The sequence below is a fragment of the Gammaproteobacteria bacterium genome, from assembly GCA_036383255.1.
In the GTDB taxonomy this organism is placed as follows: domain Bacteria; phylum Pseudomonadota; class Gammaproteobacteria; order Natronospirales; family REEB76; genus DASUBN01.
In genome coordinates this window covers 1-56,021 of sequence record DASVOS010000011.1, presented here as the reverse complement: position 1 = coordinate 56,021, position 56,021 = coordinate 1, and the positions used below count along the sequence as shown (strand labels likewise).

At 68.4% G+C, this 56,021-nt stretch carries 57 protein-coding genes (1 of these 57 running past the window's edge); 37 read left to right on the top strand and 20 right to left on the bottom strand.

Annotated features, from left to right (window positions below):
- From VF651_07070 to VF651_07055, 4 genes are all read right to left on the bottom strand, one after another.
- Positions 1–251, bottom strand: partial view of a hypothetical protein gene (locus VF651_07070; protein ID HEX7965463.1) — the 5' portion only. 562 nt of this gene lie to the left of the window's left edge; the window shows 251 of its 813 coding nt (coding positions 1–251); its start codon is at positions 249–251; its stop codon lies beyond the left edge, outside the window.
- Between the two features lie 11 nt (positions 252–262).
- Complete coding sequence (locus VF651_07065) at positions 263–706, bottom strand: host attachment protein (GenBank protein ID HEX7965462.1); 444 nt, start codon at positions 704–706, stop codon at positions 263–265.
- 1 nt (position 707) lies between these two features.
- On the bottom strand, positions 708–926 hold the full coding sequence (locus VF651_07060) for a hypothetical protein (GenBank protein ID HEX7965461.1): 219 nt from the start codon (positions 924–926) through the stop codon (positions 708–710).
- Between the two features lie 62 nt (positions 927–988).
- Positions 989–3,022 carry an NAD(P)/FAD-dependent oxidoreductase gene (locus VF651_07055; protein ID HEX7965460.1) on the bottom strand — a complete coding sequence of 678 codons (2,034 nt, stop codon included), beginning with the start codon at positions 3,020–3,022 and terminating at the stop codon, positions 989–991.
- A 135-nt stretch (positions 3,023–3,157) separates the two neighbouring features.
- Between VF651_07055 and VF651_07050 the strand changes: the two genes are divergently transcribed.
- Complete coding sequence (locus VF651_07050; GenBank protein ID HEX7965459.1) at positions 3,158–3,553, top strand: TraR/DksA C4-type zinc finger protein; 396 nt, start codon at positions 3,158–3,160, stop codon at positions 3,551–3,553.
- A gap of 1 nt (position 3,554) precedes the next feature.
- On the opposite strand, the gene VF651_07045 is transcribed toward VF651_07050, so the two are convergent.
- Positions 3,555–4,439: a hypothetical protein gene (locus tag VF651_07045; GenBank protein HEX7965458.1), complete on the bottom strand. Its 885-nt coding sequence runs from the start codon at positions 4,437–4,439 to the stop codon at positions 3,555–3,557.
- 26 nt (positions 4,440–4,465) lie between these two features.
- Between VF651_07045 and VF651_07040 the strand changes: the two genes are divergently transcribed.
- Complete coding sequence (locus VF651_07040; GenBank protein HEX7965457.1) at positions 4,466–5,389, top strand: hypothetical protein; 924 nt, start codon at positions 4,466–4,468, stop codon at positions 5,387–5,389.
- On the opposite strand, the gene VF651_07035 is transcribed toward VF651_07040, so the two are convergent.
- Positions 5,340–5,930: a hypothetical protein gene (locus tag VF651_07035; GenBank protein HEX7965456.1), complete on the bottom strand. Its 591-nt coding sequence runs from the start codon at positions 5,928–5,930 to the stop codon at positions 5,340–5,342. The two genes, VF651_07040 and VF651_07035, sit on opposite strands and share 50 nt — an antisense overlap.
- Positions 5,927–7,342, bottom strand: a complete 1,416-nt coding sequence (locus tag VF651_07030) for an MBL fold metallo-hydrolase (GenBank protein ID HEX7965455.1) — start codon at positions 7,340–7,342, stop codon at positions 5,927–5,929. The genes VF651_07035 and VF651_07030 overlap by 4 nt, the downstream gene beginning before the upstream one ends.
- Before the next feature lie 111 nt (positions 7,343–7,453).
- On the opposite strand from VF651_07030, the gene hemN reads away from it, so the two are divergent.
- The 13 genes from hemN to secF all read left to right on the top strand — a co-directional run bounded on the left by hemN (position 7,454) and on the right by secF (position 20,519).
- Positions 7,454–8,839, top strand: coding sequence for an oxygen-independent coproporphyrinogen III oxidase (gene hemN / locus VF651_07025; GenBank protein HEX7965454.1), 1,386 nt, complete (start codon positions 7,454–7,456; stop codon positions 8,837–8,839).
- 104 nt (positions 8,840–8,943) lie between these two features.
- The gene (gene fnr, locus VF651_07020) at positions 8,944–9,708 is read left to right on the top strand and encodes a fumarate/nitrate reduction transcriptional regulator Fnr (GenBank protein HEX7965453.1); all 765 of its coding nucleotides are present in this window, start codon (positions 8,944–8,946) and stop codon (positions 9,706–9,708) included.
- Between the two features lie 89 nt (positions 9,709–9,797).
- Positions 9,798–10,385, top strand: coding sequence for a DUF308 domain-containing protein (locus VF651_07015; protein HEX7965452.1), 588 nt, complete (start codon positions 9,798–9,800; stop codon positions 10,383–10,385).
- Positions 10,382–10,948, top strand: coding sequence for a hemerythrin domain-containing protein (locus VF651_07010; GenBank protein ID HEX7965451.1), 567 nt, complete (start codon positions 10,382–10,384; stop codon positions 10,946–10,948). The genes VF651_07015 and VF651_07010 overlap by 4 nt, the downstream gene beginning before the upstream one ends.
- A 91-nt stretch (positions 10,949–11,039) precedes the next feature.
- Complete coding sequence (locus VF651_07005; GenBank protein HEX7965450.1) at positions 11,040–11,972, top strand: ROK family protein; 933 nt, start codon at positions 11,040–11,042, stop codon at positions 11,970–11,972.
- A gap of 48 nt (positions 11,973–12,020) precedes the next feature.
- A complete protein-coding gene (locus VF651_07000) occupies positions 12,021–12,611 on the top strand; it encodes an RNA polymerase sigma factor (GenBank protein HEX7965449.1) in 591 nt (196 codons plus the stop codon).
- Positions 12,587–13,207, top strand: a complete 621-nt coding sequence (locus VF651_06995) for a hypothetical protein (GenBank protein ID HEX7965448.1) — start codon at positions 12,587–12,589, stop codon at positions 13,205–13,207. The genes VF651_07000 and VF651_06995 overlap by 25 nt, the downstream gene beginning before the upstream one ends.
- A 16-nt stretch (positions 13,208–13,223) precedes the next feature.
- Entirely contained in the window at positions 13,224–14,297 is a 1,074-nt protein-coding gene (locus VF651_06990; GenBank protein HEX7965447.1) for a PDZ domain-containing protein, read from the top strand.
- A gap of 246 nt (positions 14,298–14,543) precedes the next feature.
- Positions 14,544–15,581, top strand: a complete 1,038-nt coding sequence (gene queA, locus VF651_06985) for a tRNA preQ1(34) S-adenosylmethionine ribosyltransferase-isomerase QueA (GenBank protein HEX7965446.1) — start codon at positions 14,544–14,546, stop codon at positions 15,579–15,581.
- 570 nt (positions 15,582–16,151) lie between these two features.
- Complete coding sequence (gene tgt / locus VF651_06980) at positions 16,152–17,267, top strand: tRNA guanosine(34) transglycosylase Tgt (GenBank protein HEX7965445.1); 1,116 nt, start codon at positions 16,152–16,154, stop codon at positions 17,265–17,267.
- 102 nt (positions 17,268–17,369) lie between these two features.
- Positions 17,370–17,699 carry a preprotein translocase subunit YajC gene (gene yajC, locus VF651_06975; GenBank protein HEX7965444.1) on the top strand — a complete coding sequence of 110 codons (330 nt, stop codon included), beginning with the start codon at positions 17,370–17,372 and terminating at the stop codon, positions 17,697–17,699.
- A gap of 13 nt (positions 17,700–17,712) precedes the next feature.
- Positions 17,713–19,563 (top strand): protein translocase subunit SecD, encoded by a 1,851-nt coding sequence (gene secD, locus VF651_06970; GenBank protein ID HEX7965443.1) that lies wholly within the window; start codon positions 17,713–17,715, stop codon positions 19,561–19,563.
- A gap of 23 nt (positions 19,564–19,586) precedes the next feature.
- Positions 19,587–20,519, top strand: a complete 933-nt coding sequence (secF, locus tag VF651_06965; protein HEX7965442.1) for a protein translocase subunit SecF — start codon at positions 19,587–19,589, stop codon at positions 20,517–20,519.
- A gap of 56 nt (positions 20,520–20,575) precedes the next feature.
- Here secF and VF651_06960 read toward each other — a convergent pair whose 3' ends face one another.
- A complete protein-coding gene (locus VF651_06960; protein ID HEX7965441.1) occupies positions 20,576–22,279 on the bottom strand; it encodes a hypothetical protein in 1,704 nt (567 codons plus the stop codon).
- Positions 22,280–22,289: 10 nt separating this feature from the next.
- Positions 22,290–23,078 (bottom strand): inositol monophosphatase family protein, encoded by a 789-nt coding sequence (locus VF651_06955; GenBank protein HEX7965440.1) that lies wholly within the window; start codon positions 23,076–23,078, stop codon positions 22,290–22,292.
- A gap of 81 nt (positions 23,079–23,159) precedes the next feature.
- Between VF651_06955 and VF651_06950 the strand changes: the two genes are divergently transcribed.
- The 14 genes from VF651_06950 (at position 23,160) to der (ending at position 35,703) form a co-directional block, all read left to right on the top strand.
- The gene (locus VF651_06950; protein ID HEX7965439.1) at positions 23,160–23,894 is read left to right on the top strand and encodes an RNA methyltransferase; all 735 of its coding nucleotides are present in this window, start codon (positions 23,160–23,162) and stop codon (positions 23,892–23,894) included.
- Positions 23,895–23,951: 57 nt separating this feature from the next.
- Positions 23,952–24,428 (top strand): Rrf2 family transcriptional regulator, encoded by a 477-nt coding sequence (locus VF651_06945; protein ID HEX7965438.1) that lies wholly within the window; start codon positions 23,952–23,954, stop codon positions 24,426–24,428.
- A 14-nt stretch (positions 24,429–24,442) separates the two neighbouring features.
- Positions 24,443–25,594, top strand: coding sequence for a cysteine desulfurase family protein (locus tag VF651_06940; protein HEX7965437.1), 1,152 nt, complete (start codon positions 24,443–24,445; stop codon positions 25,592–25,594).
- A gap of 2 nt (positions 25,595–25,596) precedes the next feature.
- Complete coding sequence (locus tag VF651_06935) at positions 25,597–26,751, top strand: IscS subfamily cysteine desulfurase (protein ID HEX7965436.1); 1,155 nt, start codon at positions 25,597–25,599, stop codon at positions 26,749–26,751.
- A gap of 20 nt (positions 26,752–26,771) precedes the next feature.
- A complete protein-coding gene (locus tag VF651_06930; GenBank protein ID HEX7965435.1) occupies positions 26,772–27,164 on the top strand; it encodes an iron-sulfur cluster assembly scaffold protein in 393 nt (130 codons plus the stop codon).
- Between the two features lie 13 nt (positions 27,165–27,177).
- On the top strand, positions 27,178–27,501 hold the full coding sequence (locus tag VF651_06925; GenBank protein ID HEX7965434.1) for an iron-sulfur cluster assembly accessory protein: 324 nt from the start codon (positions 27,178–27,180) through the stop codon (positions 27,499–27,501).
- A gap of 190 nt (positions 27,502–27,691) precedes the next feature.
- Positions 27,692–28,123, top strand: a complete 432-nt coding sequence (ndk, locus tag VF651_06920) for a nucleoside-diphosphate kinase (GenBank protein HEX7965433.1) — start codon at positions 27,692–27,694, stop codon at positions 28,121–28,123.
- A gap of 7 nt (positions 28,124–28,130) precedes the next feature.
- Positions 28,131–29,378: a 23S rRNA (adenine(2503)-C(2))-methyltransferase RlmN gene (gene rlmN, locus VF651_06915; protein ID HEX7965432.1), complete on the top strand. Its 1,248-nt coding sequence runs from the start codon at positions 28,131–28,133 to the stop codon at positions 29,376–29,378.
- On the top strand, positions 29,375–30,151 hold the full coding sequence (pilW, locus tag VF651_06910; protein ID HEX7965431.1) for a type IV pilus biogenesis/stability protein PilW: 777 nt from the start codon (positions 29,375–29,377) through the stop codon (positions 30,149–30,151). The genes rlmN and pilW overlap by 4 nt, the downstream gene beginning before the upstream one ends.
- Positions 30,144–31,061, top strand: a complete 918-nt coding sequence (locus VF651_06905) for a RodZ domain-containing protein (protein HEX7965430.1) — start codon at positions 30,144–30,146, stop codon at positions 31,059–31,061. The genes pilW and VF651_06905 overlap by 8 nt, the downstream gene beginning before the upstream one ends.
- 15 nt (positions 31,062–31,076) lie before the next feature.
- Positions 31,077–32,363, top strand: coding sequence for a histidine--tRNA ligase (gene hisS / locus VF651_06900; protein HEX7965429.1), 1,287 nt, complete (start codon positions 31,077–31,079; stop codon positions 32,361–32,363).
- A 31-nt stretch (positions 32,364–32,394) separates the two neighbouring features.
- Positions 32,395–33,066: a tetratricopeptide repeat protein gene (locus VF651_06895; GenBank protein HEX7965428.1), complete on the top strand. Its 672-nt coding sequence runs from the start codon at positions 32,395–32,397 to the stop codon at positions 33,064–33,066.
- Entirely contained in the window at positions 33,063–34,208 is a 1,146-nt protein-coding gene (gene bamB / locus VF651_06890) for an outer membrane protein assembly factor BamB (protein HEX7965427.1), read from the top strand. The genes VF651_06895 and bamB overlap by 4 nt, the downstream gene beginning before the upstream one ends.
- A gap of 13 nt (positions 34,209–34,221) precedes the next feature.
- Entirely contained in the window at positions 34,222–35,703 is a 1,482-nt protein-coding gene (gene der / locus VF651_06885; GenBank protein ID HEX7965426.1) for a ribosome biogenesis GTPase Der, read from the top strand.
- A gap of 88 nt (positions 35,704–35,791) precedes the next feature.
- Here der and VF651_06880 read toward each other — a convergent pair whose 3' ends face one another.
- From VF651_06880 to VF651_06860, 5 genes are all read right to left on the bottom strand, one after another.
- Positions 35,792–36,271 (bottom strand): peptidylprolyl isomerase, encoded by a 480-nt coding sequence (locus VF651_06880; protein HEX7965425.1) that lies wholly within the window; start codon positions 36,269–36,271, stop codon positions 35,792–35,794.
- Between the two features lie 70 nt (positions 36,272–36,341).
- Positions 36,342–37,445, bottom strand: a complete 1,104-nt coding sequence (locus tag VF651_06875; GenBank protein ID HEX7965424.1) for an ABC transporter permease — start codon at positions 37,443–37,445, stop codon at positions 36,342–36,344.
- Complete coding sequence (locus VF651_06870; protein HEX7965423.1) at positions 37,435–38,367, bottom strand: ABC transporter ATP-binding protein; 933 nt, start codon at positions 38,365–38,367, stop codon at positions 37,435–37,437. Before VF651_06870 ends, VF651_06875 begins: the two co-directional genes overlap by 11 nt.
- Positions 38,368–38,386: 19 nt before the next feature.
- Complete coding sequence (locus tag VF651_06865) at positions 38,387–39,232, bottom strand: HlyD family efflux transporter periplasmic adaptor subunit (GenBank protein ID HEX7965422.1); 846 nt, start codon at positions 39,230–39,232, stop codon at positions 38,387–38,389.
- Positions 39,229–39,870, bottom strand: a complete 642-nt coding sequence (locus VF651_06860) for a TetR family transcriptional regulator (GenBank protein ID HEX7965421.1) — start codon at positions 39,868–39,870, stop codon at positions 39,229–39,231. Before VF651_06860 ends, VF651_06865 begins: the two co-directional genes overlap by 4 nt.
- 123 nt (positions 39,871–39,993) lie before the next feature.
- Here VF651_06860 and VF651_06855 point away from each other — a divergent pair, with 123 nt between their 5' ends.
- The 4 genes from VF651_06855 to VF651_06840 are packed head-to-tail and all read left to right on the top strand — an operon-like array spanning position 39,994 to position 42,670.
- Positions 39,994–40,632 carry an NADPH-dependent F420 reductase gene (locus VF651_06855; protein HEX7965420.1) on the top strand — a complete coding sequence of 213 codons (639 nt, stop codon included), beginning with the start codon at positions 39,994–39,996 and terminating at the stop codon, positions 40,630–40,632.
- A gap of 40 nt (positions 40,633–40,672) precedes the next feature.
- Positions 40,673–41,506: an alkaline phosphatase family protein gene (locus tag VF651_06850; GenBank protein HEX7965419.1), complete on the top strand. Its 834-nt coding sequence runs from the start codon at positions 40,673–40,675 to the stop codon at positions 41,504–41,506.
- Positions 41,507–41,510: 4 nt separating this feature from the next.
- Positions 41,511–41,984, top strand: coding sequence for a GNAT family N-acetyltransferase (locus VF651_06845; protein HEX7965418.1), 474 nt, complete (start codon positions 41,511–41,513; stop codon positions 41,982–41,984).
- Positions 41,981–42,670: an aspartate/glutamate racemase family protein gene (locus VF651_06840; protein ID HEX7965417.1), complete on the top strand. Its 690-nt coding sequence runs from the start codon at positions 41,981–41,983 to the stop codon at positions 42,668–42,670. Before VF651_06845 ends, VF651_06840 begins: the two co-directional genes overlap by 4 nt.
- A 1-nt stretch (position 42,671) precedes the next feature.
- On the opposite strand, the gene VF651_06835 is transcribed toward VF651_06840, so the two are convergent.
- From VF651_06835 to VF651_06815, 5 genes are all read right to left on the bottom strand, one after another.
- Entirely contained in the window at positions 42,672–43,424 is a 753-nt protein-coding gene (locus VF651_06835) for an energy transducer TonB (GenBank protein HEX7965416.1), read from the bottom strand.
- Between the two features lie 9 nt (positions 43,425–43,433).
- On the bottom strand, positions 43,434–46,391 hold the full coding sequence (locus VF651_06830) for a M14 family zinc carboxypeptidase (protein HEX7965415.1): 2,958 nt from the start codon (positions 46,389–46,391) through the stop codon (positions 43,434–43,436).
- A 77-nt stretch (positions 46,392–46,468) separates the two neighbouring features.
- Entirely contained in the window at positions 46,469–47,239 is a 771-nt protein-coding gene (locus tag VF651_06825; protein ID HEX7965414.1) for a class III extradiol ring-cleavage dioxygenase, read from the bottom strand.
- Positions 47,236–48,768 (bottom strand): DHA2 family efflux MFS transporter permease subunit, encoded by a 1,533-nt coding sequence (locus tag VF651_06820; GenBank protein HEX7965413.1) that lies wholly within the window; start codon positions 48,766–48,768, stop codon positions 47,236–47,238. The genes VF651_06825 and VF651_06820 overlap by 4 nt, the downstream gene beginning before the upstream one ends.
- A 10-nt stretch (positions 48,769–48,778) precedes the next feature.
- Positions 48,779–49,786 carry an HlyD family secretion protein gene (locus tag VF651_06815; protein ID HEX7965412.1) on the bottom strand — a complete coding sequence of 336 codons (1,008 nt, stop codon included), beginning with the start codon at positions 49,784–49,786 and terminating at the stop codon, positions 48,779–48,781.
- Between the two features lie 94 nt (positions 49,787–49,880).
- Between VF651_06815 and VF651_06810 the strand changes: the two genes are divergently transcribed.
- The 3 genes from VF651_06810 to VF651_06800 all read left to right on the top strand — a co-directional run bounded on the left by VF651_06810 (position 49,881) and on the right by VF651_06800 (position 54,831).
- Positions 49,881–51,209: a TolC family outer membrane protein gene (locus tag VF651_06810; GenBank protein HEX7965411.1), complete on the top strand. Its 1,329-nt coding sequence runs from the start codon at positions 49,881–49,883 to the stop codon at positions 51,207–51,209.
- A gap of 4 nt (positions 51,210–51,213) precedes the next feature.
- On the top strand, positions 51,214–51,852 hold the full coding sequence (locus tag VF651_06805; GenBank protein HEX7965410.1) for a TetR/AcrR family transcriptional regulator: 639 nt from the start codon (positions 51,214–51,216) through the stop codon (positions 51,850–51,852).
- Between the two features lie 222 nt (positions 51,853–52,074).
- Positions 52,075–54,831, top strand: coding sequence for a pitrilysin family protein (locus VF651_06800; GenBank protein HEX7965409.1), 2,757 nt, complete (start codon positions 52,075–52,077; stop codon positions 54,829–54,831).
- Positions 54,832–54,896: 65 nt separating this feature from the next.
- Here VF651_06800 and VF651_06795 read toward each other — a convergent pair whose 3' ends face one another.
- On the bottom strand, positions 54,897–55,643 hold the full coding sequence (locus VF651_06795; protein ID HEX7965408.1) for a Bax inhibitor-1/YccA family protein: 747 nt from the start codon (positions 55,641–55,643) through the stop codon (positions 54,897–54,899).
- Positions 55,644–55,741: 98 nt separating this feature from the next.
- On the opposite strand from VF651_06795, the gene VF651_06790 reads away from it, so the two are divergent.
- Positions 55,742–56,021: hypothetical protein (locus VF651_06790; protein HEX7965407.1), on the top strand; the 280-nt coding region annotated here is incomplete at its 3' end.

The window sequence follows — 56,021 nt, the reverse complement described above, 5'->3', positions numbered from 1 at the left end:
AGGTTATGCACGTACTGCAGCTGTTTCTGCAGCATGCCCCAGTACTGGTGCATCAGCGACTGCTGATCGTCGCCACTCGCGGAATGGATCATGCCGAGCTCGCGGTCCAGGTCGTCCACCTGGGCTTTCAGGGCCGTGACGCGCGCCGAGACGGGCTGCACCGGCGTGTTCGAGCAGGCGACGGCGAAGAGCACGGCGCCCAGCAGACCAAGGGCGGCGAGGGGTGTGGTACGGCGGATGAGCTGGCGCATGGCGGTTCCCTTCATTTCAGATGTTCGGGCAGGTGCTTGCGGATGTCCTCGACGCTGTGCCGGGTGAGGTCCTTGGTGACCCGCGAGAGCGGGGGCTGCATGCGGCGCGAGGTGAGGCAGGGCCGCAGCAAGCCGAGGAACTCCGGCCCGGCCACCACGTATATCCTTGAGTATAGGTGCTTGCGCGTGAGTTCGCGCACATGCTCCGCCACCGTCTGCGCGAAGCGTGCGGCCCGCACGCGGCGGCGCGCGTAGTCGTCGCCGAGGGCGGTGCGGCGGCCGCGGACACCACTGATGCCGCGTCCGGGGCGGTCGCTATGGGTGTCCCGCTCGTGCCGGCCGAGGCTGGCGTTGGTGAGGTCCTCGATCTCGCGCAAGGACCGGTCTTCGGTCTGGGTGTCGAAGATGCGGGCGCGGGCCTTGTCACCCACCACGACCAGCACGGGGCATCGCATGTCAGGCTCCCCGTGGGCGGTCTTCGCCGGCATCCGGCGTCTCCAGCCGCCACACCGGCGGGTCGTCCGGCGTGTCCCGGTCATGGGACACGACGAGCTCCGCGCCGCAGTGGAGGCATTCGAGCATCTTCCCCGGAACCAGTTCGGCCTCGGGATAGCGGTCCTCCTGCGAGCATTCCGGGCATTCCAGGACGATCTCGGCATGCTTCTTCGGTTTCATGGTCCGCTCCTTAAGATGTGCGTCCAGTCTAGTGCGCCGTCCTGCGCGTGCATTGACCCAGGTCATGAGGCGGCTTTCACGGCTACCGGTTCGCGGGCCGCGGCGCGCGACAGGCCGAGCGCTGCCAGCGCCCCCTCCAGTACCGCATCGGTGGCGCGGCGCGCGCTCACCGCGTCACCCACGGTGGCTATGTGCGGCACCAGGCCCATCAGCTCCACCTCGAGGCCGTGCTTGGGGCGCGAGCCCAGGCACAGCACCACCGTGTCGGCGGCGATGCCGAAGATCTCCCCGCCCGACTGCAGGTTGATGGCATCCTGCTCGACGCTGATGAGGCGGGTATGGGTCATGATGTTGACGCCCAGGGACTTGAGCCGGCCCAGCAGCAGGGTGCGGTCGTCCAGCGGCGCATCGGCCGCGATGTCGCCCTCGGCCTCGACGAGCGTGACCGCATGCCCGCCGGCGGCGAGGAACTCTGCGGTCTGGGCGCCGGCGCAGCCGCCGCCCACCACCAGCACGCTGCCATAGGCGCGGACACGGCCCTCGAGCAGGTCGCGGGCGGTCAGCACGTTCAGGGAGCCGATGCCGGGTATCGCGGGACGCAGCGCCTCGGCGCCGGTGGCCACGATCACGCCGTAGGGCTGCTCCTGCTTCACGAACTTCTTGTCCACGCGGATGCCGAGGCGCACCTCCACGCCGAGCAGCTTGAGCTGGTGGCGCAGGTCCTGAAGCAGCTCGGACCAGCCACCGCGGTGCGGCGCGGCACCGGCGGCATGCAATTGGCCGCCGAGCGTGTCGCCAGCCTCGCACAGCACCACCTTGAAGCCGGCGCGCGCGGCGGTGCAGGCCGCCGACATGCCGGCGGGCCCGCCGCCCGCGACCAGCACCTTGCGGCGCGCGTCGTCGCGGCCGAGCGCGGCGAACTCCCGCTCCCGCCCGCAGGCGGCATTGACGGTGCACCACACGTCGCGCTGGTCGAACAGGCGGCTGATGCAGCCCTGGTTGCAGGCGATGCAGCGGTGGATCTCGTCCGCGAGGCCCTGCTCGGCTTTCTGCGGCCAGTCCGGGTCGGCGAGCAGCTCGCGGCCGAGCGCGATGAAGTCAGCCTGGCCGTTCGCCAGCACCGACTCGGCCAGGGCCGGCGTGCGCAGCTTGCCCACGGCGATGACCGGTAGCGTCACGGCCTGCTTGAGCAGCGCGGCGTACTTGACCAGCGGGCCGTCCTCCACCGCCATCGGCGGGATCATGCGGCCCCGCACGTAGGACCCGTAGTTGCCGACGGAGACGTGCACGGCATCCACGCCCCGCTCCTGCAGCCAGATCGCCAGATCCTGCGCGTCGGCGGGCTGCATGCCGCCCGGCACCATCTCGTCCGCCGAGAGGCGCACGGTGACGGGGAATCCGGGGCCGACTTCCTTGCGCACCGCCTCGATGATCTCGGCGAGGAAGCGGCGGCGGTTCTCGGTGCTGCCGCCATAGGTGTCGGTGCGACGGTTGCTGAAGGGCGAGAGGAATTGGGTGATGAGGTAGCCGTGGGCGGCGTGGATCTCCACGAAGTCCAGGCCCGCGGCCTTGGCGCGGCGGGCGGCGTCGCCGTAGGCGCGCACCAGGGAGTGGATCTCCATGCGGTCGAGTCCGCGCGGCAGCTCGCCGAGCAGCGGGCAGGGGATCTCGGAAGGCGCGACCGGCTGTCCGCCGCTGACGGCGGACTTGGTCTGCCGGCCCGCGTGGAACAGCTGGACGCCGAGACGTGCACCGTAGTCGTGCGCCATCGTCGCCGCCTCCTCGAGACCGGGGATGACCGCATCGTCATGCAGCCCGAGCTGATGCCTGAAGCCCCGGCCCTCGGGACTCACGAAGCTCGCCTCCAGGATGATGGCGCCTACGCCGCCCCGGGCGACGCGCTCGAGGTGCGCCAGATAGCGGGAGGTCATCTGTCCCCGCTCATCCGCGTAGTTGCGCACCATGGGCGCCATCAGCAGGCGGTTCTTGAGGGTGAGCCGGCCGATCCGGCCGGGACTGAAGAGCAGCGGGTAAGTGGCCATGGGCATGCCTCGGGAGCGGGAGATCACGCTGCCAAGGTAGGCCTCCAGGGCCACGGGCACATTGATCCACGTCAATCCCGCGGCGGGTCGCGCCAGGCGCCGACTTTGACCCAGGTCAACGCCGCCGGGGGGCCGCTCGTGCTCAGATGGGTCATCGGCCTTCAGGGCCAACAGCCACCGGAGAAGGACATGCAGACGAACCCGATACTTCCGTCGCACCTGGGACGCTTCAAGGCCCAGTTGCAGGAACGGCGCATCGCCCTGCGGCAGGAGATCGCCTCCGAACTCAGCGCCCCGGAGCGGGAGGAGTACGCAGCCTTGGCCGACCAGGTGCTGGACAGCGGCGATGCCTCGCTGGCCGACGTGCTGGCGGACGTGCACATCGCCGACGTGCAGCGCGACGTGGACGAGGTGCGTGACATCGAGGCGGCCCTCAAGCGCATCGAGCAGGGCAGCTACGGGATCTGCGTGGACTGCGGCCGGCCGATCGAGTCCCGGCGCCTGGAAGTGCAGCCCACCGCCACGCGCTGCCTCGAGGACCAGGACAAGTACGAGCGCGCACACGGGCGCCCGCCGAGCCTGTAGCTCAGCGCGCCAGCCAGTCCTGCAGGCGCCGGGGTACGCTGTGGGGATCGCTCACCAGCCGTGTGGCCACCGCGTAGAGCGGATGGTTGCCGGGTTCGACGGCGTCCCGCGCCGTGAGTACCCTGAGGCTGTGCAGTCCCTCGCATTCCGGCAGGCCGGTCTCGCCGCGCGCCACGCGCCGGCCGATCTCATAGTGGTGGGAGTCCACGCTGCTCACGGTGGCGATGAGGTCTGCGAGGCCGGCGTCGCCGTAGCCATCCGCATCCATCCCGGCCAGCACCCGCAGCAGGTGCTGCATCTCGCCCGCCGCGGCCGCGACGATGTGGCCGCGCGCGTTCGCGCCCCAGCCGAGCTCGTCGGCGACGCCGACGAGCGGCGCGTAGACGTTCTTGAGCACGCCGCACCAGGAGACCGCCCGGGGGTTCAGGTTCCCGGTGAGGCGCAGGGCGGTCGGATGGAACAGCTCCAGGACATCACGTACCAGCGCGGGGTCGCGGCTGCCGAGTTCGGCGAAGGCGGCCTTACCGGCGGCGATCTCGTGAGCGATCATCGGTCCGCCCAGCACGCCCCAACGGCCGTCAGCACGCTGCGCCTGCAGCATGTCTGCGGCGGTGCGGCCGTCCTCATCCAGGCCCTTGGCGATGCTGAGGACCGCCGTGTCCGCCGTCAGGAGACCGGCGACCGCCCCGAGCACCGGGTCCAGCGCCGCGGTGGGTACGCACAGGAACAGAAACCCGGCGCCGCGCAGCGCTTCCGCCACGGCGGGTGCAGGCTCGATTCGCCCGGATGCGACGTCCCAGATCGTGAGCGTGGCACGTCCCCGCAGCAGGGCTTCGAAGGCGTGGCCCATCTGGCCGTGGCCCGCGATGACGGCACGCGCGTTCATATGATCACCCGGGAAGGAGAACGGCGATGAGCAAGCTCGAACGTCATGTGGTGTTCATCCCCGGCAAGAACCCCAAGCCGGCGGCGTCCGTGCACCGGGAGGTGTTGTGGCGCTGCATCACGGTCGGGGCGCGCGGCGCGGAGGAGGGCTCCGCCGGCGATCTTGCGGCGTTGCACGAGCGCTTCCACATCGCGGGCTGGAACCGCATGTACTACGGCAACGACGCGGACATTGGCCTGGATCTGCCGTGGGTGGCTGAGATGCTGGTGGGCGTGCCGCTGCCGCCCGAGACCTGGCGCGCGCGCTGGCGCCGGCGCCGGGTGCGGTTCTCCTACGGCCTGGGCGACCGCTTCCCGTGGCTGGTGTCCCTGTTCGCGGATCAGGATGCGCGCCACACCATGGAGGAGACGCGACGCTACTTCGAGGACGAGGGCGGCATCGCCACGCGCATCCGCAGCCACGTGAAGGAGGTGCTGCGGCCGCTGCTCGCGGCGGGACACCGGGTGCTGGTGGTGGGACACAGCCTGGGCTCGGTGATCGCCTATGACGCGTTGTGGGAACTCTCCTGGCAGGAGGGCGAGCCCTGGCGCGTGGACCTGCTCACGCTCGGCAGTCCGCTCGGCATGTTCTACGTGCAGGGACGGCTGCGGGGGCATGACCAGGCCGGCGCGCGCCGCTACCCCACGAACGTTCTGCACTGGACCAACGTGTCCGCCGACGGCGACCTCACGGCACTCGACCGCGGCCTCGCCGACGACTTCCGGCCGATGCAGGAGCTGGGGTCGGGTCCGGCGATCGTGGACTATACCCATGGCGTGCATACCTCGTTCCGCACCGCGGCGGGGCACAACCCGCACCGCTGCTACGGCTACTTCTTCAACCCGCTGGTGGCGCGCATGATCACGGGCTGGATGCGGGGCGAGCCGCGCTGGGATGATGGGGCGGCCTGATGTGCACCGGCATGCGGCCGAGCTTCTCATAGATGCGCCGGCGGCGCAGCAGCGGCCACCAGCCGTAGAGGTAGATCTGCATGGGCTGCCACATGGCGACCCAGCCGCCGATGAGCAGCCCCTGGCGCAGCACTTCTGCCCAGGCCCCGTTGTATCGGACAGACATCTCGCTCAGCAACAGGCAGCTCGCCAGTACCGTGAGACCGATGGCGAGGCTGCGCGAGCCGACGCGCATGAGCTGGCGGAACTCGAGGCGCGCGAGGCGCGCCTGGTTGCGGAAGTGCAGGTGCACCGCCTCTTCCACGCGGGGCGTCTCGGCGGCGGGGTCCGGCACCTCCACATGCAGCACCAGACTCACCGGTTCGTCCAGCGGAAACTCCTGGGCCCAGCTCACGATGTAGTGCTCCGCCTCGGGATCCAAGTCCTTCTCGTAGAACGGGGAGGGATCCATGGAGTTGAAGAACTGCTGCAGGTTGTCGAGGCGCACCTCCACCTCGTGGCGATGACGCGGCTTTCCGAACTTCGACAGGCGCAAATTCATGCCGTGCGTTCCCTGGCCCGGTAGGCCGGCCTCGCCAGTTGGCGAAGGTCGAGGGATTCGCCGCGTGCGGGCACCGTGACCGGGCAGCCGAAGCGGGTGCGCAGCTCCAGGGCCAGGGAAGCGCTGGCTTGGGGCTCGCCGTGCACCACCGCCACCTGCGGGTGGCCGCGGAAGCCTGCGTACCAGCGGCAGAGGGCTTCCTTGTCGGCATGGGCGGAGAGCCCACCGAGCGTGTGGACCTGGGCCGCCACCGTGACCGGTTCGCCCCACAGGCGCACCTCACGCGCACCGTCCACCAGCCGCCGGCCCAGGGTGCCGGCTGCCTGGAAGCCCGTGAATATCACGTGGGTGTCGCGCCGCGGCAGACGCTGCCTGAGGTGATGCAGGATGCGGCCGCCTGTGCACATGCCGCTGCCGGCGATGACGATGGCGCCGCCTGTGACGCGGTTGATGGCGATGGACTCGTCGGTGCCCGGCGTGCGGTGCAGCCAGAGCGGCCCGAAACCGGTGGCGCGGGCGTAGGCAGCGGCATCGGGCGCGAGCAGCGCGGCGTGATGCGCGTACACGCCGGTCGCCTCGATGGCCATGGGACTGTCGAGGAACACGGCCCAATCCCTGAGGTTCCATTCTTCATAGTGGCGGGCGAGGAGGTAGATCAGTTCCTGGGTGCGGCCGACGGAGAAGGCGGGGATCAGGATGTTGCCCCCTTCGGCGCTGGCAGCGGCGATGATCTGGCCGAGTTCCGCCGCGGTGGACTCCGGGCTGCGGTGCAGGCGGTCGCCGTAGGCGCTCTCGATCAGCACGAGATCCGCGTCCTCCACCCGCACCGGCGGCGGCATGATGAAGCCCTGCTGTCCGCCCAGGTCGCCGCTGAAGACCAGCTTGAGGGGCAGGTCGCCGCCCTCCATCCAGAGTTCGATGACCGCAGCGCCGAGGATGTGACCCGCGTCCTGCAGCCGGCAGCTGAGGCCGGGAGCGATCTCGGCGCGCTTGCCGTAGGCGAGGGCATGGAAGCGCTGGAGGCAATGCTCGACATCGCGCGGACCGTACAGCGGCGCAGTGTCGCCATGGTGCCGCCGCTCCGCATGCTCCGCGTCCCGGCGGGCGAGCTCGGCAGCGTCCGTGAGCAGGATGCGGGCGAGGTCGCGAGTCGCGGCGTGGGCATAAATGGGACCGCGGAACCCGTCCCGCACCAGCGCCGGCAGGCGCCCGCAGTGGTCCAGGTGCGCGTGGCTCAGGATGACCGCGTCTATCGAGGCGGGGTCGAAGGGGAACGATTGGTGGTTGCGGGCCTCGCTCTCCGGCGTCCCCTGGAACAGGCCGCAGTCCAGCAGCACCCGGCGGCCGTCCCACTCCAGGAGGTGGCATGAGCCCGTGACCTCGCCGGCAGCGCCGAGGAATCTCAACTGCATGGCCATGGCCGCTCCCGCGTTATCCGATGGCGCCAGCATGGGCGCCGCGACCGGGGCCCGCATTGACCTGGATCATGGCAGGCAGGGCGGGCCAACCCCCAGACTTGCGCCATGGAAAACCAGCCTGTGCACTTCGACCCCGACCTGGTCCGCCGCTACGACCGCTCCGGCCCGCGCTACACCTCGTACCCCACCGCGCGCCAGTTCCATGCGCCCTTCGATCCGGACCACTACCGGGACGAGGTGGCCCGCAGCAACGATGACCCGATCCCCAGCGACCTGTCGCTGTATCTGCACCTGCCGTTCTGCAGCAGTCCCTGCTTCTACTGCGGCTGTAACCGCATCATCAGCCGCGACCCGGACAGCCTGGTGCGCTACCTGCAGCGCCTGCTGCATGAGGCCGAGCTGCAGGGCGCGCTGTTCGACCGCGACCGGCCGGTGCGCCAGCTGCATCTCGGCGGCGGCACGCCCACCCAGTTCAACGATGACCAGCTGCACGCACTGTGGCACGGCTTGCACAGCCATTTCCGTTTCGCGTCCCGCGTGGAGGCCTCCATTGAGGTGGACCCGCGCGGCGTGAGGCCCGCCAGGATGGGAGCCCTGGCGGAACTCGGCTTCACCCGCGTGAGCTTCGGCATCCAGGACCTGGATCCGGAAGTGCAGGAGGCGGTGAACCGCCGCCAGGACCGCCAGCACTGCCTGGACGTGATCGCGGCCGCGCAGGCGGCGGGCTTCGAGTCCGTGGCGGTGGACCTCATCTACGGACTGCCGCGGCAGAACCTGCGGGGCTGGAACGGCACGCTGGACGCCATGATCGCCGCGAGGCCCGGGCGCATCGCCGTGTACGGCTACGCGCACATGCCCGCGCAGTTCAAGGCGCAGCGCCAGATCAAGGATGCGGAGTTGCCCGACGCGGCGGCGCGGCTGGAACTGCTCAAGGCCGCGGTGGACCGGCTGACGGGCGCCGGCTACGAGCACATCGGCATGGACCACTTCGCCTTGCCGGAGGACAGCCTGATGAAGGCGCGGCGCCAGGGCCTGCTGCAGCGCAACTTCCAGGGTTATTCGACGCTGGCGGGACTGGACCTGGTCGGCCTCGGCGTGAGCGCCATCGGCCACGTGGGGCGGGTGTATGCCCAGAACGCCAAGACCCTGGATGCCTATTACGGGCCGCTGGACCAAGGCCGGCTGCCGCTCGCTGCGGGCCTGGTGATGAGCGACGATGACCTGCTGCGAGCAGACATCATCAACCGCCTCATGTGCTACGGCGAGCTGCGTTACGCCGACATCGAGCGGCGGCACGGCGTGCATTTCACGGACTATTTCGCCAGGGAGCTCAGGCGGCTGGAGCCACTGGGGGCCGATGGGCTGGTGGTGATGGGACCGGAAGGAGTGGGAGTCACCCCCGAGGGCCGGTTCCTGCTGCGCAGCGTGGCCATGCAGTTCGACGCCTACCTGCCCGGGGCTGGAACCCCGCAGTTTTCCCGGGTTATCTAGCAAGATAAGGCTGCTGCCTAGGGCCAATTCAGGGTTTCCCTGATAGTGGCGGCGGCACCTATATATCACTATTGCGACGTGATTTTTATGTAGGGAGAACCCTCATGCAGACCGCCACGCTCCTCAGGATGGACACCGCCAACCCGAAGGCCCACCCCAAGGCGCGGCCGCTGGCGGCTTGCAGCAGCTGTTCCCTGGCCCACCTCTGCCTGCCCACGGGTCTTGCCCACGATGAGTTGGAGCAGATGGACGGCGTGGTGAAGCGCTCCGAGCCTATGCACGAAGGCGACCACCTGTACCGCGTAGGCGACCGTTTCGACGCGGTCTATGCAGTACGCTCCGGCTCCTTCAAGGTCTATACCGTGGACAGCGAGGGGCGCGAGCACGTGCTTGGCTTCCACCTGCCGGGCGAGCTGATGGGCCTCAAGGCCATCTATCCCCAGCACCACATCACCAATGCCGTGGCGCTGGATACCGCCACGGTGTGCGTGCTGCCTTATGCCGAGCTCACCACCCTGGCTGCGCGGATGCCGAGCATCCAGAACCAGCTGGTGCGGCTCATGAGCCGGGACCTGGCGGAGGCCGTGACCCTGGCGGGCGACTACACCGCCGAGGAGCGCCTGGCGGCTTTCCTCATCGGCCTGTCGCGCCGTTACACCCAGCGCGGCTTCTCCTCTCGCGAATTCAACCTCAGTATGTCCCGCCGTGACATCGCCAACTACCTGCGCCTCGCCCCCGAGACCGTGAGCCGGGTGTTCGCCCGCTTCGAGAAGGACAAGCTCATCAGCGTGGAGCGGCGCGCCGTGACCTTGCTGGACGCGGAGCGGCTCCACGGCATCGCCCAGTGCATGGAAGACATGCAGACCTGAGTCCCAAGGGCGGGTCCGCCCGCCGGCCACAAGCATCCCGCCTGATCCAGGTCATGGCCGCCTGATCCTCCCTGCCGCATGCTGGCTCCATGGAAACGTCCCTGGAGAAGCCCATGCGCACCGACAACACCCCTATCGAAGGCATCGTCAACGCCACCTGGATCTCGGTGGGCGCGGCCCTGGTGCTCATCATGCTCGGCGCGGTGGCGGCGCTTTTGCCGCTGGCGGTGGGGATCGCCATGGGCATCCTGATCGTGTGGATCGTGCTGTTCAGCGGCCTTGCGCACCTGGTGCATGCCTGGGACGCGCGCGGACACGCACTGTTCCGGTGGCGCCTGCTGGTGGGCATGATGTACATGGCCGCCGCCGTCTACCTGATACTGCGCCCCACTTACGACCTGCGCGCCCTCACGCTGTTCATCGGCGGCATGTTCGCGGTGGAGGCGGTGCTGCTGCTGGCAGGTGCGTACTGGATGCGCCGCCGCAAGGGCAGCGGCTGGATGGCGCTGGATGCCGCGCTCACGCTGCTCCTGGCCGCCTGCATCCTGGTCATGTGGCCCTGGACTTCGCCCTGGATGCTGGGTGTGCTGATGGGGCTGGACGTGATCGCGAGCGGGCTCGTGTTCCTGGGCCTGCTGCGCGACATCGGTGTGTGGCGCCCGCGGGTACCGGCATGAACCACGTCCTCGCCACGCCGATCGACGACTTGCGGCGCGAGCACGCCAACATGCGCAGCGTGCTCATGCTGGTCTCTGACCAGCTCGACAAGCTGGAGCGGATGGGTGTCGCGGACTACGTGCTGCTGGCGAACGCGCTGTACTACATGCGCAAGTTCCCCGGCCGTGTGCACCATCCCAAGGAGGACCTGATCTTCCAGCGCCTGGCTGAGTTGGACCCCAGCTGGAAGGCGGAGGTGGAGCGGGTGCGGGGCCAGCATGCGGAGATCTACGCGCTGGAGGACGACCTCATCGAGCGGGCGCTGGACAACCCCGATCCGGGCAGCGAGCCCTGCGCGGAACTGGTGCGGCATGGCCGCCGCTACCTGCAACTGCAGCGCCAGCACTCCGAGTCCGAGGAACGGCTGCTGTTCCCCCAGGCCCTCGGCGTGCTGCAGGCGAGAGACTGGGCCTCGATCCGGGCCCGGATCAAGCAGGTGGACGACCCCCTGTTCGGCAACCACGGCGGCGGCCGGTACCGGCTCCTCTACGAGCAGATCATGCGGGACGCGGAGGACACCTGAAATCCCAGGCGCCCGTGCGCCTGACATGACTTAATGCCTGTCCAGGCCCCGGCATTGAAGCAGGGTATCCCCGCGCCGGGCGTGACATCATATGAAGATGGGCACGGCACGCACCCTCCTGGCGGCGGACATCGGCGGCACCCGTGCGCGGTTCCGCCACGCGGGCGGCGTGCTCGAGCTCGGCACGCGCGACTATCCCCACATCGAGGCACTGCTCGCGGCGGTATTCGGGCGCCTGTACATCGGGCCCGGCGCCGACGTGGTGCTGGCGGTGGCGGGACCCGCGCAAGGGGGGCGCGCGCGCCTCACCAACCTGGACTGGGAATGCGACGGCGCCGCGCTGCGCCGGCGCTTCGGCTTCAACCGGCTCGTGCTGATGAACGACCTGGAGGCGGCGGCCCACACGCTGGCGGAGCAGCCGCCTGCCGACGCAGCGGTGCTGCACGCGGGAGCGGCAGCGGGGCGCCAGGCGGTGGTGAGCGTGAGCACCGGCCTCGGCGTCGCCTACTGGTCACGCTCCGGCGGCATGCTGCACGTGGAAGCCGCCGAGGCGGGCCACACAGGCTTTGCGCCCGGCGAGGCCTGGGAAGCGGAATTCCTGCGCGCACTCGAGGCGCAGCATCCCGGCCGGGTGAGCTGGGAGCGGGTGCTCTCGGGCGCCGGGCTCGCGGCGCTGGACGCCCATCTGCGGCAGGAACCTGCGGCCAGTCCGGCGGAAGTGGTGCAGCGGGCGCGTACAGGAGACGAGGCCGCGGTGGCGGCGGTGTGGCGCTATTCGCGCCTGCTGGGCGTGTTCGCGGGCGACCTGGTACTGGCCGCACCGGCGCCCGGCGGCGTCTGGCTCATGGGAGGCGTGCTCGCGGGGTTGGGCGCCCTGTTCGACACGCCGGCTTTCCTGCAGGGTTTCACCGCCAAGGGACGCCTCTCCCCCCAGCTCGCCCAAGTGCCGGTACGGCGGACCGCCGACGACCATCTGGGCCTCACCGGTGCCTGGCTCACGGCCGAGGCCCTGGCGCCCGCCTGACCCCCTTTCCTTTGCGACCTTTCTTCCCGCTGGCGCATCCTTAGGTACATGAGCAGCCGCTTCGACCACAGCGTCCCGGACGGGGTCCTGGACCGTGCCAAGGCTGGCGACCGCGCCGCCCAGGCGGAACTGTTCGATGCCTTCAGCCATGCGGTGTTCGGCCTGGCGCGCCGCATGCTCGGACGCGCGGACCTGGCGGAGGACGTGCTGCAGGAGACCTTCGTGGAGGTGCTGCGCCACCTGCCGAAGTTCCGCGGTGAGGCGCCGGTGGGGATGTGGATACGCCGCATCGCCGTGAACGAGTGCCTGATGCACCTGCGTTCCCACTGGCACCGCTACCGGCTGCCGCTGGGAGGCGAGGGCGAGTCGACTCCGATGGACGAGTGGCTGGCGGCGGACGAGCCGCCGCCGGACAAGGGCCTGGACATGGAGCGGGCGCTGGATGCGCTCTCGCCCGAGGCCCGCGCGGTGGTGTGGCTGCACGACGTGGAGGGCTACACCCACGTGGAGATCGGGCGGCTCATGAACGCCACGCCGAGTTATTCGAAATCACAGCTGGCACGCGCCTACGTGCGCATGCGGCAATGGGCCGGAGGGCCCCGGGAGGTGGAACCATGCATGCCAGCCTTGAACAACTGATCGGCCTGCGCGACGAGGAGCCGGTGTCCGTCGAGGTGCAGCAGCACGTGCGCGGCTGCGAGCAATGCGCCCGTGCCCTGAACGGCCTCATGGCCGCGCGCGAAGCGCTCGCGGCGGTGCCGGACCCGCGCCCGCCGGCGGACGCCTGGGGCCGCATCACCCTGGCTGCCGACCTGAGTGCCCGCCGCCGGCGCCGTTGGCTGCCGGCGGCGGGCGTGAGCCTGGCGGCCTCGATCGTGGCGGCGGTGCTGGTGGTGAACCTGCAGGTGCCGGCGCCGGTGACGGAGCAGTCGGCGGCGGTGAGCCCGAACGGCACCCCGGCGGACGTGGGCCAGCTCATGGAGCGCTCGCGCTATCTCGAGCGCGCGGTGCTCAAGCTCGATGACCACGCGGACCGGATGGTGGTGAGCGCCGGCACGGCCAGCACCATCGCGGCCCTCGAGGACCGCATCGCGCTCGTGGATTACGCGATAAACAACGCCGCAGGGAAAGGCGGCGCCGACCAGCGGGTGGCGGAACTCTGGCGGCAGCGGGTGGACCTGCTGCAGTCCCTGGCGGCGGTGCGCTACGCACAGGTCGCTAACCAAGGCATATGAACCAACGAGGTGTGTCATGAAGAACTGGAAGATCCTGTTGCTGGCGGCGGCCTGCGCCGTGCCGCTGGCTGCGAGCGCCGCCGGCCTGCCCGCGCCGAAGGCGGCACCCACCCCCGAAGCCATCCCGGCCGGCGATGCCAGGCCCGGCACTCCCACGCCGACGCCTTCGGCCAAGCCGGGCGCCGTGCCCGGCGTGAGCCCGAACAAGGACCAGGCGGAGCTGGAGAAGCAACTGGAGCAGGCGCGCCGGCAGATGGATGAGGCCGCGCGCCACGTGGCCGAGCTCTCCATGCAGCTCAACAGCAACTACATGCGGAATGTGGACGTGATGCGCGAGCGCCTGGTGAGCATGCAGCGCCGCGGTTTCCTCGGCATCGACCTTGGCGAAGACGAGGATGACGGCGCGGCCATCTCCGGCATCACCCCCGGCGGCCCTGCGGACAAGGCTGGCCTGCGCGAGGGCGACACCATCGTGTCCATCAACGGCAACGCGTTCAAGGCTTCCGGCGGCGACAGCGCCTCGGACAAGCTGGTGGCGTTCATGCGCACCACCAAGCCGGGCGACAGCCTGAAGGTCGCCTACAACCGCGACGGCAAGAGCGCGACCACGACGGTCACCGCCGGCAGCCTGCGTGATTTCGACGCATTCTTCATCGCGCCGCCGGTTCCCCCGGTCGCGCCGGTGCCGCCGGTCCCGCCCGTGCCGCCGCTGGGCGGACTCAACATGTTCTTCAGCACCGGCGGCCGCTGGGGCGAGATGCAGCTGGTGAACGTGACGCCGGGGCTCGGCCAGTACTTCGGCACCGACAAGGGCCTGTTGGTGCTGCACGTGCCCAAGGACTCGGCACTGCAGCTGCAGGAAGGCGACGTGATCGTGCAGCTGGGCGGCCGCAACCCCGGCAGCCCGCCCCACGCCATGCGCATCCTCGGGTCCTACGGCCCGGGCGAGAACGTGAAGATAGACATCATGCGCAAGGGCAAGGCCCAGACCCTGAACGTGACCCTGCCGAAGGACAAGGATGAAGACTCCATGTCCTTCAACTGGTCCACGGACAGCGATGACGATGAGGATGCTGCCGTCAGCAGATGAGTTCCGTGTGAAGTGACGTCGATACCACCCGAGACTGGGGCGGCCTAAAAGGCCGCCCTTTTTTTATGCCTGAAAATGGGTCTTTTGCCCGCCAGCGGCGTTGGAAACGTCCTCGCGCTCCTCATGCACACCAGAGTGCACTCCGGGCGCTCGGCCGTTTCCGCCTTGCTGGCAGCCAAAATCCCTCATTTTCAGGGCGCCGTGGTTTCTACCAGCCGTGGCGCGGTGTTGCTACCATGCGCATCCATGCGGCGCAGCGATTTCCACTACGAACTGCCTCCCGGCCTCATCGCCCAGCATCCCCTGGCGGTGCGCAGCGCGAGCCGCCTCCTGTGCCTGGACGGTGCCACGGGCGCGTTGCAGGACCGCATGTTCCGCGAATTGCCCACGCTGCTGGAGCCCGGGGACCTCCTGGTGTTCAACGACACCAAGGTGGTGCCGGCGCGGCTCTATGGCCGCAAGGAGACGGGCGGGGCGGTTGAGTTCCTGGTGGAGCGCATCCTGGACCCGCGCACGGCACTGGTGCACGCCCGCGCCAGCAAGCCCTGGCGGCCGGGTATGCGTGTGCTGTTCGCCGAGGGAGTCGAGGCCCGGCTCCTGGAACGGGATGGCGGGCTGCTGAAGGTGGAGTTCCTGGGCGCGACCCTACCGGAGTTCCTCTACGCCCACGGCCACATGCCGCTGCCTCCTTATATAGAGCGCGACGACGCGGCTGAGGATAAGGAGCGCTACCAGACGGTGTATGCCCGGGTGCCGGGAGCGGTGGCGGCGCCCACGGCGGGCCTGCACTTCGACCAGGCGACTCTGGACGAACTGAAGCGCCGCGGCGTGCGCAGCGCCCAGGTCACGCTGCACGTGGGGGCAGGCACCTTCCAGCCGGTGCGGGAAGAGGACATCCGCGACCACAGGATGCACAGCGAGCGGGCGGTCGTCGCACAGGATGTGTGCGACGCCGTCGCGAAGACCAAGGCAGCGGGGAAAAGAGTAGTGGCGGTGGGTACCACGGCAGTGAGGAGCCTGGAGTCCGCCGCGGCAGGCGGCGAGCTCGCGCCCCTGGACAGGGACACGGACATCTTCATCTACCCCGGCTACAAGTTCCGGGTGGTGGACGCCATGGTGACGAACTTCCACCTGCCGGAATCGACGCTCTTGATGCTGCTCTGCGCCTTCGCCGGGCAGGAGCGGGTGATGGCGGCCTACCGCCACGCGGTGGAGCAACGCTACCGCTTCTTCAGCTACGGCGACGCCATGTTCGTGACCATCGCGCCTGAATCAAAGGCCTAATGACATCCTGTCCGAATCCCTTCCGGCCTCTCCCGGGGCCGGGTTACTTTTGGCGCGCCAAAAGTAACCAAAAGCGCTCGCCCGGGTGAGCCGCGCAGCGGCGAACGCGAGGCAGGATGCCGAGCTGGGAAGACGCCATGGATGGATGAGCACTCTCTAATCATCCCTGATGCGCCTTCAGCCTCGCCTTCCCTGGCTCGGCGTTCGCCGCTGTGCGACTCACCTTGCTCGCTGCGATGCTCGGCGCGCGCTACGGGGCAAGAGGAAGAGACGCGAGTTCTTCCACCCCCTTGGATGCCGGCGAGCACTGGAGCGAGCAAGGATGGCCGAAGGGCGCGGTCATGGAAGACCGCGCCCGCGCGAAGGGACAGGGATGTCCCATGAGCGCGGCCCCGCGGCGAGCGAAGCGCGCAGCTTTAGCCCGCTTCGGGCCGGCATCCCGGGGGCGCCCTTTCTTTCCGCCCCTTTTCTTTGGGCGAGCAAAGAAAAGGGGCCCAGTGCGCGTGGAACGCGCCCTCTAAATCAGGCCGCCGAAGGCGTCGAAACCCTTCTCTTGATAAACTCCGCGCCATGAAATTCGAGCTTATTTCCAGCTCCGACGGCGCCCGCAGGGGGCGCCTCGTGTTCGACCGCGGCACCGTGCAAACCCCGGCTTTCATGCCGGTGGGAACCTACGGCACCGTGAAGGCCATGACGCCGGAGGAGCTGCGCGAAGTCGGCGCCGAGATCATCCTCGGCAACACCTTCCACCTGATGCTCAGGCCCGGCACCGAGATCATCCGCGCCCACGGCGACCTGCACGGCTTCATGCACTGGGAGGGACCGATCCTGACGGATTCCGGCGGCTTCCAGGTGTGGAGCCTGGCAGAGCTGCGCAAGATCAGCGAGCAGGGCGTGAGCTTCCAGTCTCCGGTGAACGGGGACAAGGTGTTCCTGGCGCCGGAGGACTCCATCCGCATCCAGCACGAGCTGGGCTCCGACATCATCATGGTGTTCGACGAGTGCACGCCCTATCCCGCGACGCAGGAGCAGGCACGCGAGTCCATGGAGCTCTCCCTGCGCTGGGCGAAGCGCTGCCATGCGGCCCACGGCGAGCATCCTTCCGCGCTGTTCGGCATCGTGCAGGGCGGCATGTACGGGGAGCTGCGGCGCGCCTCCCTGGACGGGCTTGCGGCCATCGGCTTCGACGGCTATGCCATCGGCGGACTCTCGGTCGGCGAGACGGAGGCGGAACGGCTCGCAGTGCTGGAGGCTCTGCAGCCGCACCTGCCCCAGGACCGGCCCCGTTACCTGATGGGGGTGGGCACGCCGGAGGACCTGGTGGAAGCGGTAGCGCGGGGGGTGGACATGTTCGACTGCGTGATGCCGACCCGCAACGCCCGCAACGGGCACCTCTTCACCAGCGAGGGGGTGGTCCGCATCCGCAACAGCATATATATGAGGGATACTCGGCCCCTGGACCCCGCCTGCGGCTGCTACACCTGCCGCAACTATAGCCGCGCCTACCTGAAGCACCTGGACAAGTGCGGCGAGATCCTGGGTCCCCGCCTCATGACCATCCATAACCTGCATTTCTACCTGTCCCTGATGCGGACCATGCGCGAGGCCATCGAGGCCGGGCGCTTCGCCGTCTGGGCCCGCGAGTACCTGGCCCGTCGCCGGGGTGCCGCTGAACCTGTAACCTGAGGGTTTTCGGGGGGGGCGGCCCCTTGGGGCGCGGGACGTTGTAGAATCCGCCCTTTCGCCGGGCCTTAAGCCCGGCTTCGTTTGGACCACGGCAGGGACACCATGAGCTTCTTCATCTCCGATGCCTACGCCGCCGGCGCGGCGCCCCAGGGCGACTTCCTCACCTCCTTCGTCGTCCCGATGGTCATCATCATCGGCGGCTTCTGGTTCTTCCTGATGCGCCCGCAGCAGAAGCGCCAGAAGGAGCACCAGCAGCTGCTCTCGAACATCGCCAAGGGCGACGAGGTGGTCACCTCGAGCGGCATCCTCGGCAAGGTGAAGGAAGTGGGCGACCAGTTCCTGACCGTGGAGATCGCCTCGGGCGTCGAGGTGAAGCTGCAGAAGCAGGCCGTGGGCAACGTGCTGCCCAAGGGCACCCTCAAGAACCTCTGACCGGATCCCCGCCATGATGAACCGTTACCCCTTGTGGAAGAACCTGCTGGTGGTGGTGATCACCGCCGCGGGCCTCTTGTTCGCGCTGCCCAACCTCTACGGAGAGGACCCGTCGGTGCAGGTCTCCTCCAAGGCCGGCGCGCTGACGGCCGACAACCAGAAGCAGGTGGAAGGCGCGCTCAAGGACGCCAGCGTCCCGTTCGAGGCCGCCGCGCTGGAGGACAAGACGCTGGTGGTGCGCTTCGCCGATACCGACGCGCAGCTGCACGGCCTGGAGACGATCCGCAAGTCGCTGGGCCAGAACTACACCGCGGCCATGAACCTGGCACCGCGCACCCCGGCCTGGATGCAGACCATGGGCCTGAAGCCCATGGCCAAGGGCCTGGACCTGCAGGGCGGCGTGCACTTCCAGCTGCTGGTGGACCTCAACGCCGCAGCGCAGGGCAAGCTGCAGCGCATCTCCAACGACATCCGCGGCGCCATGCGCGCCAAGCAGATCCGCTACGAGGACGTGTCCCTGAGCGGCGGCAGCATCAGCGTGCAGCTGCACTCGCCGGAGGACCTTGCGAGCGCGCGCGGCCTGTTCGCGCGCCAGTACCCGGAGCTGCAGCTCAGCGACGGCGGCGCGGCCAATAGCCTGATCGCCACCATGGCGCCCCAGAACATGCAGGACCTGCGCCAGCAGGCGGTGGAGCAGAACATCACCACCCTGCGCAACCGCGTGAACGAGCTCGGCGTGGCCGAGCCGATCGTGCAGCAGCAGGGCCCGAGCAGCATCGTGGTGGAGCTGCCGGGCGTGCAGGACGCGGCCCACGCCAAGGACATCCTGGGCGGCACCGCAACCCTCGAGTTCCGGCTGGTGGACTACACCGCCAACGCTTTCGAGGCGCAGCAGACCAACCACGTGCCGCTGGATGACCAGCTGTTCACCCGCAAGGACAACGGCCAGCCGGTGCTCCTGAAGCGCGACGTGATCGCGAGCGGCGACCAGCTGGTCAACGCCCAGTCCGGCTTCAGCCAGGACCAGGGCACGCCGGACGTGAACGTGACGCTGGACTCGGCCGCCGCCACCAAGATGGGCGAGACCACCCGCCAGAACCTGGGCAAGCCTATGGCGGTGCTGTTCATCGAGACCAAGAGCGAGACCCGCATGGTGGACGGCCAGCCGGTCGTCAGCCACACCAAGGTCTACTCGGTCATCAGCGTCGCCACCATCCAGGGCATCTTCAGCAAGAACTTCCAGATCACGGGCCTGGGGCAGGACGAGGCGAAGAACCTCGCCATCATGCTGCGCGCGGGTTCGCTGGCGGCGCCGATGGACTTCATCGAGGAGCGCACCGTCGGCCCAAGCCTGGGCGCCGAGAACATCAAGCAGGGCTTCTACGCCGCGCTGCTGGGCTTCGCCCTGGTGGTGGTGTTCATGGGCATCTACTACAAGGTGTTCGGCGTGATCGCCGACCTCGCGGTGTTCATGAACCTGGTGCTGACGGTGGCGCTGCTGTCAATGATCCAGGCCACCCTGACGCTGCCCGGCATCGCCGGCATCGTGCTGACGCTGGGCATGGGCGTGGACGCCAACGTGCTGATCAACGAGCGCATCCGCGAGGAGGTGCGCGCCGGCAACACGCCGCAGGCCGCGATCCACGCCGGCTACGAGCGCGCCTTCGCCACCATCGTGGACGCCCACGTCACCACGCTGATCGCGGCCTTCATGCTGTTCCTGTTCGGCTCGGGACCGGTGAAGGGCTTCGCGGTGACACTGACGCTCGGCATCATCACCTCGCTGTTCACGGCCATCATGGGCACCCGCTCCATCGTGAACGCCGCGTTCGGCGGCCGGAAGCTGGACAAGCTCCCGGTTTGACAGAAGTTTCGGAGTAGACGGCAATGGAATTCTTCCACAACATACCGCACATCAACTTCCTCGGCGTCCGCAAGCTCGCCATGGGCATGTCGCTGGTGGTGCTTGTCGCGGCGATCGCCTCGCTGAGCGTGCACGGCCTGAACTTCGGCGTGGACTTCACCGGCGGCGTGACCGTGCAGGTGAGCTACCCCAAGAGCGCGGACCTGGACCAGGTGCGCAAGGCGCTGGCCGCCGGCGGCTTCGAGAACTCGATCGCGCAGAACTACGGCACCCCGCAGGAGGTGCTGATCCGCCTGCAGGCCGCCGCGGGCGAGTCCGACAAGGACACCGGCAACAAGGTGATCGCTGCGCTGCAGAAGAGCGAGCCCGGCGTGCAGCTGCAGCAGGTGAACTTCGTGGGCCCCGAGGTCGGCAAGGACCTCGCTACCAAGGGCGCGCTGGCCTTCGTCATCACGCTGGTGGCGATCCTGCTCTACATCGTGATGCGCTTCGAGTGGCGCCTGGCAGTCGGCGCGGTGGCGGCGACCCTGCACGACGTGGTGTTCGTGGTCGGCTTCTTCTCGCTGCTGCACATCGAGTTCGACCTCAACGTGCTGGCTTCGGTGCTGGCGGTGATGGGCTACTCGGTGAACGACACGGTGGTGGTGTTCGACCGGATCCGCGAGAACTTCCGCAAGATGCGCAAGGGCACGCCGACGGAGGTCATGAACATGGCCATCAACGAGACCCTGTCGCGTACCATCATGACTTCGGGCGTGACGTTGCTGGTGGTGGTGGCGCTGCTGATCCTGGGCGGCCCGGTGCTGCACGGCTTCTCGCTGGCGCTGTTCGTGGGCATCATCGTGGGCACCTACTCCTCCATCTACATCGCGAGCGCCACGGCGCTGATGCTGGGCGTGAGCAAGTCGGACCTGATGCCGGTGAAGAAGGGCGAAGCCGTCGACGACATGCCCTGACGCGATAGAGTCCACAAGCAAAAAGAAAGGGCGCCGCGAGGCGCCCTTTTCGTTCCTTACAGTTTCGTCTCAGGGGCGGTGCCAGTATCCAGCCAGGGGACGCCGGTCAGTTCCACCATGTCCGGCATGGACGGAAGCTTCGCGGGGCAGGGTAATAGGAGCGGCTCCTCCTGCTCCTTGACCGTGAGACGGATCGGCTCACCCCTGGCGCAGCCCGCCGCCACCGCCTGGTAGGCGGCGATGCCTCCGGCGAACAGCCTTTGTCCATCCATGGCCTGGACGAAGTAGGACTTACCCAGCACGGAGCAGTTCTTCACCGGGAAAAGAAGGAAGCCTTCGTCCTGGGTGTTGAGACTGACGCCGCCGTGGCAGTCGGCGCGCATGGCTTCGAGCATCACGGGAGTGATGGCCATGCGGCCGAACTCCGGGTTGTCGGAACCGGGGCCCGGCACCGCGTAGCCCACGCCCAGGCGCTCGAGAGCCGCCAGGATGCGCGGGTTCTTGTCCTTGGCGGAAGCGGTCACCAGTGCGTGCAGCAGGTCCGTGAGTTCGGCGTCCCCTGAGAGCTTGCGGACGGCGCCCATGAAGGTCGCCTCCGAGTACTCCTGCTTCCCGGCATCGGCATAGATCTCATGCCACAGGTCGAAGAAGCCAAGCCTGGCGTCCTTGCGGTGCAACGCCGCCTCAGCGAGCAGATTGAAGGTCACGCCGCACCCGTAGACCGCCTCGTTGGACTGGTTCTGTTCCTGGATCGGGCGGTCCCCAGGCGTCCGCAGGCAGGCGTTCAGCGCCGAAGCGTAGAGTTGCAGCGCGTCGGCGCGGCTGATCCAGCCGTTGCGCATGGAGAATTCGATGGCAGCCGCTTGGGCCTGGCCTTCCGGCAACCAGCTGCCGCCGTCCGACGACCACACCTGCGGCTGGAACAGGTAGGCGTTCCACAGGTGCGCGATCTCGTGGGTGATGAGCGTGGCCAGGAGGCCGCGAGTGTCGGGGGTGTCCTGCGCCCAGCCGGCGCCGCTCAGGATGAAGTCGATGTTGGAGGGCAGCGTGTCGCCCTTGTAGTCCGCCACGCCCTGGGCGTCGCGGTCTTTCCAGTTGAACAACAGGAAAGGGCGCCGCGGCAGCGGCGCGCCATAGTGCCCGGTGTAGAACGCGATGGTGGCCGGCACCTGCATGGCGAGCGCCTTGCCGGCCCAGGCGGGCAGGCCGGGATCCAGGATCAGGATCGAGTCCCCCGTCTGCACGGGTTCGAGGCGGCCGAAGTAGAAGAAGGTGCCGTCGGATTCCGGCTGGATGGATTCGCCCGCGACGGCGGGACGGCCGTACACCAGCACCCGGGAAGCATCCTTGAAGGTGAAGCGCGTGGCCTTGCCGCCGCCCTTGACGTTGAAGTAGCCGCTGAACAGCGCCACGCTGCCGTCGCTGAAGAGCTGCATCGGCGCGTAGTCCAGGTCGATGACGTCCGTGTAGGGCTGGACCTCGACACGGAACTCCCGGAACGGCTTGCCGTCCTGCGTCACGAGGGCGTCGCCGTCGAGCTTCAGCCCCGCCGACGCCAGCTTCCACAGCTTGCCGCGCACCGCGCCCAGGTGCCGTTCGAATTCGAGTCGGGTGACCGGACCGGATAGCCGGTAGTCCGCAGTCATGCCGTGGGCGGCCGAGACGGCGAGGGTGACAGTGGCGGTGGGAACGGTGTCAGCAGCACAGGCGAGCGCGGGCGCCGCCAGTGCAGCGAGCAATAGCAGGGCAGAGCGGAACATGGGTCCTCCCTTATCCGAGCAGGGGTTTGAACTCGTCGGCGAGCAGCTTGAACACCTTCTGGCCGCCGGCCAGGATGTTGCCATCCTCGGGGATGCCCACGCTGCCATCCAGGTGGCCCACGCTGCCGCCCGCCTCCTGGATCATGAGCAGGCCCGCTGCCACGTCCCATTCCTTGAGGCCGAGCTCCCAGAACCCGTCCATGCGCCCGGCCGCCACGTAGGCGAGGTCGAGGGCGGCGGAGCCGGCGCGGCGGATGCCGGCGGTCTTGGAGGCGACGGCGCCGAACATCTTGAGGTAGAGATCCAGGTTCTGGTTCTCGCGGAAGGGGAAGCCGGTGCCGATGAGCGCGCCGTCCAGCCCCTTCAGGGTGGTGACTCGGATGCGGCGGCTGTTGAGCTGGGCGCCGCCGCCGCGGGCGGCGGTGAAGAGTTCGTTGCGCAGCGGATCGAAGATCACGCCGTGCTCGAGCCGGCCGCGGTGCTTGACGGCGATGGACACCGAGAACACCGGGAAGCCGTGCAGGAAGTTGGTGGTGCCATCGAGGGGGTCGATGACCCAGGTCCACTCCGGGTCGCGGCCGCCGCGCACGCCGGATTCCTCGCCGATGATGGCGTGGTCGGGATAGGCGGCGCGGATGATCTGGACGATCTCGTCCTCGGCTTGGCGGTCCACTTCGCTCACGAAGTCGTTGCGTTCCTTGGCCTTCACCGTGAGGGTATCCACCCGGTCCACGTAGCGGACGATGAGGTCGCCGGCTTTGCGCGCGGCGCGGATGGCGATGTTCAATAAGGGCTGCATGGGCCTCTCCTGGAACAGGAACGTGAGCTGAAGTGGCAAAGAACGGGCGCAGACCTGCCGCGCGCCGCGTAGAATACCAGAATGAACAAGGGCTTACGAATCGTACTGGTGGAGACCAGCCACCCGGGCAACATCGGTGCCGCCGCCCGCGCCATGAAGACCATGTGCCTCGCGCGACTGGTGCTGGTGAGCCCGGCGGAGTATCCGCACCCGGACGCCAGTGCCCGGGCCTCCGGCGCGGTGGACGTGCTGGAGCGGGCCGCGGTGGTGAAGACCCTGGACGAGGCGCTCGCCGGCTGCACGCTGATCGCCGGGACCAGCGCCCGGCAGCGGGGCCTCGGGCCGCCGGTGCTCTCGCCCAGGGAATGCATGGAGCGCCTGCAAGCCGCCGACGCGGCGGGGCAGGAGACGGCGCTGCTGTTCGGACGTGAGCGCACCGGCCTCACCAACGAGGAGCTGGCGCGCTGCCACATCCTGGTGAACATCCCCTCGAACCCGGAGTACAGCTCCCTCAACATCGCCGCGGCAGTGCAGGTGCTGGGCTACGAGTCCATGCTGGCGCGGGGCGCCACGCCCGCGGCGGGCGAGAGCGAGGAGGTGCCCGCCACGGCGGAGGAGATGGAGAAGCTCTACGCGCACATCGAGTCCGCGGCCCTGGAGACAGGGTTCCTGGACCCCGCGAACCCCAAGCACCTGATGCGTCGTATCCGGCGGCTGTTCAACCGCGCCCAGCCGGACCAGAACGAGGTGCACATCCTGCGGGGCCTGCTGACAGCCCTGCAGAGCCCAAAGGCCCGGCGGCGCGGCAATACCTGACCCCCAGGGTTGGTTATATAATGACAACCCGTCCGCTGCCTTGAAGCCGAGGCGCCCATGAAACTCACCACCAAGGGACGTTACGCGGTCACCGCGCTCCTCGACCTCGCCTTGCATGACGGGGAAGGGCCGGTGTGCCTGAGCGAGATCGCGGCACGGCAGGACATCTCCCTGCCTTACCTGGAGCAGCTCTTCACCCGCCTGCGCCGCAGCGGCCTCGTGGCCAGCACCCGCGGTCCCGGCGGCGGCTACAACCTGGGCAAGGCGCCGTCCGAGATCCCGGTGGCGGACGTGATCCGCGCGGTGGACGAGTCCTTCGACGCGACCCGCTGCGGCGGCGAGCGCGACTGCCACGGCGGCAAATCCTGCCTGACCCACGAGCTGTGGGAGGACCTGAGCCGCGAGATCCACCGCTTCCTGAGCGGCGTCACGCTGGCGCAGCTCATGCAGTCCAACGCGGTGCGCGGTGTCGCGGCGCGCCAGAACCAGGAACACGTTCTCAAGTTCGTGCCGCGGAGCCGCGCGGCGTCCTGAGTCCCTTCCCAGTCATGTCCATCTACCTCGACCACAACGCCACCTCACCGCTGGACCCGCGGGTGCTGGAGGTCATGCAGCCCTGGCTCGCGGGAGCGCACGGCAACCCTTCCAGCGTGCATCGCCCGGGCCGCGCGGCCCATGAGGCGATCGCGTCGGCACGCGCCCAGGTGGCGGCGCTGGTCAATGCGCAGCCGGCCCAGGTGGTGTTTACCGGCGGCGGCACCGAGGCGGACAACCTGGCGCTCAAGGGCGTCTGCGCCGGCCGGCCTGACGGGAAACTGCTGGCAGGTGCAGTGGAGCACAGTGCCGTGCTGGGCCCGGCTGACGCGCTGGCGGAAGCGGGCTGGGACGTGCGGCGCATCCCGGTGGACGGCGAGGGGCGCTACGACCTCAAGGCTCTCGACGCGCTGCTCGCAACGGGCGGCGTGAAGCTGGTCTCGGCCATGCATGCCAACAACGAGACCGGCGTGCTGCAGGACGTGGCGGCCATCGCCAGGCGCGCGCATTCGGCAGGCGCGCTGTTGCACTGCGACGCGGTGCAGGCGGCGGGCAAGGTCCCGGTGGATCTTCCGGCGCTGGGCGCCGACCTCATGACGCTCTCCGCCCACAAGTTCAACGGCCCGCGCGGCGTGGGCGCACTCGTCATGGACCGGCGCGTGGACCTGAAACCCCTGATCCATGGCGGCGGGCAGGAGCAGGGCCTGCGGGGCGGCACCGAGGACCTGGCGGGCATCGTGGGTTTCGGCAAGGCCGCGGCCCTGGCGAACGAAGAACTGCAGGCGCGCGCCGCCCATTCGCGTGAGCTGCGGGACGCGCTGGAAGCCGAGGTGCGCAGGCTGCCGGGCGTGCGGGTGTTCTCCGGCGGCGCGGAGCGGCTGCCCAACACGCTGCAGTTCGGCATCGAGGGCCTGGACGGGGAGTGGCTGGTGATGGAGCTGGACAAGCGCGGCATCGCGGTTTCCAGCGGTTCCGCCTGCCACAGCGGCAGCGGCGAGCCCAGCCACGTGCTGACGGCCATGGGCCTCGTGCCCGCCATCGCCAAGGGCGCGCTCAGGATCAGCTTCGGCTCCGGCAACACCGGTGCTGACGTGCAGACGGTGGCGAAAGCCCTGCACGAGATCGTGGCCGGCCGCGCCAGGAACGTGGCGGCGGTGGGCTGGTGAGTGTGAATAAGATCATTTACATGGACTATGCGGCGACGACGCCGCTGGACCCCAAGGTGGCGGCGAAGATGGCCGCGCACCTGACCCTGGATGGCGTGTTCGCGAATCCCGCCTCAGCGCATGCACCGGGCCGTGCCGCCCGTGTGGCAGTAGAAGAGGCGCGGCGCGAGATCGCGGCGCTGGTCAATGCCGAGCCTTCCGAGATCGTGTTCACCTCCGGTGCCACGGAGTCAGACAACCTCGCCATCAAGGGCCTGGCGCGGTTCCGCAAGGACAAGGGCCGGCATATCGTGACTTCGCGCATCGAGCACAAGGCGGTGCTGGATGCCTGCAAGCAGTTGGAGAAGGAAGGCTTTGAGGTCACCTGGCTCAGGCCCGACGCGGACGGGCTAATCCAGCCCGAGGCGGTGCGCCAGGCGCTCAGGCCCGACACGGTGCTGGTGACGCTGATGCACGCCAACAACGAGCTCGGAACTCTCAACGACATCGCCGCCATCGGCAAGCTCGCGCACGCGAACGGCACCGCGTTCCACGTGGACGCGGCCCAGAGCGCCGGCAAGGTGCCCATCGACCTGAAGAGGCTGGACGTGGATCTCATGTCCTTCGCCGCCCACAAGGTCTACGGACCCAAGGGCATGGGCGCGCTCTACGTGCGGCGCGAGCCCCGCGTGAACCTGGAGCCGCTCATCCACGGCGGCGGCCACGAGCAGGGCATGCGCTCCGGCACCCTCGCCACGCACCAGATCGTGGGCATGGGGGAAGCATTCCGCCTCGCGGGGCAACTCATGCCCGCGGAGATGCAGCGGCTCACTACGCTGCGGGAGCGCCTGTGGAAGGGCCTGCAGGCGCTACCGGGAGTGCTGCTGAACGGGCATCCCACCCAGCGGCTGCCGGGAATCCTCAACGTGAGCTTCCCGGGCGTGGAAGGGGAGAGCCTGCTCTACGCCTGCGAGGGTCTCGCGGTCTCCAGCGGCTCCGCCTGCAACGCGGCGGACCGGGAACCTTCCTACGTGCTGCGCGGCATCGGGCGCGACGACCAGCTCGCGGGTGCGAGCCTGCGCTTCAGCCTGGGCCGCTTCAGCACCGAGGCGGAGGTGGACGCGGCGGTACAGCTCGTCACGACGCAGTACCGGCGTCTCGCGGCGCTGGCGGCTTGAAGGCCGTGGCGGGCGCCCCCATGGAATACGCTGAAGCGGTGCTGGAGCACTTCCGTGCGCCACGCAATGCCGGAGGCTTCCCGGCGGACACGCCGGGCGTGTCGGAAGGTGCGGCAGGCAGCCGCCGGCACGGGCGGGAGATCCGCCTGTCCCTCAAGCTCGGGAGCGATGGGCGCATCGAGGCCTGCCGCTACCGGGTGTACGGATGTCCCGCCACGGTGGCCCTCTGTTCGGTGCTGAGCGAACGCCTGCCGGGCTTGAGCCTGGAAGAAGCAGGCACGCTCTCGGGCGTGGCCCTGGCGGATGAGTTCAGGCTCCCGGTCCCCAAGCGGGATGCGGCACTGCTCCTGGAGGATGCCCTGAGGGCCGCCCTCGAGGGGTACAATATGGATGAGAAGCACGAACGTGCTTGAGGAAGACGAGACGATGGCCATCACCCTGACTCCCAGCGCCGCCGAGCGCGTGAAGAACCACCTGCACCAGCAGGCGGATGCCACGGGCCTGCGCCTGGGGGTGAAGAAGACCGGCTGCTCCGGCTTCGCCTACGTGGTGGACTATGCCCACGGCCAGAGCGCCAACGACGTGGTGTTCGAGGACCAGGGCGTGCAGGTGGTGGTGGACCGGGAGAGCCTGCCTTTCCTGGACGGCACCCAGGTGGACTTCGTGAAGAAGGGCTTGAACGAGTCCTTCCAGTTCCACAATCCCAACGTCAAAGACGAGTGCGGCTGCGGCGAGAGTTTTACCGTCTAATCGTCCTTTTCCGCTCGAAATCCCCGCCTAATCTCCTGATTTCATTGCCTGTACCGGCTCGCAACCGGTAAAATCCCCCGTTTGAAAATCGCCGGAAGTCCCGGGCCCGACGCGGGCTCCAGGGCGGGCTGACCCAAGCTCCTCCTGTCTCCGGCGCCCATCCACCCCCAGTGTCCCGGAGAGATGTTTCGTGGCTATCGAACGTACCCTGTCCATCGTCAAACCCGACGGCGTGGCGAAGAACCTCATCGGCGAGGTCTATGCCCGCTTCGAGAAGGCCGGCCTCAAGATCGTGGCGGCCCGCATGCTCCACCTCACCCGCGCCCAGGCGGAGGGCTTCTACGCGGTGCACCGCGAGCGCCCCTTCTTCAAGCCGCTGGTGGACTTCATGATCTCGGGTCCCGTGATGGTCACGGCGCTGGAAGGCGAGGGCGCGATCCTCAAGAACCGCGACATCATGGGCGCCACCGACCCGAAGAAGGCCGCCAAGGGCACCATCCGCGGCGACTTCGCGCAGACGGTGGACGAGAACATGGTGCACGGCTCCGATGCCGCCGAGACGGCGAAGCAGGAGATCGCGTACTTCTTCTCCGACCTCGACATCGCGCCGCGCACCCGGTAAGAGAGCGATGACCGGCGACGCCCCCAAGGTGAACCTGCTGGGCCTGGACCGCCAGGCGCTGGAGGCCTTCTTCGTCCAGCTGGGCGAGAAGCCCTTCCGCGCCCGCCAGCTCATGAAGTGGGTGTATCACCAGGGCGTCGCCGATTTCGACCTCATGACCGACCTCGGCAAGAGCCTGCGCGAGAAGCTCAAGGCCGCTGCCGAGGTGCGCCCGCCGGAGGTCATCACCGAGCAGCTCTCGGAGGACGGCACCCGCAAGTGGCTGCTGCGCATGGACGCCAGCAACAACATCGAGACGGTGCTGATCCCCGAGGGCGACCGCGAAGTAAATGATGGTTTCTCAGATGTTGATACTGATGAGCAGCATGGTACAACGGCTCTGACGGTCGCCCGCGCCCACTCCGCTGGCCGATCCCCCAAAGGGGGGCCCTCGGCCGACGCTCCGGGGCGCTACCGGGGTACCCTGTGCATCTCCTCGCAGGTGGGCTGCGCCATGGACTGCAGCTTCTGCGCCACCGGCAAGCAGGGCTTCAACCGCAACCTCACCGCCGCCGAGATCATCGGCCAGGTGTGGATGGCGAACCAGCGGCTCGGGGCCAAGCCCGGCACGGACCGGGCAATTACTAACATTGTATTCATGGGCATGGGCGAGCCGCTCGCCAACTACAAGCACGTGCTCACGGCCATCAAGGTGCTGGTGGATGACTTCGGCTACGGCCTGTCCAAGCGCCGCGTGACGGTGAGCACCTCCGGCCTGGTGCCGACGATGTACAAGCTCGCCGAGGACTGCGACGTGGCGCTGGCGGTGTCGCTGCACGCGCCGACCGACCCGCTGCGCGACGTGCTGGTGCCCATCAACAAGGTGCACCCCATCGCCGAGCTGATGGAAGTCTGCCGCCACTACGTGGACAGCAAGGACCACCGGCACGTGCACATCACCTTCGAGTACGTGATGCTGGAGGGCGTGAACGACAGCCTCGAGCACGCCAAGCAGCTCGCGGCGGTGGTGAAGGACGTGCCCTGCAAGGTGAACCTGATCCCCTTCAACAGCTTCCCGGGCACCCAGTACCGCCGTTCGCCGCAGGCCGCCATCGACCGGTTCGCCGAACTGCTGTGGCAGAAGGGCATCGTGACCATCACCCGCCGCACCCGCGGCGACGACATCGACGCCGCCTGCGGCCAGCTGGCCGGCAAGGTGAAGGACCGCATCCGCCGGGCCGAGCGCCGCGGCGGCGAACTGGAGGCCCAGCCATGATCCGCCGCCTGCTGCTGACCGCGCTGCTGCCGCTCGCCCTGTCCGCCTGCGTGACCAGCAATCCCGATGGAAGCCCGTTCCAGGGGGACAAGGTGGACATGAAGCGGGCCGCCCAGGACAACGTGAGCCTGGGCATCGCGTACCTCAAGCAGGGCAACCGCGACGCGGCCATGCAGAAAATCCAGAAGGCCCTCGACCAGGACCCGGACAACGCCGATGCCTACGTGGCCGAGGCGCTCATCTACAACGCCGACGGCGATACGGACAAGGCGCGGGACGCCTACAAGACCGCCATGCGCAAGGCGCCGGATGACCCGGAGATCGAGAACAACTATGCCGTGTTCCTCTGCCAGCACGGCAAGCCCAAGGACTCGCTGGAATACTTCATGAAGTCGGCGGCCAACCCGCGCTATTCGACACCCGACGGGGCCTACTCCAACGCCGGCCTGTGCGCGCTGCGCATCCCGGACCAGGCCACCGCGGAGCAGTATTTCCGCAAGGCTCTCACCGTCAACCCGAACCTGCCGGAGCCGATGTACCAACTGGCCCAGCTCAGCTACGACCAGAAGAAGTACCTGTCGGCACGCGCCTTCATCGAGCGCTTCAACGCGCTGCAGCCGCGCTCGCGGCCGGACGTGCTGCTGCTCGGCGTGAACAACGAGCGCGCCCTCGGCGACCAGCGGGCAGCGGCGGATTACGCCAAGCAGCTCCTGAAGCTGTACCCGACTTCCCAGCAGGCACAACAAATCAATCAGGCGAACCCCCATGGCTGAGAACCAGACTCCCCCGGCGGGCCCCGGCCCCGAGCTGCAGCGCGCCCGCGAGGCCCGCGGCATGTCGGTACACCAGCTGGCCGTGGAGCTGCACGTCAGCGACGCCATGATCAACGCGATGGAGCGCGGCGACTACGCGATGCTGGGCGAGCCGGTGTTCGTGCGCGGCCATCTGCGCAACTACGCCCGCGCGCTCGGCATCCCGGAGGCGGAGGTGCTCTCCGCCTACGACCTCGCCCAGCACAAGCCGGCCACGCCGGTGCTGCAGCCCGTGCCGCATACCGGCGGCGGCATGAGCCCCCGCGCCCGCGAGTGGTCCACCCGCGCCGCCACGGGCGCCGTGGTGGTGGTGCTGCTGATGCTGCTCGCGGCGTGGTGGATGCGCCGCCCCGCGGAGCCGGTGGTGCAGCCCCTCAGCATGGTGCCGGCGGCGGCCACGGCACCGGCGCCCAGCACCCAGCCGATGGTGGCGCTCACGGACCTCGCGGACAACGCACAACCGGCGGCGGCGCAGAAGCCCGCGGCCAAGCCCGCGACGCCTCCGGCGGCGACCCGCACCCCGGCCCTGGCCGCGCGGGTGACGAAGCCCGTGACGCCCGCGCCGCGTCCCGCCACCACGCCGCAGCAGGTGAGCGCGCCGGTGGATGAGCGCGACCTGGTGCACGCGACGTTCGTGCTGGGCGCGGCCTCCTGGGTGGAGGTCTACGACAACAACGGCAAGCGCATCTACTACGACCTGGCGCCGGCGGGCGACAACCTGAAGCTCACGGGCGCGGGCCCGCTGCAGGTGTTCCTCGGCAACGCGCCGGGCGTGAGCGTGGAGCTCGAGGGCGCGTCCTTCGACATCAAGCCTTTCCTGCGCAGCGACAACACCGCGCGCTTCAAGCTCGGCTCAGCGGCCAAGCAGTAACCGGCGGGATCTGACATGGCGAAGTTCATCGAGCCCGTGCGGGGCATGAACGACATATTGCCGGACGCGGCGGCGCGCTGGCGGCAGGTGGAGGACACGGCGCGCGCGGTGCTGGAGTCCTACGGCTACCGCGAGATCCGCATCCCGGTGGTGGAGAAGACCGAGCTCTTCAAGCGCTCCATCGGCGACGCCACCGACATCGTCGAGAAGGAAATGTATACCTTCCTCGACCGCAGCGAGGAGAGCCTGACGCTGCGCCCCGAGGCGACCGCCGGCATGGTGCGCGCGGGCCTGTCCAACGGCCTGCTCTACAACCAGGTGCAGCGCCTCTGGTGCGCGGGGCCGATGTTCCGCCACGAGCGGCCGCAGAAGGGGCGCTACCGCCAGTTCCATCAGATCGACGTGGAGGCCTTCGGCCTCGCGGGCCCGGACATCGACGCCGAGATCATATTGATGAGCGCCCGCCTGTGGCAGCGGCTCGGGTTGAAGGACGTGCAGCTGCAGATCAACTCGCTGGGCACCCCGACCTCCCGCGCGCTCTACCGCGAGAAGCTGGTGGCCTACCTGGAACAGCACCGGGACCGCCTCGACGAGGACAGCAAGCGGCGCCTGGGGCTGAACCCGCTGCGGGTGCTGGACAGCAAGGAACACTCGATGCGCGAGGTGATCGCCGGCGCCCCGAGCCTGCTGGACCACCTGGACGAGGAATCGCAGCGGCACCTGGAGGGCCTGAAGCGCCTCATGGATGACGCCGGCATCAAGTACACGGTGAACCCCCGCCTGGTGCGCGGGCTCGACTACTACACCCGCACGGTATTCGAGTGGACCACCACGCGCCTGGGCGCGCAGGATGCGGTCTGCTCCGGCGGCCGCTACGACGGACTGGTGGAGCACCTGGGCGGCAAGCCCACGCCGGGCATCGGCTTCGCCATGGGCGTGGAGCGCCTGGTGGCGCTGATGGAAGAGGAAGGCGTGGCTCCCGCGCCGGATGCGCCGGATGTCTACCTGGTGAGGGTGGGCGAGGCGGCGGAACGGGCCGCGTTCAGGCTCGCTGAGCAACTGCGTGATGCGGTCCCCGGCATCCGGCTGCAGATGGACTGCAGCGGCGGCGGCTTCGGCAACCAGCTGAAGCGCGCCGACAAGAGCGGGGCGAAGCTCGCCCTGGTGCTCGGGGACGACGAGGTGAGCAGCAAGAGCGCCGCGCTCAAGCCGCTACGGGGCGGCGAGCAGGAGAAGGTCACGTGGGACGCGCTGCCCATGCGCGTCACCGAACTTGCCGGATTGAAAAAGTCCGCGCCCTGAGGCGCGGGTCATTCCCTTAAAGGAGCGAAGCGTGGACGAGGACCTGAGCGAACTGGAACGGCTGGAAGCAGCCAAGAAATGGTGGGCCGAGAATTACAAGTCCATCCTCGCCGGCGCGTTGATCGCGGTGGTGGTGGTGGGCGGCTGGCGCTACTGGCAGCACCGCACCCAGGTCCGCAACGAGGCGGCCTCGGCGCTGTTCGCGGACCTCGCGACCGCCATGCAGAAGCATGACGACGCGGCTGCCCTCAAGACCGGCGGCGAGATCATGGACAAGTATCCCGACACCGCCTATGCGACCCACGCCGCCCTGGCGCTGGCGCAATTGCAGGTGACCGCCGGCAAGCTGCCCGAGGGCGAGAAGATGCTGGACTGGGCCGTCGACCACGGCAAGGACGAGGGCTTGAAGCTCCTCGCCCAGCTCAGGCTCGGCCGCGTGAAGCTGGCCGGCGGCGACGCGGACGCCGCGCTCAAGGCACTGGACGTGAAGGATGTGGGCGGCTTCGCGCCGCTGTTCGACGCGCTGCGCGGCGATGCCTATGCCAAGCTCGGCAAGACCGAAGAGGCGCGCGCCGCCTACCAGAAGGCGCTGGATGCCTGGAGCGATGCGCTGGGCGACCGGAGCATGTTGCGCATGAAGCTCGACAGCCTGCCGGCCGCGCCTGCCGCGGCTCCGGCTGCTTCCACCAAGGCCAAGCCATGAAGAAGCTCCTATACGGTACCGTGACCGCATTGGTCCTGGCGGCCTGCGCCAGCGACAACGTCGAGCCTCCGGCGCTGCTCAAGGACGTGGTGAAGCCCGAGTACAAGATCCAGGAGGTATGGACGCGCTCCATCTCCTCCAGCGACGTGGTGCTGGGCATCAACCTCACCATCGCCCATGACGACAAGGACGTGTACGTGGCGGCGAACTCCGGCAAGGTGTACGCGTTCTCGCTGAAGAGCGGCGGCACCGACTGGAGCGTGCAGACCGGACTCACCCTGAACGCGGGCCCGGTGCTGGGCTCCGGCATGCTGGTGGTGGCGGGCAGCGGCGGCACGGTGCTGGCGCTGAACCCGGCCGACGGCACCACGCTGTGGAAGACCGAGCTCAACGGCGAAGTGCTGGCAAACCCGGCCATCGGCACCGGCAGCGTGGTCATGCGCACCACCGACGGCCGCATCCTGGCGCTGGCGGCAGATACCGGCAAGCTGCGCTGGAAGACCGAGTACGACGTACCGAGGCTCACGCTGCGCGGCGCCTGCGACCCGGTGATCATGGACCGCATGGTCCTCGAGGGCCTGGACGACGGCAAGCTGGTGGCGCTGAACCTGGACGACGGCACCCAGATGTGGGAAGCGGTGATCGCGAGCCCCAAGGGCAGCGACGAGCTGGCGCGCCTCACGGACGTGGACGGCCGTATCGCGGCGGACGGCGACCACGTGTACGCCGCGGGCTACCGCGGACAGACCCTGAGCGTGGCCCGCTCCAACGGCCAAGTGGAATGGGCGCGGGACCTCACGACCTACACCGGAGTCGCCAGCGACAGCGGCAACCTCTACGTGACCGACCTGCATAGCGCAGTGTGGGCGCTGGACCGCACGAGCGGCGTGCCGGTGTGGACGCAGCCCGAGATGCGGGCCCACAACCTGACGCTGCCGACGCCGTTCCTCGACACGGTGGCGGTGGGCGGCATCGACGGGCACATCCACCTGCTCTCCAAGAAGGACGGCAGCGAGGTCGCGCGCACCTCCATGGGCAGCGCGCCGATCGTGGCGCCGCTGGTGGCGATCGGAAACGAGCTGCTGGTGCTGTCCACCGGCGGCACCGTGGGCGCCTTCCTGGCGGTACCGGCGGGCGACTGAGCAGGATGCACCCATGCTGCCGGTCATCGCCCTCATCGGGCGCCCCAACGTCGGAAAGTCCACGCTCTTCAACTTCCTGACGCGCTCGCGCGACGCGCTGGTGGCGGACGTGCCGGGACTGACGCGCGACCGCCAGTACGGCTTCGGCAAGGTGGGTTCGCGGCCCTACTTGGTGGTGGACACCGGCGGCCTGGACGGCGACGAGCAGGGCATCAAGGGCCCGATGGCGCGCCAGACCCTGAAGGCGGTGACCGAGTCGGACGTGGCGGTGTTCATGGTGGATGGCCGCGCCGGGCTCACCGACGCCGACCAGGCGGTGGCGACGCAGCTGCGCCGCATGGGCAAGACCATATACGTGGCGGTGAACAAGACCGAGGGCATGCGCCCGGAGATGGTCACCGCCGATTTCCATTCCCTGGGACTGGGCGACCCGCACGCCATCGCCTCCGCCCACGGCGACGGCGTGGCCGCCTTCATCCAGTCCGTCCTCGACACCCTGCCGCCGGACACGGACGAGCCGGAGGCACTGGGCCAGCGCATCCATGTGGCGGTGATCGGCCGCCCCAACGTCGGCAAGTCCACGCTCATCAACCGGCTCCTGGGCGAGGAGCGCATGGTCACCTTCGACCAGCCGGGCACCACCCGCGACTCGGTGTTCGTGCCCTTCGAGCGCAACGGCAAGCAGTACACCCTCATCGACACCGCCGGCGTGCGCCGCAAGTCGAGGGTGGACGACATGGTGGAGAAGTTCAGCATCGTGAAGACGCTGCAGGCCATCGACAAGGCCGAGGTGGTGATCGCGGTGCTGGACGCCCAGGAGGGCATCACCGAGCAGGATGCCTCGCTGCTCGGCCTCGCGGTGGAACGCGGCCGGGCGCTGGTACTGGCGGTGAACAAGTGGGACGGCCTGGACGGCGACCAGCGCGCCCATGTGCGCCGCACCCTGGACCTCAAGCTGCCGTTCCTGGACTTCGCCCGCCTGCACTTCATCTCGGCGCTGCACGGCACCGCGGTGGGGGACGTGATGGTCTCGGTGGACAAGGCCTACCGGGCGGCGATGCGCGAGATGGGCACCTCGGAACTGACGCGGGTGATGGAGGCGGCGGTGGTGCAGCACCAGCCGCCGATGGTGGCGGGCCGCCGCATCAAGCTGCGCTACGCGCACCAGGGCGGCAAGAACCCGCCGGTGATCGTGATACACGGCAACCAGCTGGAACGGGCGCCGGACGCCTACAAGCGCTACCTGATGGGCGTGTTCCGGGAAGCCTTCGAGCTGCAGGGCACGCCGGTCCGCGTGGAGTTCCGCACCGGGGCGAATCCCTTCGACAAGGAACGCAAGAAGACCACCACGCCCAAGCAGGCGATGGTGCAGAAGCGCGAGCGGCGCCTGGACAAGGACCGCAAGCGGCGGACGGCGGCGGGGCAGGGGAAGAAGCGAACCGACCGCGGCAAGGGCGGGAAGCCGGGGCCGAAGAAGAAGACCAGGAAGAGATAAGGCGCGGCGCCCCGTGCGCTTATGACCGATCCTGGAAAAAGAAAAGGGCGCCAGAGCGCCCTTTTCCATTTTTCAGCCTTGGCAATCGTTAGTGATCATGGCCATGCGCGCCATGCACGTGGCCATGGGAGAGCTCCTGCTGGGTGGCGGCACGCACGTCCACCACCTTCACGTCGAAGTTCAGGGTCTGGCCTGCGAGCGGGTGGTTGGCGTCCACCGTCACGTTCTCGCTGTCCACGGCGGTCACGGTGACCACGTGGGTGCCGTGGGCGCCCTCGGCGTGGAAGCGCATGCCGGGCTCGATCGACTCGATGTCGAACATGGTGCGCGGCACCTTCTGGGACAGGGACTCCTCGCGCTCGCCGTAGCCCTTGGCGGGGGGCACGCTCACCTGGACGGCGGCGCCTTTCTCCTTGCCTTCCAGCGCCTCCTCCAGGCCCGGGACGATGCTGCCGGTGCCGTGGATGTAGGCCAGCGGTTCGCGGCCCTGGGAGCTGTCCAGCACCTCGCCGTCCTTGCCGGTCAGGGTGTAGTCGATGGAGACGACGCTGTGCTTGCCGATGCGCATGGGGATTCCTCGGAAAATAAGCCGCGCATTCTACGCCACGGGGAGGCCTGTGGCCAGAATTTGACCGATTTCAGTCGAGACGCTTATGGAATTTGAGGACGGCGAACGTCATGGTGACGGCGAAGAACAGGAGCAGCGGCCATACCTCCGGCCACAGGCCGGAGAGGTCCGCGCCGCGCAGCAGCACGCCGCGCACCATACGCACGAAGTGAGTGAGGGGCAGGAACTCGCCGATCCAGCGGGCGAAGCGCGGCATGCCGTCGAAGGGGAACATGAAACCCGAAAGCAGGATCGAGGGCAGGAAGGTGAACACCGTGAGCTGCATGGCCTGGAACTGGGTGCGGGCGATGGTGGAGATGAGCAGTCCCAGCCCCAGGCTGGCGGCGATGAACAGCAGCGCCGCGAGGTAGAGGTTCCATAGGCTGCCGACCACGGGGACGTGGAACAGCAGCCGGCCCAGGAGCAGCACGATGGTGACCTGGATGAGGCCGATGAGGATGTAGGGTCCGATCTTCCCCACCATCAGCTCCACCGTGCTGACCGGCGTGGTGATGAGGAGCTCGAGGTTGCCACGCTCCCGCTCGCGCACGATGGCGACGGCGGTGAACAGCACCATGGTGAGGGTGAGGATGACGCCGATGAGCGCCGGCACGATATCCACCGCCGAGCGCCGCTCCGGGTTGTAGTAGTTGCGCAGTTCGAAGAGGGGCGCAGGGGCTTCGCGCGGCGCGCCTCGCGCCTGCAGCGGCATCCGTGCCAGGCCCTGCGCCACGCCCAGCAGGGTGGGGTCGGCGCCGTCCACCATGAGCTGGGCCGCGGGCCGGGTGGCGCCGGCGGCGCGCCGGTCGAAGTCCGGCGGCAGGTAGATGCCCACCGAGATCCGGCCATCCCGCAGCATCCCTTCCAGCTCCGTCGCGGAGCGGGCCACCGCGACCACGTCCATCACCTGGCTGGCCTGTGCCTCTGCCACCACGCTGCGGGAGAGCTGGGTGTTGGCCATGTCCGCCACCGCGGCCCGCAGGTGGCGCACGTCGGTGTTGATGGCGTAGCCGAACAGGATCACCTGCAAGAGCGGGATGCCGACGATCATGCCGAAGGTGAGCTTGTCCCGCAGCAGTTGGCGGACTTCCTTGGCGGCGATGGCGCGGGTGCGGCGCAGGGCGTCAAGCCGCATGGGCATCCTCTTCACCGCCGAAACCGGTGGACGCCACGAACACGTCCTCCAGGTTCGCCGGCGTGTCCTTCACCTTCGAGTCCAGGCCCTGCTTGTCCAGCAGGTCCTGTACTTTGTGCGCGCCGCCCTGGGTATGCTTGTCCAGGAGCGCATGCAGGTGGTTGCCGATCTGGGTGACGCTCTTCACGTAGGGCTGTTCGCGCAGCAGGGCCGCGGCGCGGCGCGGGTCCGGTGAGTCGATCTCCAGAACCAGCGCATCGATGTCCTGCATCAGCGCCTTGGGCGTGCCCTCGGCCACGAGCTTGCCGCGGCTGATGATGGCCAGGCCGTGGCAGCGTTCCGCCTCGTCCATGAGGTGGGTGGAGACCAGGATGGTGGTGCCTTCGGCGGCGAGGTCGAACAGCCGGTCCCAGAAGTCGCGGCGGCTCTGGGGATCCACGCCGCCGGTGGGCTCATCCAGGAACAGCATCTCGGGGGAGTGCAGGGTGGCGGCGGCGAGGGCGAGGCGCTGCTTCTGGCCGCCGCTCAGGGTGCCGGCGCGCTGCTCCAGGAGCTCGCCGAGGGTGTAGCGCTCGGTGGCCTCGCGGATGCGGGTCCTGCGCTCGCCTGCCGGCAGGGTGAACACTTCGGCCATGAACTCGAGGTTCTCCCGCACCGTCAGGTCCGTATAGAGGGAGAAGCTCTGGGTCATGTAGCCGATCTTGCGGCGCAGGGCCTCGGCCTCCCGCGGTATCTCGTGGCCCAGCACCCGCACTTCGCCGCCGGAGGGTTTCAGCAGGCCGCAGAGCATGCGGATGGTGGTGGACTTGCCGGCGCCGTTCGGACCCAGGAAGCCGTAGATCTTGCCGCGCGGGATGGTGAGGTCGACGCCGTCCACGGCGGTGAAGCTGCCGAAGCGGCGGGTGAGCCCACGGGTCTCGATGGCGGCGTCGCCGGCCACGTCAGTGCAGGTCCGGGAAGTCCACGGTCACCGGCGCGCCGCTCGGCAGGCCGGCGGCATCGGCGGGCTCGAGGTAGACCTTGGCGAGGTAAGCCAAGCGGCTGCGGTCCCGTTCCGTGAGGGAGTAGTAGGGCGTGTAGCTCGCGTCCTGGGACACGTAGCGCAGGACTCCCGCGTAGGTCTTGTCCACGCCGTCGAAGCGCAGGGTCGCCTTGAGTCCGGCCACGGCGCGGGCGCGCAGGGGCTCGGGGATGTAGACCTGCGCGTAGGCTTCGGAGGCGTCCAGCAGCACTGCCACGGTGGCGTGCGCCGGCGGGCGCTCGCCCAGATGGTAGGGCAGGGAATCCACGATGGCGTCGCGGGGCGCGCGCACGCTCAAGCGGCCGGCGCTGATGTGCATGTCATCGAGGGAGGCCTGGGCCTGGTCCAGTGCGGCACCGGCGGCCCGCCGGGCGGCACGGGCGTTGTCCAGGGCGGCTTTGGCCTGGTCCAGCTCGGACTGGGAGCGCGTGCCTTGCTTCACGAGGATCAGCCCCCGGTCGTAATCCTTCTGGGCCTGCACCAGGGTGGCTTCGGCGCCGGGGATGCGTGCCGCCGCCTGGTCCCGTGCAGCCTGGGCCTGGGCGAGCTGGGCAGCATAACTCTCGGTGCCGAGCTGCAGGATTATCTGGCCGGCCTTTACCCGGTCGCCCTCGTGCACCGGGATCTCCACGATCGGTTCCTGGGCTTCGGCCACGAGCTCGATGCGGTCCCGCTCCAGGGTGCCAGTGAGGGGAAGCGCTGACTTGTCGGCGCAGGCAGCGAGGCCGAGCGCGAGGGCGGCGAGCGCCAGCTGGCGCGGGTTCATGGCGAGACTCCTTGCAGGAAGACCCGTTCGGTGTGGGCGATGAGCCGGTCCAGGTAGTCGGTCTTGACGCGCATGCCGAAGACCTCGCGGGTCACGGGCATGGCGACGAAGGGGAACACCGCGAGGCTCACCATGGAGAGGGCGGTGAGGCTGGGGTCGGCGTCGGCACGGATGCGCCCTGCGGCCTGCTCGCGCTCGATGAGCCGGGTGAGCATGCCGCCGCCCTTGGTGGCGAACTGCTGGATGAACCAGCCGCGCAGGCGCCCGCCCTCGGCCACCACCTCCCGCAGGATCAGCGGCGGCATCCAGGGGTTCGCGCCCAGGGTATGCATGTAGAGGCTGAAGAAGTTGCGCAGGGCGCCGGGATCGTCTGCGGCGGCCAGCACGGATGAGAGACGCTCGATGAGCGGGGTGAAGGTGTCGGTGAGCATGGCCTCGTACAGGCCCTGCTTGCTGCCGAAGTAGTAATGGATCATGGCCGGGTTCACCTGGGCCGCCTCGGCCACCTCGCGGATGGAGACGGCGTCGTAACCCTGCTTGGCGAAGAGGCCGCGCGCGGCTTCCAGGAGCTGACGGCGAACGGTCTGGTCGGCACCAGCGGGTGGACGGCCGGGCTGCTTGCGGGTATTTGCATTCATCAACTTATTTAATCATACGTTTAATTAAATATCAATGACTGTTATTGCTTGGATATCAGCCACTTGGGTACTTTGGGGTCGCTGCTATAGTGACTCGGCTAGTTACGAAGGGAATGGGAAGACATGCAGATCGGCATCCTGGGAAGCGGCGAGGTGGGCCAAGCCCTGGGCCTGGGCTTCCTCAAGTTCGGCCACGACGTGAAGATCGGCAGCCGCAATCCCGACAAGCTTCAGCCCTGGCTCGCGAAGGCAGGCAAGCGCGCCTCTGCCGGCAGCTTCGAGGACGCCGCGCGCTTCGCGGACGTAGCGGTGCTGGCCACGCTGTGGAGCGGCACCGAGGCCGCGCTCGGGCTCGCGGGGCCGGCGAACCTCGTCGGCAAGCTGGTGATGGATGTGACCAACCCGCTCGTCTACGAGAGCGGGCGGCCGCCGCGGCTTGCGCTCGGCCACACCGATTCCGGCGGCGAGCAGGTGCAGCGCTGGCTGCCCCAGTCCAAGGTGGTGAAGGCCTTCAATACCGTGGGTCATGCGCATATGGTGGACCCGCAGTTCCCCGGCGGTCCGCCGGACATGTTCATCTGCGGCGAGGACACCTCCGCCAAGCAGGTGGTGACGGGCTTCTGCAAGCAGTTCGGCTGGGGCGTGGTGGACGCGGGCGGCATCGCCGGCGCGCGCCTGCTGGAGCCCCTGTGCATCCTGTGGGTGGAGTACGGCCTCAAGACCCAGAGCTGGAACCACGCCTTCAAGCTGTTGCGTCGTTGACGCGCCTATAATCCGTGACGCATCGACAAGGAGTATCCGCGTGTCCATCCACTCCCGCATCCTTCTCGCCGCCGGTCTCGCCGGCTGTGCTTTCGCCGCCGCCGCGGCGCCCTTGCCGCGTCCGCAGCACATCGTGGTGGTGATCGAGGAGAACCGCTCCTACGGCAACGTGGTGGGCAGTCCCGACGCGGCCTACATCAACCAGCTCGCCTCCCAGGGCGCGCTGCTCACCCAGTACTTCGCCATCACCCATCCCAGCGAGCCCAACTACGTGGCGATGTTCTCTGGCGACACGCAGGGCGTGACCGACGACAGCTGCCCGCACAGCTACAAGGCGCCGAACCTGGCGGAGGCGCTGCTCGGCGCCAAGTTCAGCTTCGCCATCTATTCCGAGAACATGCCGGCGGCGGGGTTCACGGGCTGCGCTTCCCAGGACAAGCTCTACCGGCGCAAGCACAACCCGGTGCCAGACTTCCCGGCGGTGCCGGCCTCGACGAACCGCCCGTTCAGCGATTTCCCGGGCGACTATTCTAAGTTGCCCACGGTGTCCTTCGTGGTGCCGAACATGATCAACGACATGCACGACGGCACCGCGGCCCAGGGCGACGCATGGCTCAAGGACAAGCTGGAGGGATACGCCAAATGGGCCCTGCAGCACCACAGCCTGCTTGTGCTGACCTGGGACGAGGACGACGGCGCCGAGGGCGGCCACAACCGCGTGATGACCGTGGTGCTGGGCCAGGACGTGAAGCCGGGCCACTACGAGACCCACCTGACCCACTACGACCTCCTGCGTACGCTCACGGACATGTACGGCCTGAAGCCCATCGGCCACGCCACCGAGGCCCATGCCATCGACGGCATCTGGAAATGAAGCCGTGCCGGCGATAGTGGAAGCGCGCCAGGACGAATACCTCATCTCCACTGACCCAGCGCGGCTGGACCCCAAGGCGGTGCATGCCTTTCTGACCGCCTGTTACTGGTGCGCGGGCATCTCGCGGGCACGGGTGGAGAAGGCGCTGAGTAATTCGCTGTGCTTCGGCCTCTACCACGGCAGGGAGCAGGTGGGTCTGAGCCGGGTGGTGACGGATTACTCCACCTTCGCGTACCTGTGCGACGTGTACGTGCTGGAGGCGCACCGGGGCAAGGGCCTGGGCCACTGGATGGTGGAGTGCGTGATGACCCACCCGGACCTGCAGAACCTGCGCCGTTTCACCCTCGCCACCAAGGATGCCCACGGCGTCTATGCGAACTTCGGCTTCACGGCGCCCAAGGCGCCGGAGCGCCAGATGGAGCGACACGACCCGGACGTCTATAAGCGCCTGGCGGCGGAAGCGGAGCGAGGGAGTTGAAGACCCTCGGGATGATCGGTGGCATCAGCTGGGAATCCACCACCCACTACTACCAGCGCCTGAACCAGCTGGTGGCGGAGCGCCTCGGCGGATTGCACTCGGCCGAGCTCCTGATGCACAGCGTGGACTTCGATCCGATCCAGCACCTGCAGCACGCCGGCGACTGGCAGGCCTGCGGCCGCATCTTCACGGGCATCGCCCGGCGCCTGGAACAGGCGGGTGCCCAAGGGCTCATCGTCTGCGCCAACACCATGCACATCCTGGCGGAAGAGATCCGCGCCGCGGTGTCCATCCCGCTGATCCATATCGCCGACGCCACGGCGCTGGCGGCGAAGCAGGCTGGCGTGGCCAGCGTGGCGCTGCTGGGCACGCGCTTCACCATGGAGCAGCCCTTCTACCGGGAGACGCTGGAGTCCCATGGCCTCAAGGTGACGGTGCCGGACACGGCGGGCCGCGAGCGACTGCACCGCATCATCTATGACGAGCTCTGCCTGGGGGTTGTGAAACCCGGCTCGAAAGAAGCTTTCTACAGAATCGTGGATGAACTGGCCAAAGATGGAGCCCGCGGTGCGGTGCTGGGCTGCACGGAGTTCACGCTGATCGCGGACGCGGCCAGGAGTCCCGTGCCGCTCTTCGACACCACCGAGCTGCACGCGCGGGCGGCGGTGGAGTGGATGCTGGCCTGAGCTACCGGGAGATGCGGACGCCGTTGACCTGGATGATGCCGGGTGTCTTCGGACACGGTATTCCGGGCCTCCCGTTCGTCTCCAAGGAATAGCAGAACCCTGCTTGGATGTGCAGGAGCTTACCTGCATAGGCCGGCGGTGCCGCCGGCAGGGCTGCCTGCGAGACGGCCTTGAGCGAAGCCTTGTCCAGTCCCCTGTCCTTGCTGGACTCGATGAGGACGACGTTGCTCGCAGCGCCATCCAGGTAATCGAAACCCACCACGTTGCTGCCCATGGTGCCGCTCATGATCGCCCCCTTGGGATAGATCTTCCACCGGTCTATCGCCTCAGCCACGGTGGCCTCGAACGATTCGAGCGGTGTCGGCATCCCAAGCGGCATGGCGAACTCGTGGGCCGTGGCAGCAAAGGGGCCTGTGGGCTTGGGCGGGTGCACCGTGACCACCTGATGCAGCATCAACTTGTCCATGTCCGGATCCCCTGTACTCTCGACGATCTCGGGATACGAGATGTCGCCTTCCGCGAAGGTGAACTTCACCGTGCCGTGGAGCCTGGGGGTGGAGAGATCCTCGGGATCGGCCGGTGCATGCACTGCCGACTGGACGGCGTTGAGCAGCGCCAGGTCCCACCGCGGGTCCTGCCAGTAGGGGTCTGTATGCGGATCGAACTTGTACGAAGGCGAGTTCGTGTTGGGCAGGGAGGCGCAGGCACTCACCAGCGCGCATAGCAGCGCGAAAACGGCTCGTCCTGCGGTCATGCGCATGGCTCAGTGTCCCCTGCCGGCATTCAGGTGGTCGAAGTTCAGGATCGCGTTGAACACCAGGGGATAGGTGCCCACGGTCTCGGCGCGGTAGATGGGGTCGCTGGCGAACAGCAGCACATGGCCCTTGCCGAGGGGCGAGTCCACCACCGCCGGGCGGCCGGCCATCTCCTGGCCTGACTGCAGCAAGCCGGAGATGAGCAGCTCGTTCGCGTCGCCGTAGCGCATGATCACGCGCGGGCGGTACGCCTCCGGTATCAGGAAGTAGTTGTTGCGAGCCTGGTCCTCGTTCACGGGCATGGCCTCCCAGGGCTTGGCGGAAGGCAGCGCCGGGGGCGCCACGTAAGCACGGCCCTGGGGCACGTCCTCATCGTCCGGGCCGCCGCGGCCGGTGGGACGCTGGTAGTCGCCGGCGCCGTGCAAGCCGAAGTCGCCGAACACAGCCTGGTTGCTGACGGTGAAGCTCGCGCCGTCGGCGCTGTACATGGGTAGCGTCGCGGCGTAGCCGTAGGCCACGGGGCTGCCCTGGTCCACGGTGTAGGCCTTGAGGATGCTGCCGACCACCTTTAGGTCGCGGGTCTGGTTCATGCTCACGCCGGCGGCGAGGCCGGTCTCCACTGCGAACTTGGCGGTGTCGCCGGAGGTGACCAGGAGGCCGCCCTCGCTGACGAAGCGCTTGAGGTTCGCGACGCCGCTCCAGCCCAGGCCCGGGCGGATGTCATCGGTCTCGTCGATGGGCAGGGTGTTGGGCAGCACCGACTTGTTCCAGGGGATGGGTTTGCCGTACATCGGCAGGCCGTCCACGATGAGCTGGGTGCTGTTGTAGCCGATGGGCCCGAACAGGATGGCATCGTACTTGCCGCGCAGGTCTGCATCCCGCGCTGCATCCTGGGTGCTTATATAGGTATAGGGGACGTGCAGCTTGTCCAGGGCCTGGCGCCACCAGCCCTCGGTCTGGGTGTCTATCCAGCTGTGCATGATGGCGATGCGCGGGACTCCAAGCTTGTGGCGCGCCACGTCCGGCACGGCGCCCACCGCGTAGGCGGTGAGGCCCAGGTCCTTGAGGGTGCCGTCCAGGTCCTTACGGCCGATGCCCTTGAGGATGTAGCTGCCCCGGCCGAAATGACGGCCGGCGGCGTCGAACTCCGCATCCGCCGCTTCGATGCCGGCGCCCTTGAGGGTGTAGCGCAGGGTCATGAGCGCGGTATCCGCGTCCTGCGAGACGAGGAACACCGAGCCCTCGCCCTGCACGCCGCCCGTGGCCTTCACCTCTCCAGTGACGGGCTGCATGGAGGCCTTCAGCACCGCGAGGTCGGTGACGCGCACCACTTCGGTGTTGAAGAGGTCCCCCAGGGACCAGGCGGTGTCGTCGTAGGGATGCTTCTGCGGATCCTCCGGCGCCCAGTACTGGCGGTCCAGCAGCGCGTCGGCGATGCGGCTGTAGGGCTGGTCCATGCGCACCACGTAGCTGCCCGCCGGGAAGCTGCGGCTCACGTGCTTGGGCGCGCCGTCGCGCGGGCCCGCGGGCGGCGTCAGGTCCACGCTGAAGGAGGCGGTGGCGCGCTGCACTTCGGCATGCTGAACACGCAGCACGTTGAGGAGCTGGGCCTGGGCGCCCGGATGCATGTCATCGGCCGGCAGCACGTAAGCGGCAGGGCCGCCCTGGTCCGGCTTCTCGACCGAGCGCTTGCTCTTCAGGTAGAAGTTATTGAGGAACAGCTTGCCGTTCTCGGCGAAGTAATGCAGCGCCGTGAGCAGGCCGTTCTGCTCGTAGTTGTTGTTGTCGCGCTGGGACCAGAGCACCTTGGGGTAGGGCGGGTTCTGCCGGTACCAGGTGCGGGAATACTCGTCCGGGCCCAGGTAACGGGTCACGGTGTCGGCGCCGCCGTTGCCGAAGGTCTCGTAGAGGCGGCTCACGCCGTTGTGGGTGGCGGCGATGAACATGAGATAGCCGGGACTCCAGGTGTCGAAGTCGCCGTGGGTGAACACGCCGGGCAGGCCGGCCTTGGTCATCTCCTGCACGTTGTCCCAGCCCAGCATCTGCCACTCGTTGGTGAGGATGGGATCGAGCCAGGCGTTGTAGGGGCCGTCGCCGACGGTGTTGTCGTAGAGGAACGGCACCGATTCGTGCAAGTCATGGAGGACTTGCGCGTGCCAGCCGAGATAGGCGTCCATCACGTTGCGGGTGAGGTCCAGCGAGGCCACCATGGCGTCGCGGTTGTTGTCGTGTGCCACGTAGTGGCCCCAGTACATGAGCGGCGCCCACGGGTCGTCGGGGTGCTTGCGGTGCCAGGCGTAGAGGTCGGCCATGCGGTCGCGGCCGTCCACCTCCACGATCGGCGTGATGAGGGTGATGGCATGGCCGCGGATGAACCTGATGTAGGGCGCTTCGTCCGCCGCCAGGCGGTAGGCGAGCTCCATGAGCGCGGTGGGCGCGCCGGTCTCGGTGGAGTGGATGGTGCCGGTGATGTAGTAGACGGGCGTGGAGGCGGCGATGAGCTGGGCCGCCTTGGCATCATCGAGGCCGATGCGGCGCGGGTCCGCGAGCTGGGCGAGGCGCGCGTCGTTGTCCTTGAGGCCTGCGAGCAGGGACTCGTCCGCGATGGCCACCGCGATCATCTCGCGGCCTTCCTCGGTCTTGCCGATGGTGAACACCTTGACCCGCGGGCTCTTGGCCGCCAGCGCGCGCATGTAGGCGTAGACCTCCTTCGAGTGGGGCAGCATGTTGGGCGCGCCGGCCACGTCGCCCAGCACCGACATGGGCGTGGGCAGGCTGGAAGCGGGCAGGTAGTCCGTGAGCGCGGTGTTGAACGCGGGGTCGGTGGTGTACTGCTTGATCTTCTGGGTGTAAGCCTGGTCGACGGGCTGGTTCGGGTCCCGGGCATAGGTGTCGTCCGCCAGGGCGGAGGCGGCGAAGACCAGGGACGCGGCGAGGCAAAGGTTACGGAGGACCCGCAGGCTCATGGTAGACCCCAAGAATGATGATGGGATTGGAGCCAGAAAGCCTATAGATAGTTCAGTTGGCTGTCATCCCAGCCGGATCAGCTGAATTTGTAGGCATCCATGGCGAGGGTCGCACCTGTGAGCGCGGTGTGTATGCGCTCGGCCTTGTCGCCGGCGCCGGCCGCCACCAGCAGCGGGAAGAAGTGTTCCTCGGTGGGATGGGCGCGGACGGCGGAGGGCGCGAGCCGGCGGTAGTCCTTGAGGCTCTCCCGGTCGCCGCGCTCCAGCACGTCCTTGAGCCAGCCGGTGAAGAGCGGCACGTAGGACTCGTCCTGCCCCGGCGTGGGCTGGAAGAACTCGCGCAGGTTGTGGGTGGCGCCGCCGCTGCCGACCACGAGCACGCCGCGCCCGCGCAGGGGCTTGAGGGCCGCACCCAGGGCGAGGTGGTGGCCGGCGCCGGCGCGGGTCTGCACCGAGAGCTGCACCACCGGCACGTCCGCTCCGGGATAGGCAAGGATGAGCGGCACCCAGGCGCCGTGGTCGAGCCCGCGCGCGGGATCCATCTCCGTCGCGAGGCCCGCTGCCTGCAACAGGCCGGCGGCCTCCTGCGCGAGACCGGCGGAGCCGGGCGCGGGATAGCGCAGCGCGTAGAGCTGCTCCGGAAAGCCGTAGAAATCGTGGATGGTATCGGGGCGAGCCGCAGTGGTGAAGGTCGGCACGCGGGTGTCCCAGTGGGCGGATATCACGAGGATCGCGCGCGGCCGCTCGAGCCCTGAAGCCAGGCCCTTGAGGAAGACGTGGGTTGGGTGGGCGCGGTCCAGCGGCAGGGTCGGTGCGCCGTGGGACACGAACAGCGCCGGCAGGCTCATTCCATCACCGGCGCCGCTTCCTTCGGCTGCGCCTTGTCGAACCGGGGCCGGCGCAGCAGCAGCACGATGGGGATCGCCACCAGGCTCAGGATCATCATGAGCTTGAAGTCGTTGTTGTAGGAGATCATCGCCGCCTGGCGGCTGACCATGGCGTTGAGGCTGGCGAGGTCGTGCCGGCTCGCGAGGTCCAGCGGCGCGTTGGCGAGCGCCGCGTTGTAGGGCGTGATGTGCTGGGCCAGGGAGGCATGGTTCACCTGGCCGTAGCGGTCCAGCAGCGTGAACGCGACGGAGATGCCGATGCTGCCGCCCAGGTTGCGGGTGAGGTTGTACACGCCGGTGGCCTCGGTGCGCAGGGCCGCCGGGAGCGTGGAGAAGGCCATGGCCATGAGCGGGATCATGCACAGGCCCATGCCGAGCCCCTGCACGAAGCCGGTCCAGGTGATGGCCCAGGCATCCACCTGCAGGTCGAAGTGGCTGATCTCGTAGAGCGAGAACGCCATGATCAGGAGGCCGCTGCTGATGAGGAAGCGCGGGTCCACCTTCTGGGACAGGCGTCCCGCCAGCATCATGCTGATCATGGTGCCGATGCCGCGCGGCATCAGCACCCAGCCGGTGGTGACGACGGGGTAGCCCATGAGGTTCTGGGCGAACGGCGGCACCAGGGACATGGCGGCGAACAGGGTGGTGAACACCACGAGGCCGATGAGCGTGGACAGCACGTAGTTGCGGTCCTTGAACAGGTGCAGGTCGATGTAGGGGTGCTCGGTGCCGGTGGCGTGCACCAGGAACATCCACAGGCCCGACACCGCCAGCCCGCACTCGATGACGATCTCGGCGGAGCCGAACCAGTCCTGCCGTTCGCCGCGGTCCAGCAGCATCTGCAGCGCGCCGATGGCGAGGCTCAGGAACACGAAACCGAGCGCGTCGAAGGTGCGCTTGCGGTTGATCTCGGTCTCGTGCACGTAGGTGGTGACCATCATCACCGTGAGCAGGCCCACGGGGATGTTGATGAAGAACACCCAGCGCCAGGAGTAGCTGTCGGTCAGCCAGCCGCCCAGCGTCGGGCCCAGGATCGGTCCCAGCATGATGCCGACGCCGAAGATGGCCATGGCCATGCCGTGCTTCTCGCGCGGGTAGCTGTCCAGCAGGATGGCCTGGGAGATGGGCACCATGGCCGCGCCGAACACGCCCTGCATGACGCGGAACACCACGATCTCGCCGAGCGAGGTGGCGATGCCGCAGAGGAACGAGGCGATGGTGAAGCCGACGATGCTGATGAGGTAGATGTGCTTGCGGCCGAAGCGGCCGGCGAGCCAGCCAGTCGGCGGCGTCATGATGGCCGCGCCCACGATGTAGGAGGTGAGCACCCAGGCCACCTGGTCCTGGGTGGCGTTGAGGGTGCCCTGCATGCTGGGCAGCGCCACGTTCGCGATGGTGGTGTCCAGCACCTGCATGAGGGTGCCGAGCATCACCGCGATGGTGATCATCGCGGTGTGCGGTTCACCGGCGGCCGGTTTGGAGAAGTTCATGGCGCCGGCGTCAGTTCGCGTCGCTGGCCTGGTCCGCGTTCGCTTGGCCGAACAGCGGGTTGTAATGGGTGTCGATGTCCACCTCGGCGCTCATGCCGGCGCGCAGGTCCGGGCCGCCCTCGGCGGGATCGAGCGCCACGCGCACCGGGATGCGCTGCACCACCTTGACCCAGTTGCCGGTGGCGTTCTGCGCCGGCAGCACCGAGAACACCGAGCCCGTACCCGGAGCGATGCTCTCCACCGTGCCCGGCCACTTGCGGCCGGGATAGGTGTCCACCTCCACCTCGACCTTCTGGCCGACGTGGACGCGGGTGAGCTGGGTCTCCTTGAAGTTCGCCTCGATCCAGCGCTTGCCGCTCATCACGAGGGCGAACACCGGGCGCCCAGCGGCGACCACGTCGCCCGGCTTGATGTCCACTTCGGTGACGATGCCCGCGGCGGGCGCCTTGAGGGTGGCATAGGAGAGCTGCAGTGCGGCGTCGTCGCGCGCCGCCAGCGCCTGCTTGTAGGTCGCCTGCTGGGTATAGGGCAGGGAAGGGTCGCCGCCGAGGTTCGCGCGGATCTGGGCGATCTGCTGCTCGGCCTCGATGAGCTGGGTCTTGAGGTCGTCGAGCTTGGAGGCGGCCACCACGTCCTGCTTCACGAGGTTGGTCTTGCGCTCCACGTCGCGGCGCAGGAATGCCACGTGGGCCTCGGCGCCGGCATAGGCCGCCTGCTGCGCGCGGATCTGGTTGCGCACGTTCTCGAGGTTGGCATTGGCCTGGTCGAGGGCGATCTGGAAGGGCTGCGGGTCGATCTGCAGCAGTACCTGGCCGGCGGCCACGCTCTGGTTCTGGGACACGGCCACCGCCGTGACCCGGCCCGGGATCTGGGGCGCCACGTTCACCTGGTCCGCCACCACGTAGGCATTGTCGGTGCTCTGGTAGCGGGCGCTGTGGACCCAGTACCACAGGCCGCCGATCAGGAGGATGAGGGGCAGGGCGACCATCAGGAGCAGTCGGCGCAGGCGCGGGTTCATGTGTTTTGACATCCTTCCGGGAGCATGGGAGAATGGACTGGACGGTCTAGTCTAATTTGATGGAAAACCAATGTCAAACAATGTCCATAAGGCCGTGAAGGCCGTCCTCCTTGCCGCAGCGGGCTTCGTCAGCGCCGGTACCCAGGCCGCCACTCTCGACGAAGCCCTGGCCCAAGCCTGGCAGAGCAACCCCATCCTCGAAGCCCAGCGGCAGGTGCTGGCGGCGGCGGGGGACCGGGTGGACACCGCCCAGGGCGGCTATTACCCGCAGGTGAAGCTGTTCGGCGGCGTGGGTACTTCCCATCAGGACGTGGACTTCATGGCGCTGCCGGGTTTCGCGCTGCCCATCGACCACATCGTGCTGAACACCCGCCAGGTGGGCATCGAGGTGGACCAGGCGCTGTACGCCGGCGGCAAGATCAGCGCGGGCGTGGACGCGGCCGAGCACCGGCGCGACGCCGAGGAAGCGAGGCTGCACGGCGTGGAGCAGAGCGTGCTCCTGAGCGCAGTGCAGGCTTATATGGACGTGCTGCAATCCCAAGCGGTGCTGGCGCTGGAGCAGGGCAACGAGGCGGTGCTGCAGCAGGCGCTGGATGCCGCCCAGGCGAGTTTCGACAACGGCGAGGTGACCCACACCGACGTGGACCAGGCCAAGGCGCGTCTCGCCGGCACCCAGGCGGCACGCATCCAGGCCGAGGGCGCGGTCACGGCCGCCAACGCGGCGTATGAACGTGTCGTCGGCGCGGCGCCCCAGGCTCTGCAACAGCCGTCATCGCTCACCGGCTTGCCGCCGAGCCAGGATGAGGCCCTGGGCCGCGCCGACCAGAACTACGGCGTGCTGCTGGCGCAGGCCGAGAGCGCCGCTGCCGAGAGCGCCGTGGACGTGGCCGAGAGCGGCATGAAGCCGAGCCTGACCCTGAGCGGACAGGTCTCCAAGTCGCGCGAGCCGCAGTTCCTGTTCGAGCGCCTCGACAACCGCTCCATCATGCTCAACCTCTCGGTGCCGCTATTCGCCGGCGGCTCCCTCACCTCGCAGATGCACGCCGCGCGCCACGAGGCGGCCAGCAGCCAGCAGCAGGCGCTGGACGCGCGCCGCCAGGCCCGCGACCAGGTGATCGGCGCCTGGCAGGCCTACCAGACCGCCACCGCCGGCCTCGCCGCGATCCAGGTGCAGATCAAGGCGGCCCAGTCCGCCTACGACGGCACCCTGGCGGAGTACAAGCAGGGTGAGCGCACCACCCTGGACGTGCTGAACGCCCAGCAGGAGCTCCTGAACGCCAAGGTCAACCAGATCCGGGCGCAGCGGGACGAGACTGTGGCCGAGTACACCCTCAAGGCCGCCACCGGCTCCCTCACGGCTGCCGACCTGCACTTGCAGGTACAATCCCCGGCCAGCGGCGGCGACGTGACGTCCAGCGAGTGATGCCATGAGCAGCAACCCCGACATCCCCCTGACCACCCCCGGCGGCGGACGCGAGGCCAAGCGCGACGCCATCCTCGAGGCCGCGCGCAAGGTGTTCATGGACGTGGGGTTCGGCGCCGCCAGCATGGACGCCATCGCGAACGAGGCCAAGGTCTCCAAGCAGACGGTCTACAACCACTTCGGCTCCAAGGAAGACCTGTTCGCGGCCATGATCCGCTACTGGGTGGACCTGAAGCTGGTGGTCTTCAACGAGGCGGCCAAGAGCGGCAAGCCGGAGGACACGCTGCGCGCCATGGCGCATCAGTTCCTCGACCACGGCGCCGCCGAGCAGCGGGTGGCCATGTACCGCATCCTGATGGCGGAGGCGCCGCGCTTCCCCGAGCTGGGCGACATCTTCTATAGTGCGGGCCCCGCGGTGGTCCGCAAGTTCGCCGCCGACTACCTGGCGGAGCAGGACGCACGCGGCACGCTCAAGGTTGAGAACCCTAAGCTCGCGGCGGAGCAGTTCTTCGGCATGCTGAACGGCTGCCAGCTCAAGGCCCAGCTCGGCATCGAGGCCATCCCCACCAAGCAGGCCATCGACGCTTATATAGACCACGCGGTCATGCTTATGATGCGGGCGCTAGCGCCTCACAAGCGCTGAATCGAATAGAACATGCACGGCACTTTCCGGCTTGCGCCGGAAAGCCGGGGGAGACCTTCGGTCTGCCCGTTCGCAGCGGCGCTGCGAACCCCTGTGCCGCCGGGCCTTAAAGTCCTGGGAACCCAACCCCCCGCGTTGCCTGTCCAATGCCCGGTGCCGGTGTAGACTGGCCCGCCGGTAGGCCGTGCCCGCCGCGAAGCACACAAAACAGGGAAAGAACACATGTCGTACCGCCGCATCTCCGTGCTCCTCAGCGCAGCCCTGCTCTTCACCGCCGGCGCGGCCCAGGCCGCCAAGCCTGCCGCCCCGGGCACGGTGGACATCCCCTATACCAAGTTCACCTTGAGCAATGGGCTCACGGTGATCGTGCACGAGGACCACAAGGCGCCCGTCGCCGCGGTCAACGTCTGGTACCACGTGGGCTCCAAGAACGAGCCCTTCGGCCGCAGCGGCTTCGCCCACCTCTATGAGCACCTGATGTTCACCGGGACGCAGCACGCACCGGACGGCTTCGACCAGCTGCTCGCCCGCATCGGCGCCACCGACAACAACGGCACCACCAACGAGGACCGTACTGACTACTTCGAGAACGTGCCCAGCAACGCGCTGGACACGGCGCTGTGGATGGAGTCCGAGCGCATGGGGTTCCTCCTGCCGGTGCTTGACCAGAAGAAGCTCGACGTCCAGCGCGGCGTGGTGCAGAACGAGAAGCGCCAGGGCGAGAACGCGCCCTACGGCAAGGTGGAGCTGCACCTGGCCGAGGCCACCTATCCCGCGGCTCATCCCTACCACCACACGGTGATCGGCTCCATGGAGGACCTGGACGCGGCGAGCCTCGCCGACGTGCAGGAGTGGTTCAAGACCTACTACGGCCCCAACAACGCGGTGCTCTCCATCGCCGGCGACGTGGACACGGCCGAGGTGAAGAAGAAGGTGGAGCAGTACTTCGGCGCGATCCCGCCCACGCCGCCGGTGGCGCACGTGAAGGAGTGGACCGCCAAGATGAGCGGTACCCAGCGCGAGGTGCTGCAGGACCGGGTGCCTGCGGCGCGCGTGTACATGGTGTGGAACGTGCCGAACTCGACCAGCGCCTCTGCCGACTATCTGGAGCTCCTGACCCGGGTGCTGAGCGACGGCAAGGCCTCGCGGCTCTACAAGCGCCTGGTCTACGACGACCGGGTGGCGAGCGGCGTGCGGGCGTTCCTGGATGACCGGGAGATCGGCAGCCAGTTCGTGATCGTCGCCACCGCGCTGCCCGGCAAGCCGCTCGACAAGGTCGAGTCCGGTATCCGGGAGGAGCTGGCGCGCCTCCTGAAGTCCGGCCCCACCGCCGAGGAGGTCACCCGCGCCCGCACCGGCGAGTACGCCGACTTCGTGCGGGGCGTGGAGCGCATCGGCGGGTTCGGCGGCGTCTCGGATGTGCTGGCCAAGGGCGAGGTCTTCGCCGGCGACCCCGGCGCCTACCGCGAGTCGCTGCAGCGCACCCGTGCCGCCACCGCCGCCGACCTCAAGCGCGAGGCCAATGCGTGGCTCGCGGATGGCGTCTACATCCTCGATGTGACGCCCTTCGGCGATTTCGCGCCGGCGGCGCAGGATGTGAAGCGCGACCAGGCGCCGGCTCCGGGCAAGTTCCCCGAGGTGCGTTTCCCGGCGCAGGAGACCGCTACCTTGAGCAACGGCCTCAAGCTGGTGCTGGTGCGGCGCAGTGCCGTGCCGCTGGTGCAGCTCTCGCTGCTGCTGGACGCGGGCTACGCAAGCGACGCCACCTCGGCGCCCGGCACCGCCAAGCTCGCCATGGCGGCACTCAGCGCCGGCACGCCGAGCCGCAACGCGCTGCAGATCAGCAGCCAGCTCGGCGACCTGGGCGCGGACCTCTCGGCGGGCTCGGGCCTCGACACCAGCAGCGTGTCCCTGTCGGCGCTCAAGGACAAGCTGGATCCCTCGCTCGCGCTGTTCGCGGACGTGGTGCTGCATCCCACGTTCCCGGCCACCGACGTGGCGAAGCTGCGCGACCAGCAGCTCGCCGCGATCCAGCAGGAGCGCCGCACGCCGGTGAGCATGGCCCTGCGGGTGTTCCCAAAGCTGCTGTACGGCGAGGGCAACGCTTATTCATTGCCGCTGACGGGTTCCGGGTACGAAGCGAGCGTGAGCAAGCTCACGCCCGCGGACTTGAAACGCTTCCACGACACCTGGTTCAAGCCCAACAACGCCACCCTGGTGGCGGTAGGTGACGTGACCATGGCGGAGCTCAAGCCCAGGCTGGAGAAGCTGTTCGCCGGGTGGAAGCCCGGCAGCGTGCCGGCCAAGAACCTGGCGACGGTGCCGCTGGCGCCTGCTACCGCGGTGTACCTCGTGGACCGCCCGGGCTCCGAGCAGAGCATCATCTTCGCCGGCAACGTGGCGCCGCCCTACGGCACGCCTGACAACGTGGCGATCCAGACCATGAACACGGTACTGGGCGGCGACTTCACCGCGCGCGTCAACATGAACCTGCGCGAGGACAAGCATTGGGCCTACGGCGCCTATACCTTCCTGGTGTCGGCGCGCGGCCAGCGGCCGTTCATCGCCTACGCGCCGGTGCAGACCGACAAGACCGGTGCCTCCATGGCGGAGCTGCAGAAGGAGCTCACCGGCGTGGTCTCGGACAAGCCGGTGACGGCGGAGGAGCTCGCCCGCGCCAAGAGCCTGCGTACCCTGACGCTGCCGGGGGACTGGGAGACCGGCGGCGCGGTGATGAGCGCCATCGGCACCCAGCTCGCCTACGGCCTGCCTGCCGGCTACTGGGACAGCTACTCCGGGAAGGTGGCGGCACTGACGCTGGACGACATGAAGCGCGCCGCCGACGAGACGGTGCATCCCAAGCAGCTCATCTGGGTGGTGGTGGGGGACCGGGCCAAGATCGAGGCAGAGGTGAAGGCCCTGAACCTGGGGCCCATCCACTACCTGGACGCGGACGGCAACCCGCTGCTCACGCCCTGATCATCTGCCAATGAAAAAGCCCCGGTCGTGAGACCGGGGCTTCTTTTTTTGCGGACTGGAAGGACTCAGCGCCGGGTGTTGCCCAAGAGGCGCAGGATCTCCAGGTACAGCCACACCAGGGTGACCATCAGCGCGAAGGCGCCATACCACTCCATGAAGCGCGGCGCGCCGATGGTGGTCTGCTGCGCGATCATGTCGAAGTCCAGCACCAGGTTGAAGGCGGCGATGGCGACGATCACCAGGCTGATGCCGATGGAGAGGCTGCTGTGGCCGTAGACCACGCTGGTGTCCACCCCGAAGAGCGACACCACCCAGGTGACCAGGTAGAACAGCAGGATGCCGAGGGTGGCGGCGACGATCATGCGGCGCAGCCGGTCCGTGACCTTGATGATGCCGGTGCCGTACAGCATCAGCATGCCGAAGGCCACCGCCAGGGTGAGGCCCACCGCCTGGATCACGATGCCGGGGTAGCGCATCTCGAACAGCGCCGAGAAGCCGCCCAGGGCCAGGCCCTCGCAGATCGCGTAGAGCGGCGCGGTGACCGGTGACCAGTTGGGCTTGAAGGTGCTCGCCAGGGCGAACACCAGGCCGCCGATGACGCCGCCGAGGATGTAGGGCGCGACCGCCTGGGCGGAGCCGGTGGTGTAGAGCTGGCCCCAGACCCATCCGGCGGTAAGGGTCAGCAGGATGAGCATGATGAAGCTCTTGCCGATGGTGCCGGCCACGGTCATGCGATCCCCGCCGATGACGCCGGTCTGACCGAACGCCTTGGAGTTCAGGATCGGGTTGCTGGTCTTGTAGCGTTCAAACATGGACATACCTTGGTGAGATGCCGATGGCGGTATTGTAAGCCGCAAGGCCGCGCCGGGCACGGGTTAAACTGTCACCTTATATAGATAGGGTCCCTTACATGGCTTTCAAGCGCATCTGGCACCAGGCCGAGGTGCTCGCCGCACTGGATGCGGGCGCCATGCTGGTGGCCTCCGGCGAGCGGCTGGCACGGGCGGTGCGCCTCGCCCATGGCGAGGCGCGGCAGACCGCCGGCGACGCGGCATGGGAACGGCCAGCGGTGCTCTCCTACGGCGCCTTCATCGAGCTCTTATATGACAGGGCAGCGGACGCGGCGCTGGCTGCCGCCCGCCCGCTGCCCGGACGCCTGCCGGCTGCAGCGGCCGAGGGCCGCTGGGAGG

Excerpts from the sequence above, each read along its gene's own strand:
- VF651_07065 (HEX7965462.1), bottom strand. The coding sequence starts at position 706 with ATGCGATGCCCCGTGCTGGTCGTGGTGGGTGACAAGGCCCGCGCCCGC.
- VF651_07060 (HEX7965461.1), bottom strand. The coding sequence starts at position 926 with ATGAAACCGAAGAAGCATGCCGAGATCGTCCTGGAATGCCCGGAATGC.
- VF651_07050 (HEX7965459.1), top strand. The coding sequence starts at position 3,158 with ATGCAGACGAACCCGATACTTCCGTCGCACCTGGGACGCTTCAAGGCC.
- VF651_07045 (HEX7965458.1), bottom strand. The coding sequence starts at position 4,439 with ATGAACGCGCGTGCCGTCATCGCGGGCCACGGCCAGATGGGCCACGCC.
- VF651_07040 (HEX7965457.1), top strand. The coding sequence starts at position 4,466 with ATGAGCAAGCTCGAACGTCATGTGGTGTTCATCCCCGGCAAGAACCCC.
- VF651_07035 (HEX7965456.1), bottom strand. The coding sequence starts at position 5,930 with ATGAATTTGCGCCTGTCGAAGTTCGGAAAGCCGCGTCATCGCCACGAG.
- VF651_07030 (HEX7965455.1), bottom strand. The coding sequence starts at position 7,342 with ATGCAGTTGAGATTCCTCGGCGCTGCCGGCGAGGTCACGGGCTCATGC.
- hemN (HEX7965454.1), top strand. The coding sequence starts at position 7,454 with ATGGAAAACCAGCCTGTGCACTTCGACCCCGACCTGGTCCGCCGCTAC.
- fnr (HEX7965453.1), top strand. The coding sequence starts at position 8,944 with ATGCAGACCGCCACGCTCCTCAGGATGGACACCGCCAACCCGAAGGCC.
- VF651_07015 (HEX7965452.1), top strand. The coding sequence starts at position 9,798 with ATGGAAACGTCCCTGGAGAAGCCCATGCGCACCGACAACACCCCTATC.
- VF651_07010 (HEX7965451.1), top strand. The coding sequence starts at position 10,382 with ATGAACCACGTCCTCGCCACGCCGATCGACGACTTGCGGCGCGAGCAC.
- VF651_07005 (HEX7965450.1), top strand. The coding sequence starts at position 11,040 with ATGAAGATGGGCACGGCACGCACCCTCCTGGCGGCGGACATCGGCGGC.
- VF651_07000 (HEX7965449.1), top strand. The coding sequence starts at position 12,021 with ATGAGCAGCCGCTTCGACCACAGCGTCCCGGACGGGGTCCTGGACCGT.
- VF651_06995 (HEX7965448.1), top strand. The coding sequence starts at position 12,587 with ATGCATGCCAGCCTTGAACAACTGATCGGCCTGCGCGACGAGGAGCCG.
- VF651_06990 (HEX7965447.1), top strand. The coding sequence starts at position 13,224 with ATGAAGAACTGGAAGATCCTGTTGCTGGCGGCGGCCTGCGCCGTGCCG.
- queA (HEX7965446.1), top strand. The coding sequence starts at position 14,544 with ATGCGGCGCAGCGATTTCCACTACGAACTGCCTCCCGGCCTCATCGCC.
- tgt (HEX7965445.1), top strand. The coding sequence starts at position 16,152 with ATGAAATTCGAGCTTATTTCCAGCTCCGACGGCGCCCGCAGGGGGCGC.
- yajC (HEX7965444.1), top strand. The coding sequence starts at position 17,370 with ATGAGCTTCTTCATCTCCGATGCCTACGCCGCCGGCGCGGCGCCCCAG.
- secD (HEX7965443.1), top strand. The coding sequence starts at position 17,713 with ATGATGAACCGTTACCCCTTGTGGAAGAACCTGCTGGTGGTGGTGATC.
- secF (HEX7965442.1), top strand. The coding sequence starts at position 19,587 with ATGGAATTCTTCCACAACATACCGCACATCAACTTCCTCGGCGTCCGC.
- VF651_06960 (HEX7965441.1), bottom strand. The coding sequence starts at position 22,279 with ATGTTCCGCTCTGCCCTGCTATTGCTCGCTGCACTGGCGGCGCCCGCG.
- VF651_06955 (HEX7965440.1), bottom strand. The coding sequence starts at position 23,078 with ATGCAGCCCTTATTGAACATCGCCATCCGCGCCGCGCGCAAAGCCGGC.
- VF651_06950 (HEX7965439.1), top strand. The coding sequence starts at position 23,160 with ATGAACAAGGGCTTACGAATCGTACTGGTGGAGACCAGCCACCCGGGC.
- VF651_06945 (HEX7965438.1), top strand. The coding sequence starts at position 23,952 with ATGAAACTCACCACCAAGGGACGTTACGCGGTCACCGCGCTCCTCGAC.
- VF651_06940 (HEX7965437.1), top strand. The coding sequence starts at position 24,443 with ATGTCCATCTACCTCGACCACAACGCCACCTCACCGCTGGACCCGCGG.
- VF651_06930 (HEX7965435.1), top strand. The coding sequence starts at position 26,772 with ATGGAATACGCTGAAGCGGTGCTGGAGCACTTCCGTGCGCCACGCAAT.
- VF651_06925 (HEX7965434.1), top strand. The coding sequence starts at position 27,178 with ATGGCCATCACCCTGACTCCCAGCGCCGCCGAGCGCGTGAAGAACCAC.
- rlmN (HEX7965432.1), top strand. The coding sequence starts at position 28,131 with ATGACCGGCGACGCCCCCAAGGTGAACCTGCTGGGCCTGGACCGCCAG.
- pilW (HEX7965431.1), top strand. The coding sequence starts at position 29,375 with ATGATCCGCCGCCTGCTGCTGACCGCGCTGCTGCCGCTCGCCCTGTCC.
- VF651_06905 (HEX7965430.1), top strand. The coding sequence starts at position 30,144 with ATGGCTGAGAACCAGACTCCCCCGGCGGGCCCCGGCCCCGAGCTGCAG.
- hisS (HEX7965429.1), top strand. The coding sequence starts at position 31,077 with ATGGCGAAGTTCATCGAGCCCGTGCGGGGCATGAACGACATATTGCCG.
- bamB (HEX7965427.1), top strand. The coding sequence starts at position 33,063 with ATGAAGAAGCTCCTATACGGTACCGTGACCGCATTGGTCCTGGCGGCC.
- der (HEX7965426.1), top strand. The coding sequence starts at position 34,222 with ATGCTGCCGGTCATCGCCCTCATCGGGCGCCCCAACGTCGGAAAGTCC.
- VF651_06880 (HEX7965425.1), bottom strand. The coding sequence starts at position 36,271 with ATGCGCATCGGCAAGCACAGCGTCGTCTCCATCGACTACACCCTGACC.
- VF651_06875 (HEX7965424.1), bottom strand. The coding sequence starts at position 37,445 with ATGCGGCTTGACGCCCTGCGCCGCACCCGCGCCATCGCCGCCAAGGAA.
- VF651_06865 (HEX7965422.1), bottom strand. The coding sequence starts at position 39,232 with ATGAACCCGCGCCAGCTGGCGCTCGCCGCCCTCGCGCTCGGCCTCGCT.
- VF651_06860 (HEX7965421.1), bottom strand. The coding sequence starts at position 39,870 with ATGAATGCAAATACCCGCAAGCAGCCCGGCCGTCCACCCGCTGGTGCC.
- VF651_06855 (HEX7965420.1), top strand. The coding sequence starts at position 39,994 with ATGCAGATCGGCATCCTGGGAAGCGGCGAGGTGGGCCAAGCCCTGGGC.
- VF651_06835 (HEX7965416.1), bottom strand. The coding sequence starts at position 43,424 with ATGACCGCAGGACGAGCCGTTTTCGCGCTGCTATGCGCGCTGGTGAGT.
- VF651_06830 (HEX7965415.1), bottom strand. The coding sequence starts at position 46,391 with ATGAGCCTGCGGGTCCTCCGTAACCTTTGCCTCGCCGCGTCCCTGGTC.
- VF651_06825 (HEX7965414.1), bottom strand. The coding sequence starts at position 47,239 with ATGAGCCTGCCGGCGCTGTTCGTGTCCCACGGCGCACCGACCCTGCCG.
- VF651_06820 (HEX7965413.1), bottom strand. The coding sequence starts at position 48,768 with ATGAACTTCTCCAAACCGGCCGCCGGTGAACCGCACACCGCGATGATC.
- VF651_06815 (HEX7965412.1), bottom strand. The coding sequence starts at position 49,786 with ATGAACCCGCGCCTGCGCCGACTGCTCCTGATGGTCGCCCTGCCCCTC.
- VF651_06805 (HEX7965410.1), top strand. The coding sequence starts at position 51,214 with ATGAGCAGCAACCCCGACATCCCCCTGACCACCCCCGGCGGCGGACGC.
- VF651_06800 (HEX7965409.1), top strand. The coding sequence starts at position 52,075 with ATGTCGTACCGCCGCATCTCCGTGCTCCTCAGCGCAGCCCTGCTCTTC.
- VF651_06795 (HEX7965408.1), bottom strand. The coding sequence starts at position 55,643 with ATGTTTGAACGCTACAAGACCAGCAACCCGATCCTGAACTCCAAGGCG.